The sequence below is a fragment of the Vibrio sp. D431a genome, from assembly GCF_030248655.1.
GTDB classification, from domain to species: domain Bacteria; phylum Pseudomonadota; class Gammaproteobacteria; order Enterobacterales; family Vibrionaceae; genus Vibrio; species Vibrio alginolyticus.
In genome coordinates, this window is record NZ_JAHGAP010000020.1 from 1 (window position 1) to 51,619 (window position 51,619).

48 protein-coding genes and 6 tRNA genes are annotated in these 51,619 nt (G+C 45.0%); 32 read left to right on the plus strand and 22 right to left on the minus strand.

The window, feature by feature from the left end; genetic code table 11:
* Positions 1-21: 21 nt before the first annotated feature.
* From KJB35_RS17490 to lolB, 9 genes are all read right to left on the minus strand, one after another.
* Positions 22-98: transfer RNA gene (locus KJB35_RS17490), tRNA-Met, on the minus strand.
* Between the two features lie 77 nt (positions 99-175).
* A tRNA-Gln gene (locus KJB35_RS17495) sits at positions 176-250 on the minus strand.
* Positions 251-282: 32 nt separating this feature from the next.
* Positions 283-367, minus strand: a tRNA-Leu gene (locus tag KJB35_RS17500).
* A 40-nt stretch (positions 368-407) separates the two neighbouring features.
* Positions 408-484: transfer RNA gene (locus tag KJB35_RS17505), tRNA-Met, on the minus strand.
* A 284-nt stretch (positions 485-768) separates the two neighbouring features.
* The gene (gene ychF / locus KJB35_RS17510) at positions 769-1,860 is read right to left on the minus strand and encodes a redox-regulated ATPase YchF (RefSeq protein ID WP_005393178.1); all 1,092 of its coding nucleotides are present in this window, start codon (positions 1,858-1,860) and stop codon (positions 769-771) included.
* 10 nt (positions 1,861-1,870) lie between these two features.
* The gene (pth, locus tag KJB35_RS17515; RefSeq protein WP_005384112.1) at positions 1,871-2,461 is read right to left on the minus strand and encodes an aminoacyl-tRNA hydrolase; all 591 of its coding nucleotides are present in this window, start codon (positions 2,459-2,461) and stop codon (positions 1,871-1,873) included.
* A 151-nt stretch (positions 2,462-2,612) separates the two neighbouring features.
* Positions 2,613-3,557 carry a ribose-phosphate pyrophosphokinase gene (locus KJB35_RS17520; RefSeq protein ID WP_005393176.1) on the minus strand — a complete coding sequence of 315 codons (945 nt, stop codon included), beginning with the start codon at positions 3,555-3,557 and terminating at the stop codon, positions 2,613-2,615.
* Between the two features lie 27 nt (positions 3,558-3,584).
* On the minus strand, positions 3,585-4,457 hold the full coding sequence (ispE, locus tag KJB35_RS17525) for a 4-(cytidine 5'-diphospho)-2-C-methyl-D-erythritol kinase (protein WP_064369040.1): 873 nt from the start codon (positions 4,455-4,457) through the stop codon (positions 3,585-3,587).
* On the minus strand, positions 4,454-5,092 hold the full coding sequence (lolB, locus tag KJB35_RS17530; RefSeq protein WP_086046566.1) for a lipoprotein insertase outer membrane protein LolB: 639 nt from the start codon (positions 5,090-5,092) through the stop codon (positions 4,454-4,456). The genes ispE and lolB overlap by 4 nt, the downstream gene beginning before the upstream one ends.
* Positions 5,093-5,226: 134 nt before the next feature.
* Here lolB and hemA point away from each other — a divergent pair, with 134 nt between their 5' ends.
* The 8 genes from hemA to ybaK all read left to right on the plus strand — a co-directional run bounded on the left by hemA (position 5,227) and on the right by ybaK (position 13,082).
* Positions 5,227-6,483 carry a glutamyl-tRNA reductase gene (gene hemA, locus KJB35_RS17535; RefSeq protein ID WP_005384104.1) on the plus strand — a complete coding sequence of 419 codons (1,257 nt, stop codon included), beginning with the start codon at positions 5,227-5,229 and terminating at the stop codon, positions 6,481-6,483.
* Between the two features lie 29 nt (positions 6,484-6,512).
* On the plus strand, positions 6,513-7,601 hold the full coding sequence (gene prfA, locus KJB35_RS17540) for a peptide chain release factor 1 (RefSeq protein ID WP_005382222.1): 1,089 nt from the start codon (positions 6,513-6,515) through the stop codon (positions 7,599-7,601).
* Positions 7,602-7,604: 3 nt separating this feature from the next.
* Complete coding sequence (gene prmC, locus KJB35_RS17545; protein ID WP_064353686.1) at positions 7,605-8,459, plus strand: peptide chain release factor N(5)-glutamine methyltransferase; 855 nt, start codon at positions 7,605-7,607, stop codon at positions 8,457-8,459.
* Positions 8,460-8,499: 40 nt separating this feature from the next.
* Positions 8,500-8,883 (plus strand): SirB2 family protein, encoded by a 384-nt coding sequence (locus KJB35_RS17550; protein WP_005382225.1) that lies wholly within the window; start codon positions 8,500-8,502, stop codon positions 8,881-8,883.
* Between the two features lie 5 nt (positions 8,884-8,888).
* The gene (locus KJB35_RS17555; protein WP_005384098.1) at positions 8,889-9,698 is read left to right on the plus strand and encodes a SirB1 family protein; all 810 of its coding nucleotides are present in this window, start codon (positions 8,889-8,891) and stop codon (positions 9,696-9,698) included.
* Between the two features lie 53 nt (positions 9,699-9,751).
* Positions 9,752-10,603: a 3-deoxy-8-phosphooctulonate synthase gene (gene kdsA, locus KJB35_RS17560; protein WP_005384095.1), complete on the plus strand. Its 852-nt coding sequence runs from the start codon at positions 9,752-9,754 to the stop codon at positions 10,601-10,603.
* Between the two features lie 220 nt (positions 10,604-10,823).
* Positions 10,824-12,506, plus strand: coding sequence for a bifunctional UDP-sugar hydrolase/5'-nucleotidase UshA (ushA, locus tag KJB35_RS17565; protein WP_213908010.1), 1,683 nt, complete (start codon positions 10,824-10,826; stop codon positions 12,504-12,506).
* Between the two features lie 102 nt (positions 12,507-12,608).
* Positions 12,609-13,082: a Cys-tRNA(Pro) deacylase gene (ybaK, locus tag KJB35_RS17570; protein ID WP_005382231.1), complete on the plus strand. Its 474-nt coding sequence runs from the start codon at positions 12,609-12,611 to the stop codon at positions 13,080-13,082.
* A gap of 64 nt (positions 13,083-13,146) precedes the next feature.
* Here ybaK and rluF read toward each other — a convergent pair whose 3' ends face one another.
* The 3 genes from rluF to KJB35_RS17585 form a co-directional block, all read right to left on the minus strand.
* Entirely contained in the window at positions 13,147-14,304 is a 1,158-nt protein-coding gene (gene rluF / locus KJB35_RS17575) for a 23S rRNA pseudouridine(2604) synthase RluF (protein ID WP_213908009.1), read from the minus strand.
* A 94-nt stretch (positions 14,305-14,398) separates the two neighbouring features.
* Positions 14,399-14,980, minus strand: a complete 582-nt coding sequence (gene smrA / locus KJB35_RS17580; protein WP_005382233.1) for a DNA endonuclease SmrA — start codon at positions 14,978-14,980, stop codon at positions 14,399-14,401.
* 132 nt (positions 14,981-15,112) lie between these two features.
* The gene (locus tag KJB35_RS17585) at positions 15,113-15,253 is read right to left on the minus strand and encodes a DUF3149 domain-containing protein (RefSeq protein WP_005382236.1); all 141 of its coding nucleotides are present in this window, start codon (positions 15,251-15,253) and stop codon (positions 15,113-15,115) included.
* A gap of 259 nt (positions 15,254-15,512) precedes the next feature.
* On the opposite strand from KJB35_RS17585, the gene KJB35_RS17590 reads away from it, so the two are divergent.
* A tRNA-Pro gene (locus KJB35_RS17590) sits at positions 15,513-15,589 on the plus strand.
* A 442-nt stretch (positions 15,590-16,031) separates the two neighbouring features.
* Here KJB35_RS17590 and KJB35_RS17595 read toward each other — a convergent pair.
* Both KJB35_RS17595 and KJB35_RS17600 read right to left on the minus strand, forming a co-directional pair.
* Positions 16,032-16,415 (minus strand): hypothetical protein, encoded by a 384-nt coding sequence (locus tag KJB35_RS17595; protein ID WP_005384085.1) that lies wholly within the window; start codon positions 16,413-16,415, stop codon positions 16,032-16,034.
* Positions 16,416-16,552: 137 nt separating this feature from the next.
* Positions 16,553-17,425, minus strand: a complete 873-nt coding sequence (locus tag KJB35_RS17600) for a TraB/GumN family protein (RefSeq protein WP_054576682.1) — start codon at positions 17,423-17,425, stop codon at positions 16,553-16,555.
* Between the two features lie 494 nt (positions 17,426-17,919).
* On the opposite strand from KJB35_RS17600, the gene KJB35_RS17605 reads away from it, so the two are divergent.
* The gene (locus KJB35_RS17605; RefSeq protein WP_054575473.1) at positions 17,920-20,571 is read left to right on the plus strand and encodes a beta-N-acetylhexosaminidase; all 2,652 of its coding nucleotides are present in this window, start codon (positions 17,920-17,922) and stop codon (positions 20,569-20,571) included.
* Positions 20,572-21,010: 439 nt separating this feature from the next.
* Positions 21,011-21,703: an oligogalacturonate-specific porin KdgM family protein gene (locus tag KJB35_RS17610; RefSeq protein WP_005382004.1), complete on the plus strand. Its 693-nt coding sequence runs from the start codon at positions 21,011-21,013 to the stop codon at positions 21,701-21,703.
* A gap of 65 nt (positions 21,704-21,768) precedes the next feature.
* Here the strand turns inward: KJB35_RS17610 and KJB35_RS17615 are convergent, their stop codons facing one another.
* Both KJB35_RS17615 and KJB35_RS17620 read right to left on the minus strand, forming a co-directional pair.
* A complete protein-coding gene (locus KJB35_RS17615) occupies positions 21,769-22,218 on the minus strand; it encodes a DUF411 domain-containing protein (protein ID WP_005382005.1) in 450 nt (149 codons plus the stop codon).
* Positions 22,219-22,239: 21 nt separating this feature from the next.
* A complete protein-coding gene (locus tag KJB35_RS17620) occupies positions 22,240-24,936 on the minus strand; it encodes a copper-translocating P-type ATPase (RefSeq protein ID WP_017819979.1) in 2,697 nt (898 codons plus the stop codon).
* A gap of 478 nt (positions 24,937-25,414) precedes the next feature.
* Here KJB35_RS17620 and chiP point away from each other — a divergent pair, with 478 nt between their 5' ends.
* The 4 genes from chiP (at position 25,415) to KJB35_RS17640 (ending at position 30,464) form a co-directional block, all read left to right on the plus strand.
* Entirely contained in the window at positions 25,415-26,536 is a 1,122-nt protein-coding gene (gene chiP, locus KJB35_RS17625) for a chitoporin (protein ID WP_017819978.1), read from the plus strand.
* Positions 26,537-26,659: 123 nt separating this feature from the next.
* Positions 26,660-27,256, plus strand: coding sequence for a DUF2057 domain-containing protein (locus KJB35_RS17630; RefSeq protein ID WP_005382008.1), 597 nt, complete (start codon positions 26,660-26,662; stop codon positions 27,254-27,256).
* A gap of 177 nt (positions 27,257-27,433) precedes the next feature.
* On the plus strand, positions 27,434-28,861 hold the full coding sequence (gene gltX / locus KJB35_RS17635) for a glutamate--tRNA ligase (RefSeq protein ID WP_005384075.1): 1,428 nt from the start codon (positions 27,434-27,436) through the stop codon (positions 28,859-28,861).
* A gap of 640 nt (positions 28,862-29,501) precedes the next feature.
* Positions 29,502-30,464 (plus strand): OmpA family protein, encoded by a 963-nt coding sequence (locus KJB35_RS17640; protein ID WP_005382010.1) that lies wholly within the window; start codon positions 29,502-29,504, stop codon positions 30,462-30,464.
* Between the two features lie 116 nt (positions 30,465-30,580).
* Here KJB35_RS17640 and KJB35_RS17645 read toward each other — a convergent pair whose 3' ends face one another.
* The 3 genes from KJB35_RS17645 to KJB35_RS17655 form a co-directional block, all read right to left on the minus strand.
* The gene (locus KJB35_RS17645; RefSeq protein ID WP_005382011.1) at positions 30,581-31,087 is read right to left on the minus strand and encodes a hypothetical protein; all 507 of its coding nucleotides are present in this window, start codon (positions 31,085-31,087) and stop codon (positions 30,581-30,583) included.
* Positions 31,088-31,366: 279 nt separating this feature from the next.
* Positions 31,367-31,443: transfer RNA gene (locus tag KJB35_RS17650), tRNA-Arg, on the minus strand.
* Positions 31,444-31,618: 175 nt separating this feature from the next.
* The gene (locus KJB35_RS17655) at positions 31,619-32,752 is read right to left on the minus strand and encodes a flagellar assembly protein FlgT (RefSeq protein ID WP_005382012.1); all 1,134 of its coding nucleotides are present in this window, start codon (positions 32,750-32,752) and stop codon (positions 31,619-31,621) included.
* A gap of 169 nt (positions 32,753-32,921) precedes the next feature.
* Here KJB35_RS17655 and KJB35_RS17660 point away from each other — a divergent pair, with 169 nt between their 5' ends.
* Together KJB35_RS17660 and flgP are read left to right on the plus strand one after the other, a co-directional pair.
* Positions 32,922-33,560 (plus strand): FlgO family outer membrane protein, encoded by a 639-nt coding sequence (locus KJB35_RS17660; protein WP_005382013.1) that lies wholly within the window; start codon positions 32,922-32,924, stop codon positions 33,558-33,560.
* Between the two features lie 9 nt (positions 33,561-33,569).
* Positions 33,570-34,001: a flagellar assembly lipoprotein FlgP gene (flgP, locus tag KJB35_RS17665; protein WP_005382014.1), complete on the plus strand. Its 432-nt coding sequence runs from the start codon at positions 33,570-33,572 to the stop codon at positions 33,999-34,001.
* Positions 34,002-34,103: 102 nt separating this feature from the next.
* On the opposite strand, the gene KJB35_RS17670 is transcribed toward flgP, so the two are convergent.
* The 3 genes from KJB35_RS17670 to flgA all read right to left on the minus strand — a co-directional run bounded on the left by KJB35_RS17670 (position 34,104) and on the right by flgA (position 35,734).
* Positions 34,104-34,529, minus strand: a complete 426-nt coding sequence (locus KJB35_RS17670; RefSeq protein ID WP_005382015.1) for a flagella synthesis protein FlgN — start codon at positions 34,527-34,529, stop codon at positions 34,104-34,106.
* A 27-nt stretch (positions 34,530-34,556) separates the two neighbouring features.
* Positions 34,557-34,871 (minus strand): flagellar biosynthesis anti-sigma factor FlgM, encoded by a 315-nt coding sequence (flgM, locus tag KJB35_RS17675; protein ID WP_017819976.1) that lies wholly within the window; start codon positions 34,869-34,871, stop codon positions 34,557-34,559.
* Between the two features lie 116 nt (positions 34,872-34,987).
* Complete coding sequence (flgA, locus tag KJB35_RS17680; RefSeq protein WP_005382020.1) at positions 34,988-35,734, minus strand: flagellar basal body P-ring formation chaperone FlgA; 747 nt, start codon at positions 35,732-35,734, stop codon at positions 34,988-34,990.
* Positions 35,735-35,810: 76 nt separating this feature from the next.
* On the opposite strand from flgA, the gene KJB35_RS17685 reads away from it, so the two are divergent.
* The 15 genes from KJB35_RS17685 to KJB35_RS17755 all read left to right on the plus strand — a co-directional run.
* Positions 35,811-36,737, plus strand: a complete 927-nt coding sequence (locus KJB35_RS17685; RefSeq protein ID WP_005382022.1) for a chemotaxis protein CheV — start codon at positions 35,811-35,813, stop codon at positions 36,735-36,737.
* An 11-nt stretch (positions 36,738-36,748) separates the two neighbouring features.
* Positions 36,749-37,576, plus strand: a complete 828-nt coding sequence (locus tag KJB35_RS17690; protein ID WP_005382024.1) for a protein-glutamate O-methyltransferase CheR — start codon at positions 36,749-36,751, stop codon at positions 37,574-37,576.
* 303 nt (positions 37,577-37,879) lie between these two features.
* Positions 37,880-38,275, plus strand: coding sequence for a flagellar basal body rod protein FlgB (flgB, locus tag KJB35_RS17695; protein ID WP_005382026.1), 396 nt, complete (start codon positions 37,880-37,882; stop codon positions 38,273-38,275).
* A 5-nt stretch (positions 38,276-38,280) separates the two neighbouring features.
* Complete coding sequence (flgC, locus tag KJB35_RS17700) at positions 38,281-38,694, plus strand: flagellar basal body rod protein FlgC (RefSeq protein ID WP_005382028.1); 414 nt, start codon at positions 38,281-38,283, stop codon at positions 38,692-38,694.
* 17 nt (positions 38,695-38,711) lie between these two features.
* Positions 38,712-39,422: a flagellar hook assembly protein FlgD gene (gene flgD, locus KJB35_RS17705; RefSeq protein ID WP_005382029.1), complete on the plus strand. Its 711-nt coding sequence runs from the start codon at positions 38,712-38,714 to the stop codon at positions 39,420-39,422.
* Positions 39,423-39,452: 30 nt separating this feature from the next.
* Positions 39,453-40,766 (plus strand): flagellar hook protein FlgE, encoded by a 1,314-nt coding sequence (gene flgE, locus KJB35_RS17710; protein ID WP_005382030.1) that lies wholly within the window; start codon positions 39,453-39,455, stop codon positions 40,764-40,766.
* A gap of 330 nt (positions 40,767-41,096) precedes the next feature.
* A complete protein-coding gene (gene flgF, locus KJB35_RS17715) occupies positions 41,097-41,846 on the plus strand; it encodes a flagellar basal-body rod protein FlgF (RefSeq protein ID WP_005382031.1) in 750 nt (249 codons plus the stop codon).
* A gap of 18 nt (positions 41,847-41,864) precedes the next feature.
* Entirely contained in the window at positions 41,865-42,653 is a 789-nt protein-coding gene (gene flgG, locus KJB35_RS17720; RefSeq protein WP_005382032.1) for a flagellar basal-body rod protein FlgG, read from the plus strand.
* Positions 42,654-42,683: 30 nt separating this feature from the next.
* Positions 42,684-43,463 (plus strand): flagellar basal body L-ring protein FlgH, encoded by a 780-nt coding sequence (flgH, locus tag KJB35_RS17725; RefSeq protein WP_005382033.1) that lies wholly within the window; start codon positions 42,684-42,686, stop codon positions 43,461-43,463.
* A gap of 43 nt (positions 43,464-43,506) precedes the next feature.
* Entirely contained in the window at positions 43,507-44,598 is a 1,092-nt protein-coding gene (locus KJB35_RS17730) for a flagellar basal body P-ring protein FlgI (protein ID WP_005393118.1), read from the plus strand.
* A 16-nt stretch (positions 44,599-44,614) separates the two neighbouring features.
* The gene (gene flgJ, locus KJB35_RS17735) at positions 44,615-45,541 is read left to right on the plus strand and encodes a flagellar assembly peptidoglycan hydrolase FlgJ (protein ID WP_031779079.1); all 927 of its coding nucleotides are present in this window, start codon (positions 44,615-44,617) and stop codon (positions 45,539-45,541) included.
* Between the two features lie 160 nt (positions 45,542-45,701).
* On the plus strand, positions 45,702-47,642 hold the full coding sequence (flgK, locus tag KJB35_RS17740) for a flagellar hook-associated protein FlgK (RefSeq protein ID WP_213908008.1): 1,941 nt from the start codon (positions 45,702-45,704) through the stop codon (positions 47,640-47,642).
* Positions 47,643-47,655: 13 nt separating this feature from the next.
* Positions 47,656-48,849 (plus strand): flagellar hook-associated protein FlgL, encoded by a 1,194-nt coding sequence (gene flgL, locus KJB35_RS17745; RefSeq protein WP_005382037.1) that lies wholly within the window; start codon positions 47,656-47,658, stop codon positions 48,847-48,849.
* A gap of 427 nt (positions 48,850-49,276) precedes the next feature.
* A complete protein-coding gene (locus tag KJB35_RS17750; protein WP_005382038.1) occupies positions 49,277-50,431 on the plus strand; it encodes a flagellin in 1,155 nt (384 codons plus the stop codon).
* A 506-nt stretch (positions 50,432-50,937) separates the two neighbouring features.
* Positions 50,938-51,619, plus strand: a 682-nt coding sequence (locus KJB35_RS17755; protein WP_285469445.1) for a flagellin, incomplete at its 3' end; no start/stop codon positions are given.

Sequence of the window (51,619 nt, forward strand, 5' to 3'; positions counted from 1 at the left end):
AAACCTAAATAACGTTGTTCATGGTGGCTACGACGGGATTCGAACCTGTGACCCCATCATTATGAGTGATGTGCTCTAACCAGCTGAGCTACGTAGCCATCTTTTGGAGCGAGACAATATAAACCTTCACGCTCTCAGTGACAACCCCTTTTATAAAGGAATCTCACTTGAATAATGGCAGGTCTACCTGGATTCGAACCAGGGAATGGCGGCATCAAAAGCCGCTGCCTTACCGCTTGGCGATAGACCTGCAGGCAATAGTCACAATGACTATTTAAAATATGGTGCGGAAGGAGAGACTTGAACTCTCACACCTTGCGGCGCCAGAACCTAAATCTGGTGCGTCTACCAATTCCGCCACTTCCGCATCTATTCCTAACTGCTCTGATAAAAAGAACATTTAGGAATGGTGGCTACGACGGGATTCGAACCTGTGACCCCATCATTATGAGTGATGTGCTCTAACCAGCTGAGCTACGTAGCCAAAACCATATTTTTTGTTCTCAACGCTTTGTTGCCTTGTCGTTGGGAACGGCGCGCATTATGCGAAGTTGAGTGAGATCCGTCAACAGTTTTTTTTAATAAATTTCGGAAAAAACCTCGTTCGCTTCCTTTTTAAACAAAGAGGCGTGTTTATGATCTAAAACTGGAAATAAATTAGCTTGCAGTTGCGTAATTTATTTTTGTTCATTTACTTAAGGTATTAAAAAAGCCAGCTTAACAGCTGGCTTTTAGTGTAAATGAAGTGTTTAGAATTCATTCATTTAATTAAACATTGAAGCGGAAGTGTACAACATCGCCATCTTTTACGATGTAGTCTTTACCTTCTAGACGCCATTTACCTGCGTCTTTTGCGCCATTTTCACCATTGAATTGGATGAAATCGTCGTAACCGACTACTTCTGCACGAATAAAGCCTTTCTCGAAGTCAGTGTGGATCTTACCTGCCGCCTGAGGCGCAGTTGCACCAACAGGGATTGTCCAAGCACGTACTTCTTTAACACCTGCTGTGAAGTAGGTGTGTAGAGTCAGTAGTTCGTAACCAGAGCGAATTACACGGTTCAGGCCCGGCTCTTCGATCCCCATATCTGCTAGGAATTCTTCGCGATCTTCATCTTCTAGTTCAGATAGTTCAGATTCGATAGCTGCACATACAGGTACAACGACATTGTTTTCTTTTTCTGCGAACTCACGAACCGCATCTAGATATGGGTTATTTTCGAAGCCATCTTCGTTTACGTTTGCAATGTACATAGTTGGCTTCAGTGTTAGGAAGTTTAGGTAGCCGATTGCTGCTAACTCTTCTTTAGATAGCTCAACTGTGCGTGCCATGCCGCCTTCAGTTAGTACTGGTAACAGTTTTTCTAGTACGGTTAGTTCAAATTTTGCGTCTTTATCGCCGCCTTTTGCCTTCTTCGCGTTACGTTGAATCGCTCGCTCACAAGAATCAAGGTCAGCCATTGCAAGTTCAAGGTTGATCACTTCGATATCTTCGATAGGTGAAACTTTACCTGAAACGTGAACAATGTTTTCGTTTTCAAAACAGCGTACAACGTGGCCAATCGCGTCTGTTTCACGGATGTTAGCTAGGAATTTGTTACCTAAACCTTCACCACGTGATGCACCAGCAACAAGACCAGCGATGTCCACGAACTCCATCGTCGTTGGAAGAACTCTCTGTGGGTTAACGATCTTAGCTAGTGCGTCTAGACGTAGATCTGGCACAGGAACCACACCAGTGTTTGGTTCAATGGTACAGAACGGGAAGTTTGCTGCTTCGATACCCGCTTTAGTTAGTGCGTTGAACAGAGTTGATTTACCTACGTTAGGTAGACCAACGATGCCACATTTAAAACCCATGATAGTAACCTTATTCAGCTTTGAACGTGTGGAGGCGATTTTGTGCTTTAGATAGGCCATCCTTAATCAGGATATCTAGACAACGAACAGCCTCATCAGCTGCTGCATCTAAAAGCTCTTGCTCTTTAGCTGGCGCTTTACCTAATACAAAACCCGCCACTTTATCTTTGTGTCCCGGATGACCAATGCCAATACGAAGACGATAAAAATCTTTGTTATTGCCCAGTTTGCTAATGGTGTCACGCAGACCGTTGTGTCCACCGTGACCCCCACCTTTTTTAAACTTAGCGACACCTGGCGGTAAGTCTAGCTCGTCATGAGCAACCATGATCTCTTCAGGTTTAATTTGATAAAATTTCGCAAGCGCTGCGATCGATTTACCTGATAGATTCATGAAGGTGGTTGGGATAAGCAAACGGAGATCCTGGCCATTGACCATAATGCGTCCTGTTAGACCAAAAAACTTTGGTTCGTTCTTCAGTGTAACGTTGTGAACGCGTGCTAATTCTTCTACAACCCAAGCGCCCGCATTGTGACGAGTTCTGGCGTATTCTGGTCCTGGATTAGCAAGACCAACAAGAAGTTTGATTTGTTGACTCAAGGTTAGGATCTCTCTGGAATCTCAAAAAGCGCAGTATGATAGCACAGAAAACTCGTGGTGGGCGACCAAGGGATTTTCTAGTTATCAGTACAAATAAAAAAACACCCCAAAGAGGGGTGCTTTTGAAATCAGTGTAACTGAAATGTTCGTATTAGTTGAACATTGCAGAGATTGACTCTTCGTTGCTGATACGACGAATCGCTTCAGCCAGCATGCGAGATAGGCTTAGTGTTGTCACTTTACCTGTTGCAGCCATCTCTTTAGACAGAGAGATAGAGTCAGTTACGATAACTTGGTCAAGAACTGAGTTCTTGATGTTATCCGCAGCGTTGCCTGAGAATACTGCGTGAGTAGCGTAAGCGAATACACGCTTAGCACCGCGCTCTTTTAGTGCTTCAGCTGCTTTACATAGTGTGCCACCTGTGTCGATCATGTCATCAACGATCACACAGTCACGACCTTCAACATCACCGATTAGGTTCATTACTTCAGAAACGTTTGCACGTGGACGACGCTTATCTACGATTGCGATGTCGATGTCGCCTAGTGCTTTTGCTGTTGCACGAGCACGAACAACGCCACCTAGGTCAGGAGATACCACTACAGGGTTATCTAGACCGCGAGCCTGCATATCTTCAAGTAGCACTGGCGTGCCGAAGATGTTGTCTACAGGTACATCGAAGAAGCCTTGAATTTGCTCTGCGTGTAGGTCGATAGTTAGAACGCGGTCAACACCAACGTTAGATAGGAAATCAGCAACAACTTTTGCAGTAATTGGCACACGCGCAGAACGTACACGACGGTCTTGGCGAGCGTAGCCGAAGTAAGGGATAACTGCAGTGATACGGCCTGCTGAAGCACGGCGCATTGCATCAATCATAACAACCAATTCCATTAGGTTGTCGTTAGTCGGTGCACAAGTGGATTGAATGATGAAAACATCGCTACCACGAACATTCTCATTGATTTGAACTGCAACTTCGCCATCAGAAAAGCGAGAAACAGATGCATCACCAAGAGAGATGTAAAGACGATCAGCAATACGTTGGGCTAGTTCAGGTGTTGCGTTACCAGCAAATAGCTTCATATCAGGCACGGTGGAAACCTCGGGTTTGCGTCCAGTTTAAATAGGTCGGTGTGAGGCTGATTGGTATTCAGCCAAAGTCTCTTTTAATGGCGAAATATTGCGCCCTTGAGCGATAAATGCCGAGACTTTATCAGAGAGTTGTGCAAGGATAGTTTCTGCTTCAGATTTGCTCGAAAATTCAGCAAAAACGCAAGATCCTGTCCCAGTCAATCTTGACGGCGCGTATTGTAGCAGCCAAGAAAGTTGCTTATCAACCTCTGGGTAGAGCATTCGTACAATTTTTTCGCAATCGTTTACGCTTGGCGTATTTAAAAGTGTTTCTAGATCTCGTTTTGGGGTGTTTCGCGTCAGATCTGGATGACAAAAAACGTCGACGGTTGCGATAGATACATTCGGTCTGACGACTAAATACCACTTTTCTTCGGGATAAGCAGGAGAGAGTTTTTCACCAACACCTTCAGCAAAAGCTGCAAATCCGCGCACAAATACGGGCACGTCTGCGCCTAGTTTTAAACCTATTTCAGCCAGTTCGTCGTCAGTTAGATTCAGTTGCCATAAGTAATTCAGTGCCACTAATGCTGTAGCTGCATTCGATGAGCCCCCACCAATGCCTCCACCCATAGGCAGCACTTTCTGTAGCTCAATATGCGCGCCAAAAGGGCAGTTTGAGTAAGTTTGAAGCGCGGTTGCTGCTTTCCAAATTAAATTGTCTTGAAGGGGCACACCTTCTATGTCTGGAGAAATCGTAATATCACCAGAATGGTTCGCTTGAATGGTGAGCTCATCGCCGTGATCGACGAATTGGAATAAGGTTTGTAACTCGTGGTAGCCATTCTCTGTACGGCCGTTGATATATAGAAAGAGATTCAATTTCGCTGGTGATGGCCAGCGTGTTGAAAGTTCAATCATTGGGTGATGTTCCATTTTGTGATCACTAGATTTATTTTGACATCAGCTGTGGTGAGTTTCAGCTTATTTGGCAGAGGGAGAGACTGTTCATGCCATTGAACGTCGCCATATCGTTGATAAGCAATACTCCAATCATTTAAACCAATTTGTTTGTTTAACGCTTGCAGTGTATTGGTTGGAGACAGTTGGAATTTGTCGGCATCGGTCGGTAGACCTAATAGCCAGTCAGGCATGTGTTCGACGGGCATCATCAACCCTGTAAGACGGTAAATCAGCTGGTTAGCACTGCGAGAAGAAAGGACCTGATCGTCGTAAGTTTCTACTGTGGCGCCTTGTGGGGTGATGGTGAGCTTTAATGCCGTTTGTCCGAGAATCGTTGTTAAACGCAACTGGCTTAGTGCTGAAGAATGTTTCCAGTAGAAGTTTAAATTTTGTCTTTGGTCTGGGCCAATATAACCAAGTTTCCCCGTTGCTTGAAAATCTTGGATGGTTTCGAGTCGCTGCTCATGAGCTTGCCATTCAACGCTGGTAACACTTTCTGGAACGGACGAACAACCAGCGAGCAGTAAGCTCGACAAGAAAAAAAGAATAAAGGAGCGTAACGTCATGTTTGATGGCTTATTAATCTGTTTCATCGGGAATCGCTCACAACTATAGCATTGAAAAGTCGCACTTAGGAAAACAAATCCGGCTTACCCTTTCAATAAATGCGTGCTTACAGTAAAATTCTGGACCTATTTTATAACCTATCCCAGAGATACCACGTTAGATGTCCTTGCTTGCTATTGGAATTAATCACAATACAGCGTCTGTCGACTTGCGAGAGAAGGTGGCGTTTGGTCCGGATAAACTCGGCCCTGCACTCGAGCAACTTAGAGAGCACGAAGCGGTTAACGGCAGTGTGATTGTTTCAACCTGTAACCGAACTGAGTTGTACTGCGATGTTAAGCAAGGAGCGCGAAACAAGTTGATCGATTGGCTTGCTCAATTTCATCAAGTGAGCCGCGAAGATTTAATGCCGAGTTTGTATGTTCATGAAGAACAAGCTGCAATAAAGCATTTGATGCGCGTATCGTGCGGTCTTGACTCTCTGGTGTTGGGTGAGCCTCAAATTTTGGGGCAGGTAAAGCAAGCATTTTCTGACTCGCGAGATCATCAAGCTGTCGATGCCTCGATTGATAAACTGTTTCAAAAGACGTTCTCAGTCGCCAAACGGGTAAGAACAGAGACAGATATTGGTGGTAATGCCGTGTCCGTGGCTTATGCGGCATGTACACTGGCAAAACATATTTTTGAGTCGTTATCAGATTCAACCGTGCTTTTAGTTGGTGCGGGCGAGACGATTGAATTGGTCGCGAAGCATTTAGCGTCCAACGGTTGCACAAAAATGATTGTCGCGAACCGCACTAAAGAGCGCGCGCAAGGCTTAGCGGACCAATTTGGCGCAGAAGTGATCAGTTTGAACGAAATTCCTGAACATTTGGCGAAAGCGGACATTGTGATTAGCTCAACGGCGAGCCCATTGCCTATTATTGGCAAAGGTATGGTCGAAACGGCTCTAAAGCAGCGCCGACATCAACCTATCTTGTTAGTAGATATTGCGGTGCCGCGAGATGTAGAGTCGGAAGTCGGTGAACTGAACGACGCATATCTGTATTCTGTTGATGACTTGCAATCTATCATCGACAGCAACATTGAGCAGCGTAAAGTCGAAGCGATTCAAGCTGAAGCGATTGTTAGTGAAGAAAGCGCTGCATTTATGACATGGTTGCGTTCACTGCAAGCCGTCGATAGTATTCGCGACTATCGCAAATCAGCCAACGAAATTCGTGAAGAGTTACTGAGCAAAAGTTTGCAATCTTTAGCGGCAGGCGCAGATCCGGAGAAAGTGCTGCGCGAGCTGAGTAATAAACTCACCAACAAACTGATTCACGCTCCAACTCGCGCATTGCAAAGTGCAGCAGAGCAAGGCGAACCAGCAAAATTAACGATTATCCGCCAAACACTTGGCTTGGATGATCTATAACTCACGCTTTTTATTAAGAAAACGACACTATGAAAGCCTCTATTCTGACTAAGCTAGAAACGCTAGTAGAACGTTACGAAGAAGTTCAACATCTTCTTGGTGATCCTGATGTAATTGGAAATCAGGACAAATTCCGTGCTCTATCAAGAGAGTACTCTCAGCTAGAAGAAGTAACCAAGTGCTTCCAAGCTTATCAACAAGCACAAGAAGATCTTGTCGCCGCTGAAGAGATGGCAAACGAAGACGACGAAGAAATGCGTGAAATGGCGCAAGAAGAAATCAAAGAAGCGAAAGCGACGATTGAGCGTCTTACTGATGAGTTACAGATTCTTCTTCTGCCAAAAGATCCGAACGATGATCGTAACTGTTTCCTAGAAATTCGTGCAGGTGCGGGTGGCGACGAAGCGGGTATCTTCGCGGGTGATCTATTCCGTATGTACAGCAAGTACGCAGAAAAGCGTGGCTGGCGCATCGAAGTCATGTCTTCAAACGAGGCAGAGCACGGTGGTTACAAAGAGATGATCGCGAAAGTAAGCGGCGACGGTGCATACGGCGTGTTGAAATTTGAGTCAGGCGGTCACCGTGTACAGCGTGTTCCTGCAACTGAATCTCAAGGCCGTGTGCATACTTCTGCTTGTACAGTAGCAGTAATGGCGGAAATCCCTGAAGCGGATCTGCCTGAAATCAAAGCAGCAGACCTGAAAATCGATACGTTCCGTGCATCTGGCGCGGGTGGTCAGCACGTTAACACCACGGATTCTGCAATTCGTATTACCCACTTACCAACGGGTACGGTAGTAGAGTGTCAGGATGAGCGTTCACAGCACAAGAACAAAGCGAAAGCAATGGCGGTTCTTGCTGCTCGTATCGTTCAAGCGGAAGAAGAGCGTCGTGCCGCAGAAGTGTCTGATACACGTCGTAACCTTCTAGGTTCTGGTGACCGTAGTGACCGTATTCGTACATACAACTACCCACAAGGTCGTGTGTCTGATCACCGTATCAACCTGACCATCTATCGTTTGAACGAAGTGATGGAAGGTGACCTGCAGAGCTTGATTGATCCTGTGATTCAAGAGCACCAAGCAGACCAACTTGCGGCGCTCGCAGAGAACGGCTAATCGATGAGCCAAGTTCAATCGATTGAGCAAGCACTGAAAAGTGCGACGGCGAAACTGGCAGAAGGCGGCAAAGAGTCGCCTTCTCTCGATGCAGCTGTACTCCTTTGCCATGTCCTTGGCAAACCACGAACTTATCTACTGACCTGGCCAGAAAAAGCATTAGAAGCAGAGCAACAAGCAAAATTCGACGCTCTACTTGAACGACGTTTAACTGGTGAACCCGTCGCTTATATTATTGGTGAGCGAGAGTTTTGGTCTTTACCGTTCAAAGTTTCTCCCTCTACCTTGATCCCAAGACCGGATACAGAACGTTTGGTCGAGGTTGCACTCGATAAGACCTACGAGCAAACTGGGCCTATTTTAGATCTTGGAACGGGGACGGGGGCAATTGCTATCGCACTCGCATCTGAAATGCCAAAACGTCAAGTGATGGGCGTAGATCTCAAACAAGAAGCGAAAACACTTGCAGAGTACAATGCTGAGCAGCTAAACATCAAAAATGTGACCTTTGCTCAAGGCAGTTGGTTTGAGCCTATTACAGAAGGTACGAAGTTTGCTTTAATTGTCTCCAATCCGCCGTATATTGATGAAAAAGATCCACATTTATCCCAAGGTGATGTGCGCTTTGAGCCAAAATCTGCATTAGTTGCTAAAGAGAATGGCTTAGCTGATATTCGTCATATCTCGGATCTTGCTCGTCAGTATCTTGAAGTGGGCGGTTGGCTGGCATTTGAACATGGTTATGATCAAGGTGAGGCGGTGCGTGAGATAATGCGTGGCTTTGGTTACCAACAGGTCGCTACGGAAAAAGATTATGGCGGTAACGATCGAGTAACGCTTGGTTGTCTGGCCAGTTAATCATGGAAGTCAGCAAACACTAACTAAAAAGAGAAGAAAAATGTACGTAGCTCTAAAACACATACACTTAGTGACGATCGCTCTCAGCGCGACGCTACTATCGATCCGATTCGTGTTAATGATGATGAACTCACCGAAGCGAAATAATCGCTTTTTGAAAGTGTTTCCCCACATCGTTGATACTGCATTGCTAGTGTCAGGTATCGCGCTTATTTTCATTACGGGTTTCATCCCGTTTACCGATGCCGCACCGTGGTTAACAAACAAAATCACCTGCGTACTGGCGTACATTGCGCTTGGATTCTTCTCATTGAAACTTGCGAAAAACAACCTACTGAAGATATTTGGCTTTTTCGGCGCATTAGGTTGGTTGGTCATGGCTGCAAACATTGCTGTGTCTAAGAGCCCTACGTTATTTGGATAGACGTCATGTTAGAGTTTTTTGACGAAGATTTTGACAATATACCGTTGGTGGAGGGTGCGCTTGAGCTAAACAAAGCGATTAACCCAGAAACCAAAGTACATTGGGCGAAACAAGAGTTAGAGCGTCTTTACAAAGATGCAGAAGCCACGCTTGTTCATGAAACCGATGAAGAGCAACGATTTGATGCATTCCTACGACTGTTTTTCCACGAGTGGGGGTTTAAAGGCGACGAGCAGGAATACTTTATTTCGGACAACAGCTTCATCGATAAAGTGTTGGAGCGCAGAAAAGGTATTCCTGTGAGCTTAGGTTCGATTTTGTTATACCTAGGCAAAAAGCTGGGGTTCCCGTTGAAGGGAGTTACTTTCCCTACTCAGTTCCTGTTAAAAGTCGACTGGATGCATAAGAAGCCAGACTACATCAACCCATTTAATGGTGAGTATGTAGGTGAAAGGATTCTTCAAGCTTGGCTTATTGGCCAAGAAGGACCGCTAGCTCAGCTAAAGCCTGAACATTTTGAGGAAGCTGACAACCCAACAATTATTGGTCGCTGGTTGGCGTTGATTAAAAGTGCGATGTTGCGTGAAGAGCATTATACGCTGGCATTACGTTGTACAAATCTTGCTCTAACATTTGTGCCAGATGACCCATACGAAATTCGTGACCGTGGTTTTATTTTCCAACAGCTAGAGTGCCCTCAAGTAGCGGTATCAGATTTTCAGTACTTTATTGACCAATGCCCTGACGATCCGGCTTCCGAGCTACTAAAATCACAAGTTAATGTGATGAGTGAAACGCACGTCACACTTCACTAATTTTATCGATGTGCCGAACGGTGGCGTATCGTGGACAGAAAAAGAGAATCAAAATGGAACAGAAAATCGTTAATATCGGCGACATTCAGGTTGCTAACGACAAGCCATTCACCCTATTTGCAGGTATGAACGTTCTTGAGTCTCGTGATCTTGCGATGCAGATCTGTGAGCACTACGTAAAAGTAACGGAAAAACTTGGTATTCCTTACGTATTTAAGGCGTCGTTTGACAAAGCAAACCGCAGTTCTGTTCATTCATACCGTGGTCCAGGTCTGGAAGAAGGTATGAAAATCTTTCAGGAGCTGAAAGACACTTTTGGTGTAAAGATCATCACGGACGTTCACACTGAAGCGCAAGCTCAACCTGTCGCTGACGTGGTAGACGTTATTCAGCTTCCTGCATTCCTAGCTCGTCAAACTGACCTTGTTGAAGCTATGGCTAAAACAGGTGCGGTTATCAACGTGAAGAAACCTCAATTTATGAGCCCTGGTCAAGTGGGTAACATCGTTGAGAAGTTCGCAGAATGCGGTAACGACAAGATCATCCTATGTGAGCGCGGTTCTTGCCACGGTTACGATAACCTAGTTGTAGATATGCTTGGTTTTGGTGTGATGAAAAATGCTTCAAAAGGTAGCCCAATCATCTTTGACGTAACGCACTCACTACAAATGCGTGACCCATCAGGCGCAGCATCTGGCGGCCGTCGTGAGCAGACAGTTGAGCTTGCAAAAGCGGGTCTAGCGACAGGCATCGCAGGTCTATTTATCGAAGCGCACCCAAACCCAGACCAAGCGCGTTGTGATGGCCCATCTGCACTGCCTCTAGACAAGTTAGAGCCATTCTTAGCACAAATGAAATCGCTTGATGATCTAATCAAGAGCTTTGCAGATATCGATATCAAGTAAACGCCAGATGACTGGTGGTAACAAATACTATAGCCAACCGAGTGTTGGCTATTTTTTTATCTGAAAAACTGTAAATTCTCAAACTTGTTACTGATGAATTTGTTATTGCTAAACAATGCATCATAATTATTAAATCAATGTGTTAGGGTGCACGTGGTTTTCAAATAGATCGAATGCTTAAAATGTGCGTCAGTAATCCCAATAAGAAAAAGGTAAATAAATGAATCAGCGTCTGATGATCAAAACTGTTTTGAGTGCCGCTATCTTGGTCTCGTTAGCTGGGTGTGCTACGCAACCTGCACCAGAATGGAATGCCGATACAACCTATAAATTGACCGTGTTGCACACTAACGATCATCATGGTCGCTTTTGGCAAAATCGATACGGTGAATATGGCATGGCGGCGCGTAAAACGTTAATCGATGATTTGCGCGAAGAAATACAGGCTGAGGGGGGCAGCGTGTTACTGCTTTCTGGTGGTGACATCAACACAGGAGTACCTGAGTCTGATTTACAAGATGCCGAGCCGGATTTCAAAGGCATGAGCAAAATTGGTTACGATGCGATGGCTCTAGGTAATCATGAGTTTGATAATCCATTGGACGTGCTATTCAAGCAGCAAGAGTGGGCAAACTTTCCGATGTTGTCTGCCAATATTTACGATAAAAATACTGGCAAGCGTTTATTCCAACCATACGCGATGTTTAACAAGCAGGGCATTAAAATTGCGGTCATTGGCCTTACAACCGAAGACACAGCGAAACTTGGCAACCCTGAATTCATTGAACAAATTGACTTCCGTGACCCAAAAGAAGAAGCCAAGAAGTTGATTGCAGAACTGAAAGAGACAGAGTATCCAGATCTGATTTTTGCTGTCACGCATATGGGACACTATGAAAATGGTAATAGAGGCATCAATGCTCCTGGCGATGTGGCGTTAGCTCGTTATTTGAATGACGGCGATCTCGACATGATCGTTGGAGGACACTCACAAGAACCTGTGTGCATGGAAGGTCCAAACGTTATCAAAAAGAACTTTAAACCAGGTGATGAATGTCAGCCCGATAAACAAAATGGTACCTTTATTGTTCAGGCACATGAGTGGGGGAAATATGTGGGACGCGCCGATTACGAGTTTCGTAATGGCGAACTCTCGATGGTGAGCTACGATCTAATCCCTGTAAACTTGAAAAAGAAAATTAAAGTTGATGGTCAGTCGCAACGAGTTTTGATCCAAGAAGAGATTGAACAAGACGAAGCGATGCTTGAGTTTCTTCGTCCTTATCAAGAAAAAGGTCAGGGCAAGCTAAACGTGAAGATTGCAGAATCTAACGGTAAGCTTGAGGGTGACCGCAGTGTTGTTCGTTACCAGCAAACAAACTTAGGTCGATTAATTGCAACGGCTCACATGGAACGTGCAAAAGCAGATTTCGCCGTAATGAATTCTGGCGGCGTTCGCGATTCGATTGCAGCAGGTGAGATTACCTACAAAGATGTGCTGACTGTTCAGCCATTTGGCAATATGGTCTCTTACGTTGATATGACGGGCAAAGAAGTATTGGATTACCTAAATGTCGTTGCAACTAAACCTGTCGACTCTGGAGCTTACGCGCAGTTTGCGGGTATTGCGATGAGTATCAATAATGGTGAGGTAACCAATGTGTTCATTGGTAATAAGCAACTTCGCTTAGATGGTAATTACCGCTTTACCGTACCAAGCTATAATGCTGCTGGTGGTGATGGTTACCCTAAAATCGACGATCATCCAGGGTATGTAAATACAGGTTTTACCGATGCTGAGGTTTTGAAGGATTATTTAGAAACACACAGCCCTATTGATGTTAATGAGTATGCCCCTTCAGGTGAAATCACGTATTTAGTTGATACGGCGATTGATCAGTAACCCAACAGAGAAAAAGCGATTGACTCAAACTCGCTGATATCATTAACTAAAAGCGCAGATCCAATTCAATCTGCGCTTTTTGTTTTTATGAGGAGAATCTTGATGACTCCGGCCATTAATCTTGCGAAAAAGAAAAAAATTCCACACACGATTCATCAGTATGAGCATGACCCTAGAGCCGATAGTTATGGCTTGGAGGCTGCTGAAGTACTGGGGCAGGATCCGAAAACAGTATTTAAAACCTTGTTGTTCTGCTTGAACGGGGAGCCAAAGAACCTTGCGGTTGCGATTATCCCTGTTGATCAAAAGCTGAACCTAAAACTGGCGGCGAAAGCAGCGAAGGGCAAAAAGGCCGATATGGCTGATCCGGAAATCGCCCAAAAGACCACAGGTTATGTCGTTGGTGGAATTAGCCCACTAGGGCAGAAGAAAGCCTTACCTACTTTTTTGCACGAAAGCGCAGCAGAGCAAGACACAATCTGTGTGAGTGCTGGTAAACGTGGTTTAGAAATTGAGTTAGCCCCGAGAGATTTGCTGAGCTTAACTCGCGGTCAGTTTGCACCTCTTTGTTTGTAAACTCATGACAAATAAAAAGGACGCTCATGAGCGTCCTTTTTTGATCTTGCCTGTCAGTGAAGCGTTACTTCTTCAGACTCAATGTACCACCAGTGCGTTTAGCTGGTTTACTTGGTTTCGCGGCATTTGGGTTCATGTAATGCTGCTTGGGCTTACTCGGTGATTGAGGCTTGTTTACTGAATGCGTATTGCTCGATGCATCTGGTTTACGGTGTGATTTACCATGCTCGCCTTGCGGTCTGCTGCGTTCACCTTGTGGTTTCGCTTTGTAATGTTCTTTAGCTGGACGTCCGCCTTCATCATCACACTGACGACGCTTTTGTTGACCTTTTTTCGAGTTTGGTGCATGACGGAATTCATCAGCATTGTTACCACGGAAAGTTCGTGTCTTCTGGTTACGACGAGCAGTAGAATCTTGGTTTTCTTCACGGCTATCAAACAGCTTCGCGTCGGTCGCTTTACGAATGTTGCGACCTCTAGAGTCTGTTTTTGATGCTTCTTCTGTACCTACCGAGCCTTCACACATTGCTAGGATCTCTGCCACTTCTTCGTCACTTAGATAACGCCATTTCCCATTGGGAATACCATCAAGAGAGATATTCATGATGCGTACGCGACGCAGCTTGAATACTTCATAGCCCAGCGCTTCACACATGCGACGGATCTGACGGTTAAGTCCTTGAGTGAGCACAATACGGAAAGAGAATTTAGTTTCTTTCGTTACCTTACAAGGTAGGGTGACTGTGTCGAGAATCTTAACGCCACTCGACATCTGTTTGAGAAACTCGCCTGTAATTGGCTTGTCCACGCGTACGACGTACTCTTTTTCGTGGCTGTTGCCTGCGCGAAGGATTTTGTTCACGATGTCGCCATCGTTGGTCAAAAAGATCAGACCATCAGAGGGTTTGTCTAAGCGGCCGATCGGAAAGATACGTTTTTGGTGGCCGATGAAATCAACGATGTTTCCAGGGACGTCTCTCTCAGTTGTACAGGTGATGCCTGTTGGTTTATTGAGAGCGATATAAATCGGCTTCTCTTTTGCTGCCACTGGCTTACCATCCACACAAACATCATCACCAGGTAGCACTTTTGTCCCCATTTCAGGTTTGTTGCCATTAATGGTGACACGGCCTTGCTCAATCAGTCTGTCTGCTTCACGGCGTGAGCAAAACCCCGTTTCACTGATGAATTTATTTAATCGTTTAGCGTTGTCTTGTGACATTTTTGTCTCCTAACGTTTCACAACGGCGAATGAAGCTCCCTTCCTCTAAGGGGAAGGAAGAATAAGGGCGGGCATTCTAGCATTAGGGTGAAATTTAGCCTAACCGTTTTTGGTGACGTTCGCGGGTTTCTAATTTCTTTTCCGCACTTTTTCTAAGTAGGACGTAAACGGCTCCAGTTCCACCGTGAAAGCGTTGCGCACTATGGACGCATTGGACTTCCTTTATTTGTCGTAGCCAACTGCTAACAAAGCTTTTCATCATTGCAGGTGGATTTGAGCGTTCTCCTCGACCATGGACGATAACGACGGTTCTAATGTCCATTGATAGGCATTGCTTTAAAAACGTCACGACTTCATCACGTGCTTCTTTCAATGTTTTACGGTGCAAATCCAAGCGAGCTTGGATTGGATACTTACCAAGGCGAAGTTTGCGGTAAACCCCGTCCTGTACACCATCACGTTTGAACTCAACAAAGTCCTCTGGCTTGAGCATTTCAGCGTGATCAAGTGATAGGTATTCTGGGTCATCTTCCGTTAACCAGATTGCTGCTTCGCGTTTTGCGAGCTGTGCTTCTGTTACTTGGTGTACTTTTTTGTGTTCGGTGGTGTCTTGAGTGATTGGCTTTACATCGCCCATCATCTGTTGAAATAGATCAAAATCGTCGTCGTGAGACATAGCAGTAATCTCATTAAGAACAGGGAAGAATAATAGGATTATATCAATGAGTGGTGCATTGAGATCAAATAAAAAACCGGAGTAGGCAAGTAACCGACTCCGGTGCAAAGCGTTTCTAGAGCTAAGCGAGATCTAGTGAGGAGATTTGTCGTTCATGATCTTGTATATGAAGAAACCGCCGTAAAATAACATCAGACCAATTGCCCCAAAAATTACTATCATTGACGATAGACCCACTGCATTACCAAATAGGAGATCAAGCCAAAAGTCCATACGTTTCCTCCAAGATGTTCCCGACAGGAATAAACTAAATGGCGGTGTCTTGTTGCACACTGATCTGGATCAATTATGTTGCTAAGGTTAATAAACTGTATTTTGTTGTGAGTTATCAGTCACATTTTACGTGCTAGTGTTCAGTTATTCATCAAACGAATTAAGACCTAAGGTTTTTTTGTAAAAAGCACTTGCGCCACAGTTCAGAATCCGTAATATACGCATTCGTTGACGGGGACAATTCCTCAGTTAAACATCTCGGTGAATAGCGCAGCTTGGTAGCGCATCTGGTTTGGGACCAGAGGGTCGGGGGTTCGAATCCCTCTTCACCGACCACTTTCAGAAAGCCTGCTCAATGAGCAGGCTTTCGTCGTTTTAGCGGCAGCAAATTTGACTTTGATAGTAGCGAACCAAATGGAGTTCGCCTGAAGTTAGAATATGGCTCTTCATCGACACATATTGAGAAAAAGGCTCTACAGAAATGTAGAGCCTTTTTCGTATTTGGTGATATTTATTTGGAACCAGAGGATCGGGGTCTGGAATGCCAGTCCTCTGGAAGCCCAGTCGCGTCGAATCCCTACTTCACCGACCACTTTCAGAAAGCCTGCTCAATGAGCAGGCTTTCGTCGTTTTTAGTGCTAGTAATTTTAGACTTCAATAGTATCGAACCAAATGGGGTTCGCTTGAAGTTAGAACATGGCTCTTCACCGACACGTATTGAGAGGAAGGCTCTACAGAAATGTAGGGCCTTTTCATTTTTTAAGAGCGAGTAAATTTATTACTTGATGTCACACGAGATAGTATTGATAGGAGTTTCAGAAGTAGTGAAACAGACATAAGCGGTCTTTGGGTGATTTGGCCCAATCTTGACGTAACCCGCTTTTAAATCGTCTTCATCAAACGTTACTGAGTGAGATTTGCTTGTATTTCCATCATAGTAAACCGCTTCAAAGCCTTGGTTCATCATATGTGCAACGCGATTTCGAGTGTGGGCTGTTGAAAACGTGATGTTCGCGCAACGCATCATTGGTTTTTCGGTAATAAGAAATTGACCACTCTCTTTATCTAAAACACCGCCTTTTACTTCCGGAGTTATATCAATAGCTTGAAAAGCTTCTACGTTGCATGGCGGTTTAGCATAAGACAGCGAAGAAGTGAGCATAATTCCAATCGTGTATAGGAATAAATATTTAAATTTCATATGAGTTGTTTTGTATCCACTTAGCTTAACGGCGTTTTATAAGAAAGTTTGAATGAATTTTAAATGGTTGTATTTAAATGGCATTTTTCAAACAATCACTAGATATCACAATTTGCTTGGCGCGTCTTACCCAGTGGTTTGATGTTAAATCCCCGATTTTTAAGCAGTTCAATCAGGTTATCTTTACCTACTAAATGCAAGCCACCAACAACAACGGTGTAACGACCCGATTGCTGAGGTAGAACACTGCCAGTGTCGAGTTTTTTAGCCCAATCTCGATTACGCTCGTATAAAAAGGCTTGGTTAAACTCTTCTGTTGTATGATCGGTCAAAGAGGCTTCGACCAACATGCTACCATCACCACTCTTCCAACTCTCTATCAAGCATTGAACCAACTCTTCTCCGCCATCATATTCTTCAATTGATGAGAGAAGTATCTCTTTACCGCCTTCTGATTGACCTGCGATTAAATCGATTTGGAATTGCACGGACTCTAGTGGAATGACCGGGATTTGCTTTTTATCAGCGAGTCCTATTAAGTGCATGTCGACCCCTTTATCAGAGACATACCCCAGTTTGTTGACTAAAGCGAGTTGGATGGTGAATGCGGCCATCCAAGGTGGGGAATTTAGGAGTTGAGTTTCTGGCAAACCTAAATCTTGGGCAATTTCAATTAAGTGGCGACGTTGAGCTCTGTCTAAAACATCTTTAGAAAGAATGGTTGTTTGTGGGTAAACCAAGCCTTCAGAATTCCTGACGTCTGCTTCAATAATCAACCCTGTGCTTTGGCTTAAATGCTGGATGACCGTTCTAGGGAGTGGGTACATCGTTTTATCCCCCACATGTACCGAGCCAATAATCATAAGTTCGGTTTCCCCTTTTTTTGCTAACCAATGCTGTGGCTCTGCATAAGATGAAAAAGGAGTCAAAGTAACAAGTAGAGATGATATGAGCGTCAAGAGACGAAACATAGAATGGTCCTCAGATAAGATACCTTTAAACTTTATACGCAAAATAGCGTGAGGTTAAGTGCAATTTCTCCAGTGGGGTATTCGACAAAATCGTCATTTCTAAAAATATTGACGAGTTTTGACGACGAATAAATGAGAGTCACTTCACGAAAGGTAAATAGGTAATTCGCTTACTAATGGCTCACAAAATAATTAGGCGTGATCCAAATCTTACAAAATCAGTCGTAACTCATGAATATAAGTGACCTAGATCGCAGCAAACTCGTCAAAACAAGTTGTTCGATTTTGACGTGTATTGTAACTCCATGAAAATTAGGTTTTTATTATTTTTTCTGAGTGTCATTTTTTGAACTGGATCACTTCCTATTTCTATTTATTTTACGCTTAGAAATAACAGGTTGTATGTTGAATGTAACGGTTAGGCACCTCGCATTTGAGGGGCCGAGATTTTTATCATTGTCGTTTTGAACCACTGACTTTTTTGGGGAAGTAAGATGTTTAAACCTAGTCTGATTGCTGTTTCTGTTATCACTACATTAGCAGGTTGCTCTGCGCTGCAAAGCTCTGAACAACAAGTTGTAAATTCGTTGGCTAATAATCTTGATATTCAATACCAAGTGTTGACTAACCACGGTGCAAACGAAGGTCTTGCTTGTCAGGACTTAGGGGCTGAGTGGGCGTCTTGTAACAAGGTAAACATGACGCTGGTTAACCAAGGTGAAGCGGTTGACTCAAAAGATTGGGCTATTTACTTCCATAGCATTCGTCTGATTCTGGATGTTGAAAACGAACAGTTTAAAATCTCTCGCGTAACGGGTGATCTACACAAACTAGAACCAACAGATAAGTTTGATGGTTTTGCTGCGGGTGAAGAGGTTGTGCTTCCTCTTGTTGCTGAATACTGGCAGCTATTTGAAACTGACTTCATGCCAGGCGCTTTCGTTGCTGCACCAAATGCAGAGCCTAAGATGATCGCTTCTCTTAACACAGAAGACGTTGCATCTTTCGTGACTGGCCTTGAGGGTAACAACCTAAAACGTACGCCAGATGACAACAACGTATTTGCGAGCGCTGTGTCTCGTTTCGAGAAGAACGAAGATCTAGCAAAACAAGACGTATCAACCACGTTACTACCAACGCCAATGTCTGTTGAAGCAGGTAAAGGTACGGTAGATATCGCGGCGGGTATTGCGCTGCCTAAAGACGCATTCGATGCGGCTCAATACGCAGCAATTCAAGGTCGTGCAGAAGTGGTAGGTGTGGATGTTCGTGGTGATCTTCCTGTAAGCATCACTGTTGTTCCTGCAGACTTCACCGGTGAATTGGCAAAATCTGGTGCTTACGAAATGAGCATCAAAGGCGACGGTATTGCGATTAAAGCGTTTGACCAAGCAGGTGCTTTCTACGCAGTACAATCTATCTTTGGCCTGGTAGATAGCCAAAATGCTGATTCTCTACCACAACTGTCTATTAAAGATGCGCCGCGTTTTGATTACCGTGGTGTGATGGTGGACGTGGCTCGTAACTTCCACTCTAAAGACGCAATTCTTGCAACGCTTGACCAAATGGCCGCGTACAAGATGAACAAACTACACCTTCACCTAACGGATGATGAAGGCTGGCGTTTAGAAATCCCGGGTCTGCCTGAGCTGACTGAAGTGGGTGCTAACCGTTGTTTCGATTTGGAAGAGAAAAGCTGTTTACTGCCTCAGCTTGGCTCAGGCGCAACGACAGACAACTTTGGCTCTGGCTTCTTCAGCAAAGCAGACTACGTGGACATCTTGAAGTACGCGAAAGCGCGTAACATCGAAGTGATTCCTGAAATCGATATGCCAGCGCACGCACGTGCAGCAGTGATATCAATGGAAGCACGTTACGACCGTCTGATGGAAGAAGGCAAAGAAGCCGAAGCGAACGAGTACCGCCTGATGGACCCTCAAGATACATCGAACGTAACGACGGTTCAGTTCTACAACAAGCAAAGCTTCATCAACCCATGTATGGAATCTTCAACTCGCTTTGTTGATAAAGTGATTTCAGAAGTAGCAGCAATGCACCAAGAAGCGGGCACGCCGCTAACAACATGGCACTTTGGTGGTGACGAAGCGAAGAACATCAAGCTAGGCGCTGGTCTGCAAGACATCAACGCAGAAGACAAAGTAAGCTGGAAGGGTAACATTGATTTGTCTAAGCAAGACAAGCCATTCGCACAGTCACCACAATGTCAGACGCTAATTGCAGACGGTACGGTAAGCGATTTTGCTCATCTACCAAGCCACTTTGCAGAAGAAGTGTCGAAGATGGTGGCAGAGAAAGGCATTCCAAACTTCCAAGCTTGGCAAGATGGCCTTAAGCACAGTGAAGGTGAGAAAGCGTTCGCAACAGAAAACACACGTGTTAACTTCTGGGACGTTCTTTACTGGGGTGGCACATCATCAGTGTACGAATGGTCTAAGAAAGGTTACGACGTTATCGTTTCTAACCCAGACTACGTATACATGGACATGCCGTACGAAGTTGACCCGAAAGAGCGTGGTTACTACTGGGCGACGCGTGCAACAGATACTCGTAAGATGTTTGGTTTTGCACCAGAGAACATGCCTCAGAACGCAGAAACCTCTGTAGACCGCGATGGTAACGGCTTCACTGGTAAAGGTGAAATCGAAGCGAAACCTTTCTATGGTCTATCAGCACAGCTGTGGTCTGAGACAGTACGTAACGACGAGCAATACGAGTACATGGTATTCCCTCGCGTACTAGCAGCCGCTGAGCGTGCATGGCACCGTGCTGATTGGGAAAACGACTACAAAGTGGGTGTTGAATACTCGCAAAACTCTAACCTAGTAGACAAAGCTGCGCTAAACCAAGACTACAACCGCTTTGCGAACGTACTTGGCCAACGTGAACTGGCTAAGCTAGAAAAATCAGGTATCGACTACCGCCTGCCTGTACCAGGTGCGAAAGTAGAAGATGGCAAGCTAGCAATGAACGTTCAGTTCCCAGGGGTGAAGCTTCAATACTCTCTAGACGGCAAGAACTGGCTAACTTACGCAGATAATGCTCGTCCAAATGTGAAAGGTGAAGTGTTTATCCGTTCTGTGTCAGCAACCGGTGAGAAAGCAAGTCGAGTGACCAGCGTGAAATAACTCAATTCTTGTAAGTTAATTTTTTGGCAAAGCCTCAACCTCATGTTGGGGCTTTCTTTATTTTTTGAGGAAATTAAGCGTGATCGATGTCTAATTATTTTTCATTGATAAATAAGTTTTTGGTTGTAATGGTCAAGGTTATTGTGAACTGGATCGACTTAATCTGCTAAATATCAATAAATTATCTGTTTACGATCACACTTCTATTTTTTGAATAATTTTATAAAAATACGATAAGTGCCTGTATTTCCCATGTTTTTATCAGGGTTGTTGAGCTTCGGTTTGAACAAGATCACTTTTTAAAATGTTTTATTTTTCATCGCGAATTAATTGAAACAATATTGCGAACGCCAAGGAGGCACATTCCAAAGTTTGCGATAAAAGGGAAGAGATGCCCTCTAAAACTATCGCATAACGTGAATAAATAAAGGCAGTAATTATGAAAAACATTTTTGCACTGAGTGCTCTTTCTCTCGCTTTCGCTTCTAGCGCTTTTGCTGGTTCTTCTTACGTAACAGGTAATGTTCAATTCCACGATGATGGTCGAATTCATGGTTCGGACGTTACGTCTACACTGGAAGCTGGTCATACTTTTGATAACCAATTCGGCGGCTTTACGGTTTACACCGAATTTGATGGTATTCAGTTGGGTAAACTGGAAACAGAAAACGGTGGCGCAGGTAACACAACACCAGCAATCACTGTGGGTGGTGAGCAGTCATTTAATATTACCGATCATTTATGGGTTGCCGCGGGTTACCAACACCTGTTCTCTGCTGGCGAGAATGTACAGTACCGTCCATTGGTTAAGATCGGTTACAACTTCGATAACGGCATCTCCTTAAGTAACCGTACTCGTGCGCACATTGATGCGACAGACGCAGATGCGGATACAGATTACCGCATGGACAACCGCATCGGTTACGTGATGAATGAGGATGTGACGCTAAGCTACAACAACGTCTACATGATTGAAGCGGAAACCATGGACCACGAGCTTCGTGCAACGTGGACTCGTAAAGGTGTTCAACCTTACTTTGAGTTCCGTAGTCAAGCACACGGTGCAGAAAACGCGAGTGGTGACAGCCTAGTGAATAACGCTTTTGTATTTGGTGCCTCTTACGGCTTCTAATTTTATATTTGTCTTAACTGTCCATTAAGAAAAAGCCCAGCGGTTTATCTCGCTGGGCTTTGTTTTTATTGGTCGTTGCCTTCGTGGTGGCTATATTCGAACACTTGGCCTTTTTCGTTAAAGGCGTAAACGGTGTAGCTGTCTTTTTTGTCGCCATATTCCATACCAGGGGAGCCCATTGGCATGCCCGGTACTGATAAGCCTTTTGCGTTACGTGGTGGATTTTTCAAAAACGCTTTAATGTCTTCGGCTGGAATGTGACCTTCAAACAGATAGCCGTTGATCTCTGCCGTGTGGCAAGAGTAAAGCTGTTCATTCTTGATGCCTAGATCGCGTTTGATGGCGTTCATGTCATCGTGCAATTTTTCTTCGACCGTAAAGCCGTTCTCTTCCATGTGTTTTGTCCATTCTCCACAACAGCCACAGTATGGCGATTTATGGTTAATGACATCGGCTGCCAATACGTTGGCGGACACGGTCGCAAGCATTGCAAAGGTCAATAGTTTCAACTTCATAATACCCTCAAAAAGAAGTGGTTATTTTACTGAAAACAGTCGTAGTCGATTTGCATTACTAACGACAGTAATTGAAGACAGTGCCATTGCCGCTCCTGCGACAACAGGACTGAGCAAAAATCCAAACGCTGGGTAAAGCACGCCAGCGGCAACTGGAATACCCAACGAGTTGTAAACAAAGGCACCAAATAGGTTTTGCTTCATGTTTTTAAGTGTAGCGCGAGAGAGTTCAATCGCATGTACTACCGCCATTGGTGACGTGTTCAGGATGGTCATTTGCGAACTTTCAATGGCGACATCACTGCCGCTACCCATGGCAATACCTAGGTTGGATAACGCGAGAGCAGGGGCGTCGTTAATGCCATCCCCCACCATTGCCACGACATGTCCTTGAGATTGAAGTTGCTCAATGTGCTGAGCTTTCTCATCTGGCATTACTTGGGCAATCACTTCATCAATACCAAGTTCTTGGCCGATAGCATTGGCAACGTGTTGGTTATCGCCCGTCAGCATTACCGTTTTGATGCCTTGCGATTTTAATGCAGAGAGCGCTTGCTTCGCATCTGATTTGATCGGGTCGGCAATGGCGATCAGACCGATCAGTTCGCCGTTCAATGCCACAGCTACCGGAGTCCACGCATTTTTTGCGCATTCATCGATGGCAGGTTTTAGTGCGCTGGTCTCGACGTTCTCTGCTTGCATAAATTGAAGCGAACCAATGAGCAGCGGTTTATCTTGATACGTCGCCAAAATGCCGCGTCCGCGAACGTTCTCAAACTTGTCTAATGAGACGTCTTTTGCGTCGTGTCGTTTGGCGTAATCACATACCGCTTTTGCCAGTGGGTGCTCAGACTGACGCTCTGCCGCATACGCTAAAGCCAATAGATCTTCTTGGCTGGTGGCGTGAGTAAACACTTGCTGAACGCTAGGTTTACCTTGGGTAAGTGTGCCAGTTTTGTCGAACACAACCGTGTCGACTTTGCTTGCCAATTGCAGGGCGTCGGCGTCTTTGATCAGAATGCCGAGCTCTGCGGCTTTACCCACTCCCACCGTGACAGAAAGTGGGGTTGCTAAGCCTAGGGCGCAAGGGCAGGCGATGATCAGGACGGTTGTGGTGACCACCAGCATATAACTCGCTTTTGGCTCTGGGCCAACGGCAAACCAAACGAGCGCGGCCAGTATTGCTATACCAACAACGACAGGGACAAACACCGATGAAATCTGGTCTGCCAGTTTCGCGATGGCTGGCTTACTGCTTTGCGCTGTGCGCACCATGCGGATGATACGAGCCAGCATGGTATTTGCGCCAATGCCCGTTGCCTCAATGACTAATCCACCATCGGTGTTTAATGTCCCGGCAGACACTTGAGCCTCTTGCGCTTTTAATACTGGTACTGGTTCACCAGTGAGCATCGACTCATCAATGTATGATTCACCTTGAATCACAACACCATCAACAGGCACTTTCTCGCCTGGTTTGATACGCAGTTTCATGCCTAACGTGATTTGCTCAACCGCGATTTGTTGGTCGCCTTGTTCCGTAATTACCGTAGCTTGCTGAGGTTGCAGGTTAATCAACGCTTGTAAGGAACGTGTTGTGTTTGCTTTGGCTTTTGCTTCTATATAGTGCCCAAGAGAAATTAAGCCGATGATCATTGCACTCGCTTCAAAGTACACGTGGCGTGAAGCAAGAGGGAACCAGTCTGGGAAAATCACCACAAGCATCGAATAGAACCACGCTGCGCCAGTACCGAGCGCGACTAACGTGTCCATGGTGGCGCGCTTGTGAGTAGCTGCTAACCAAGCGTTACTGAAGAAGTGTTTCCCTGCTGTGGCAAGAAGGAGTAAACATACGATACCGATCGCGCCCCAAGCTAATTGGTCGTTGGTGTTGCGAATCATCATATTGCCGCCAGCTACGCCCCAAATCATTAAAGGGGCACCGACGACAAGGCCAGCAATAGCATCCAGTTTAAAGCGTTTTTGTTGCTGACGTTGTTGCTGTGCTTGCTTTTCTTGCTGGGTTGCGGCGTCTTGTAGGATCTCTGCTTGGTAACCGGCTTGTTTTACCGATTCAACAATTGCGTTAAGGAGGTCATCAGAGTCTTGGCTTGCGAATACTAGTGCGCTTTGTTCTGCAAGGTTGACCTGTGCTTTCTCAACGCCTTCTACGTTAGTAAGTGCTTTCTCTACTGAAGATACGCAACTCGCACACGTCATGCCTTGAATCAGCATTTGCAATTGAATACTCGCTGGTGGCACCTGCGTATCTTTAATATTGCTTTGCTTTTCTACCGGCTCGGTCTCTGGTGAGCTTTCGTTCTCTACTTCAACAGAATCAAGGTTGGCGGTATAGCCGAGTGTTGCTATTAAGTCGATCACTTGTTGCTCGGAGAGGAGGGTACGAATCTCTAAGTGCGTTGTTGAAGCCTCAAAAGAAATAACGTCTTGATTAGATTCTAATAAAGATGAAAGTTTTTTGACGCAACCGCCACAGCTTAAGCCTGAAAGGTTTAGTTCGTAGTGATTTCCTGCTTGGTAACCAAGAGATTCAATCGACGAGACGAGCTCTTTAAGAGAAGACTCGGTTTTGACCTCTACTTGCGTCGGGGACAAATTGAGGATCTCCACATCGTGATTCGCATGTAAAGCATTCTCAACTTTTCTCGCACAGCCCATGCAGTTGAGCCCTGATAAAGGTATAACTAACTGATACATAATCTGCACCTCAATAGTAGTGATGCTATGAGCTTAAACCTTCCTGCAAGGGTAAGGTCAATACCCATTTGCTACTCACAACAATTTCGTCAAAATCTCTCGAATCCCACAAGTGCACGGTCATTTTACTTGCGAGTGATCTCAAGGTTTTTTCTCTTTGAATATAAAGTTCCGTTAAAACACCTAAAAGATGAATGAAGTCGCTCACGTTTTTTAGATGCTCTCAATGTCAGTTCAGTGTCAAAACGTACTTTTAACGTTTTTTATTTTTTATATTTGATGTTAACTAATTGTTTTTTATTGATTTATTTTATTTTTGATCTTCTCATTTTGAAGTCGCTCAGATTGCTGTAGGGAAAGTTTTTTAGTGCGAAAAAAGTTTGTCATATTTGCCCCGTCCAAACACTGTTTCAAGTTCCTGCCATGTCCTAGTTAGTGAATTTGAAAATGGAAAAAACTAAAAATATAGGGGTTTATAATGTCTTACCTAAAGAAAAGCCTACTTGCCACGGCAATTACCGGCATGATGTTCAGTGGTGTTGCATTTGCTGATGGTGCAAACAGTGACGCAGCAAAAGAGTTTCTAACCAAAGATTCATTTTCTTATGAAGTTTACGGGATCATCGCGATGCAGGCCGCGTACCGCGATTACGATTCTGGCAGCAAAGCAACGGACGATGACTTGGGTGGCATGCAGCTAAACAACGAATCTCGTATCGGTTTCCGTGGTAAGAAACAATTTGCTAACTTCGACCCTACTTTTATTTGGCAAATCGAAGGCGGTTATGTAGACCCTAGCTTTGGTGGCGAGGGCGCAGGTCTTGGTGAACGTGACACATTCGTCGGTTTTGAAAGTGCATCTTGGGGGCAAATTCGCCTGGGTCGCGTTTTGACACCTATGTACGAATTGGTTGACTGGCCAGCATCTAACCCTGGCCTGGGCGATGTATACGACTGGGGTGGTGCTATTGGTGGCGCCAAGTACCAAGACCGTCAATCAAACACTATCCGCTGGGACTCTCCAATGTTTGCTGACAAATTCTCCCTAGATATCGCAGCTGGTGCAGGTGATAAAGCAGGTCTAGGTGAAGGGGATGACTACTGGGGTGGTATCGCTGCACACTACAAAATTGGTCCTATCCAGTTAGATGCGGCATATGAAGGTAACCGTAATATCAAGATGGAAAGCCAAACGTGGGAAAACAACACGTACTTGGTAGGGGCACAAGGCTGGTTTGATAACGGAATCTCTTTCTTCGCGCAATACAAATACATGGAGGCGGACGCAAGCAATGGTGTGAGTGAAAAGCAAGATGCAATGTCTGCCGCTATCATGTACACCACGGGTGATTGGCAATACAAACTGGCTTACGCCGCTAACTTTGATCTAGAGCGTGATGGTAAGAAAATTAACGATACAGCGGATGATGTGTTATCAGCACAAGTTATGTATTTCGTAGACCCATCGGCAGTGCTGTACGTACGTGCTCGTACTCTAGACTTTGGCGACGGTGCGTCTCAATTAGATAAACCAACAGAAGCACGTTGGAAGTCTGCTGACTACGACGAGTTCTCTGTAGGTGTTGAATACTACTTCTAACTAAAGAAGCAGCTAAAAGGGCGGAAACGCCCTTTTTATCTTGATACTTATTCAAATAAGCCTTTGAAATGACTGGCCTGTAAATTTTAGAGGCTTATCTAAATTGGTATAAAGTGAGAAACCATGATGAAAAAAACAACGACACTTCTCGGACTTTGCGCAATGCTTTCGGCGCCAGCTTTTGCTGCTCAACTCACTCTGCAATCTGAATTAGTTCCTCGCGTTCTCAACGGCGAGTTCGTCTACCCTGAGTGGATATCCAAGAACAACAGCATCGAGTTAAAGGATGGGGAAAACCAATTGGCGGTAACGGTTGGACAAATCGTATTTGAAGATGGAAAGCGCCGTAAATTCGATTCGCAGCCGCTGGTATTAGAGTTTGATGCAGAAAAAGACACCGAGCTTTCTCTGACTTATCAAACATTCCGTACTATTGAAGAGGCGAGAGCCTTCGAACTCGATCCTAAAGTGGTATTGAAAGACAAAAACGGAAAAGAAGTGGCATTCTCTATGGTTCAACTTCGTAAAGGTGGTTTGCAAGGTTTTCGTGATTATGAACGAGAAGTTGCCGACTATAATAACGCAATGAATAAAGAATCGACTAAGGCAAGCATTGCGTCTTCTCCAGCGGAAACCAAAACAATCAAAGCATCGTTTAATGAATTGAGCCGTGAAGAGCAGCAAGAATTTATGCAATGGGCAATGCGTAACCTGAAGTAATTTTGTCTTGTGCTTTAACAGTAAATAGTAGGGCTGTGCCTTTTTGGTTCTGCCCTGTTTTTATTTCTGTTGTCAAACCGATTGTAGAATTGACTTACGGTGGTAAAATGTCGCCACTTTTATCCTTGACATTACAACGAGAGATCTCTCGTTGCTCATTACCCCTAAGGAACTCAAATGACGGTTAAAACTCGTTTTGCTCCTAGCCCAACTGGCTATCTACACGTTGGTGGTGCGCGTACTGCACTTTACTCTTGGCTATACGCTAAAAACCAAGGTGGTGAATTCGTTCTACGTATCGAAGATACAGACCTTGAGCGTAACTCTCAGGAAGCGGTTGATGCAATTCTTGAAGGCATGGAATGGCTAGGCTTGGAGTGGGATGAAGGTCCTTACTACCAAACTCAACGTTTTGACCGTTACAACGAAATGGTTGATAAGCTTCTTGCTGAAGACAAAGCTTACAAATGTTACGCGTCTAAAGAGCTGCTAGATGAAATCCGTGCAGAGCAAGAAGCAAATAAAGAAATGCCTCGCTACGATGCTAACCATCCAAAAATCAAAGCAGCAAACGAAGCGGCAAAAGATGGCGATCCATGTGTTATCCGTTTCCGTAACCCGAAAGAAGGCAGCGTAGTATTTGATGATCAAATCCGTGGTCGCATTGAAATCCGCAACGATCAAATGGATGACCTAATCATTCGTCGTACAGACGGTTCACCTACTTACAACTTCTGTGTAGTAGTGGATGACTGGGACATGGGTATCACTCACGTTGTTCGTGGCGAAGACCACATCAACAACACGCCTCGTCAAATCAACATCTACGAAGCACTAGGTGCGCCAGTACCTACATTTGCACACTGTGCAATGATCCTGGGTGATGACGGCGCGAAACTGTCTAAACGTCACGGCGCTGTATCAGTCATGCAATACCGCGATATGGGCTACCTGCCTGCGGCACTAAACAACTACCTAGTGCGCCTTGGTTGGTCTCATGGGGACCAAGAAATCTTCTCTCAAGAAGAGATGATCAATCTATTTAGCCTAAACGCAGTATCTAAGTCAGCGTCTGCTTTTAACACTGACAAACTGCAATGGTTGAACAACCACTACATCAAGAACTCAGATCCTGCGTACGTTGCTGAGCATCTACAATGGCATCTAGATCAACAAAAACTAGACGTAACGAATGGTCCTGCTATCACTGACGTGATCAAGCTAGTGGGTGAGCGTTGCAACACACTAGTTGAGCTAGCTGAGCAAATCCGTTACTTCTATGAAGATTTCTCTGAGTTTGAAGCGGGCGCAGCGAAGAAACACCTACGTGGCGTGGCTAAAGAGCCTCTAGAACTTGCATTAGCGAAAGTGGAAGCACTAACTGAGTGGACGACAGCGAACATCAAAGATGGCGTTATCGCAGCAGTATGTGAAGAGTTGGAAATCGGCATGGGCAAAATCGGTATGCCATTACGTGTTGCTGTAACAGGAGGCGGTCAGTCTCCTTCTGTCGATGCAGTAATGGAGCTGGTTGGAAAAGAGCGTTGTATTGCTCGCATTAAGATGGCGCTTGAGTTCATTGCTGAGCGTGAAGCAAACGCATAATTGCTTTGAACTGAACGTTCTTTTGAATAAATAGTCACAAAGCCGCGGTGAGCAACCGCGGCTTTTTTGTATCTTCAATTTAGATAACGAGAAACTTTCTCTCATATTGGTGAATGAAGAGATGGTTTCACCTGTAATTTACCTCAATATGGATAAGATTTTTTAATCCAAATATCGTTGGCATGAATAAAAAACGAGCGATTATATATCAAATATCTGATTGATTTTTATCCATGTTCCTTAAAGTTCCATTTTGTTTGTCTCATTTTTAAGAAAAACCTTTGCTTTAGCTATGTTGTTTCAAAAAATAAAGCAAACGTTTGCGTCGTGATTGCGTGGGGATTTTTTTGCTTAAGATCACATGTTGTCGAGATTTTTGATGACAATAAATTGACAGAATTGGGATTTTTCTCGCGATTTCTTAGCGTTATAGTTCATCCCGTCAGCGATACCGAGATGGCGATATGTATCACTGAACAGGAAATATACGTAAGTTGCTTCCATAAAAAAAATGCATGTGCATAAAAAGAAGCTGACTAAGTATCTCACTCAAGGAATGAATAAAAAGAATTGAAATACAACGTCAGTCAGACGGCGCATTTCGGCATCTAACAAAAGAACTTCTTTAGAGGAATCAATAATGAAAAAATTAGCAGCGGTAATTTCAGCGTCTCTACTTATGGCTTCAGCAGCACAAGCAGAAGTATACGTTGGTGGTAAGATGGGTAAGTCATGGATGGAAGACGCGTGTGTAGCGGGCCAGGCTTGTGACAAAGACGATTCTACTCTTGGCGCTTTTGTTGGTTACGAAATGAATAAATACTTCGCAGTAGAAGCGGGTTTCGACAACATCGGTGATTTTAACCAAACTTCTTTCGGTGGCCACGTAGAAGCGATCACTCTTGCTCCTAAATTTAGCCTACCAATCACTGAAGACATCGCACTTTACGGTAAAGTGGGTGGCGCTTACGTAATGTTTGATGGCAAAGATGATTACTCTTACCTAGGCGCGGCTGGTCTTGAATTCAACCTAAGCCAAAACGTAACAGCTCGTGCGGAATACCAAACACTAACTGACATCAGCAACGATGTAACTCGTGCGACAGGTAACACTGCAACACTAGGTGTTTCTTTCAAATTCGGCGGCAACGATGAGCCAGTAATCGTAGAAGAGCCAGTTGTTGTTGAAGAAGTGGTTGTAGAAGAAGTGGTAGAAGAGCCAGTTGTAGTTACGAAAACATTCGAAACTCAAACAATTGGTACAGGTAGCTTCGATCTAAACAGCACAACTCTAAAACCAGAGAGCGCTGCAAAACTTGATAACCTAGTTGCTTTCCTAAACGAGCACCCACAAGCGAACGTTGAAGTTGTAGGTTACACAGATACGTCTGGTCCAGCAGCTTACAACCTAAAAGTTTCTGAAAAACGTGCTGAGTCTGTTGCTAACGCACTCGTTGAAAAAGGTATTGATTCATCACGTATCCAAGCTCGTGGCGAAGGTGAAAACAACCCAATCGCTTCAAACGACACTCGTGAAGGTCGTCAACAAAACCGTCGCGTAGAAGTCGTTGTTCCAGAATTTGAATACCAAGTTCAGCAATAAGCTCCTATTCGACCGTAGTATAGAAGACTGAAGCTGAAAGCCCCAAAGAGTTCGCTCTTTGGGGCTTTTTATTTCTCTTCAAAAAAACTGACTGAAATGTTCAAAGTGGCCAGGTATTACTTAAGATCAATGCTGTTTAAACGCCCCATAAATGTCAGGATCTCCAAGTTATCTTTATGTGCTTCTAACAACGCTTTTTTGGTTTGCATGTAGGCGGCAAGTTTGCCGTACTTACTAATAGAGCGAACCACCGTTTTATATTTATACTCGCCGTCATCATTGAACTCTCGCCACTTGGCGATGTAACACGTATCTCGGTTGTCAGGGTTTTCAAGAGTAGGGTTAGGCTTGTGAACGATTTTAGGCTCAACGCTATGTGGAAGCCTAGTCATTAGGTAAGGGTCTTTCAAAAGACGTCGCCAGAATTTGCCCCACATTTGCCGGCCTAACTCGTTTCTCAGCTTAATGGCTTTTTGTAAGCCTTTCTTTTCTCCAATACGAACAAATCCTACCGAGCGGTGTAGTACCGTATCCTCGGGGGTATGGATATGTATCTTAAAGGCTGTCTTGCCTTTAGAAATAAAGCGGTGTCCAGTGTTAGTTATTAAATTGCTCTTAGACATAGTGCTAACTAATAATTTTATTAATAGCTAAAAGGGTAAGCAAAACTCATAGATAATTAAAGTAATAAAATACAAAACTGTAAATAGGGCTTGTTGAAATGATTTCAAGGGGAAGAAGTCAGATCAGTAGAAGGGTTTATCCCGTAACCGAAACACCCGATCCGATCATATTGATTACTGGGAAGATTATCTAACACGGTGTACTAGGGGGAGCAGTGCGAGGCTTGAAATTGAAGATACAAAAAAGCCTTAGCTCAAGTGGGAGCTAAGGCTATGATATGGCGCCCCCAGTAGGATTCGAACCTACGACCTGTCCCTTAGGAGGGGACTGCGCTATCCAGCTGTGCCATGGGGGCGTAATACCAATAGTTGCAGTTCATTGCACTGTTTTACTGAGTTCAAATCTAGCAATCTACCAGATCTGTATCAGCATCACGTTGAACGATTCGCTACGGTCATTGGTATAATCAAATAAGATGCGCTGCCTATGATATTCAAAAGTGAGCATATCTCAAGACTTAATGTTTGCTTTTATAGGATCTTGTTCATTACGTCGCCAATTTGAACGCTAGATGCTAAATTTGGCTGATCAATCGTCAGTTCCGCTTCGTGTTCGTATATGCGTGATACCGTTAATGTAATTTCGCTTTGCGAGACTTTGTTTCTTGGCAATCCATTTTGGTCGATAAACGACGCGGTGTGCCAAAGCTGCAATTTGTCTCCCTCTTTTACGCCGTGCATACGGCCGAGATCCATCGTTACGGTATTACCGAAGACTGCCACAACCTCTGGCAGTGTAATTTTGCAAGATAGCTCCGACTCCAGATCCAACATAATATTGCGACTAACGCGAAGCATCATCTCGCCATAGGTCGATGCCCAAAAACGTGCACTACGAGTGTCCACTTGACTCGTCTTAGCAAATGGCCAACGCGCGACCTCACGGTAGGCTTTGTTGAAGATTTCATGGCCAGTTTTACCATCAAATACTTTCATTTCTAACGCAAACTGACGATTGATGATGTCATCTTGCAATAGTTGAGATTCGACCGTTGCAGTGAGATCGGTGATGACCCCTCCAATGATGTATTGTGCGCCATTGTCTTGCGCGATCATTTGAGTGCGAGCAGGATAGTTGCTGCTTATTGAGTAGTCCGTTGTACCAACAGACACAAAGCTGCGTGAGGTTTGATCAAGTTGACGGTTCACTACGTGGCTAAAATCGTCACCAACTTGATAAATTTGTCCCATCACTGCTTGTTGTGGTGATGCGACCTCAATATTGCCGACCAGCATTGTCTTTTTGTATTGATCGGTGTGGCAACCCGTTGCCGATGGATAAATATCAACGCGGATTTTTACCTCGACTTTACCGCGACGTTTGCGTTCAGATTCGACCAAAATGTAACGGACTTCATGATTGGTAAACTGGTATTCGTTGCGGCTTTCTTCTAACAGCGGCATCAAGTTGCTAATACTGCCAATATCTGCGCCCGAAAAATTGACGGCTTTGAACAGCGCGTCTTCCAACGCATGGAGCCTTGCCGTCTCTTCTGAAGAAACGATGGTGGCAACGCCTGTGACTTCATACCAAGATGCCATTACCTTAAAAGGCACAAGCATCACTAAAGTGATTGAAAACAGACTGTTTAATATTTTTTTCATTGGTTACAACCGTTCGGGTATAAATATTGCTTTAACAAATTCAGTGAAGTTTGGTGGGTTTTTCTTCGTTAGGCAAACAAAGAAAAGCAAAGACTGTTCCAATATTCACTTTCTTGGAAAGGAATTAATAAAGAACGGTATCACCTAAGATTATCTGGAGAATCAAACCATGAAAAAGTGGCTTGTCGCCGCATCGATGATGACGCTTCTGACATCGTGCGCGTACTCACCGATTTACAATGGTAAAGAACCGTACTCGGGAAGCCAGTTCATGCTGATGGATAGTCCGCGTCATACGATGGACTTTTTCATTGAGAGCATGACAGAAGACCTGATGGTTTCTAATGTGGCAGTATCAGCGCGGACACCGATTGCGATTACCTCGTTTGTTGATCTACAAAATATGGATGCAACAAACTGGTTAGGTAACTCGGTCTCTGAAGGTTTTATCCATCAGTTTCAGCGCCGAGGGTTTAAAGTGGTTGATTTCAAAACTACGGGCTCTATTCAAGTGACGCAGCAGGGCGATTTTGCTTTAAGTCGTGATTGGCAAGATTTAGCTCAAGAGCAGCAAATTCAGTATGTACTGACCGGAACAATGCTGCGCCAAGAGGGCGGAGTGCTTGTCAATGCACGCGTGGTTGGCATGCAAAGCCGTGTAGTTGTAGCGACAGCGCAAGGTTTCCTTCCGGCTGACCGTATTGGGCGTGACTTAGATACGTTAAATAGCATCCGCACACAAGATGGTGTGTTGATTCGTTCTGACCCTACTATTCGTCAGCCGTACACTGTGATTCTCCGTCCATAGGATAGAAGCATGAAGAAGTTATTATTTATTGTTGCCACACTGATATTGGTTGGGTGTCAGCCATTACAACAGATGCGTCAAGATGAAATCTTAGTGGCGGTGGGTTATGCCAGCGTCAGTGAGCAAACAGGCCGCACAGTTGAAGAAAAGCGTGTACGAGCAATGCGCGCATCAAAAATTGATGCTTATCGTGAGCTAGCAGAGCAAGTTTATGGCATGCGTGTTAGTGGACGTGCAGAGCTGCAAGACCAGCGTTTGGGTATTGAAAGCACCACTGGTGCCGTCGATGGTGTAATTCGTGGTGCAGAAGTTGTGCGTAGTTATCTTGTTGAAGACAGTTATGTGACTGAGCTGCGCCTGGATATCCGTAAGATGGATAAGCTACGTGATTATGGAGAAGTTCAGCAGGTGCCTGAGAAGCGTCAGCAAACCTTGTTTTAAACCATTTCACTAGACAGATAATCTTTTTGAGCGGCTGATTGGTAACAATGAGTCGCTTTTTTATATCTACGTGAGCGCGGGAATTGAGGGTAAGAGTGACGTTTAAGCTTTTATATTGGTGCCAAGCGTCGAGATGGTGTGGGTTTTTCCGCCCGCATTGTAGGTCATGCCAACTTTGCCATGAGTTCGCTGAAGCATGTTGTTGAGTTTATTGAAGCTCAGCTGTGCGCGACTAAGCGATTCGCCATTTACTTGGTTAACTTGTTGACAGTCGAGGACGATCGATTGGATCTGAGCAACAACCTGACTTAGGTGCTCATCTTCAGTAAGTTGATTGACGTGCGGGTGAGAGGCGATTCGCTGATCAGTTGTTCTGAGCTGATCAATGAGCGTCATCTTCTGTTTGGCAATGTTCTCAATCTCGGTAGAGACACGCGCCGTGATTGCTTGTGTTTCTTGGCGTAAAACAGCGGAAAGTGCCTTAGCATTTTCTAGCTGGAAATTAACGAGATCGACTAATGCTGCCATAAAACACTTACCTTCGGCCTAAGCCAGTTAGCTTTTGCCTTGCAATTCGTTTTCAAACTTAATCATGTTGTCAGCCAATTTTTCAGGATCGACTTTGTATGAACCGTTTGTGATAGCTTCTTTGATTGCTGCAACTTTGGCGCTGTCATATGCCGGAGAAGCTGCCATATCCTTCTGGAGTTTACTGACGGCTTTACTTTGCTGGCTGAGTGATACTGCGTCTTGTTGCGCTGGCGCCTTTTTTGATTCTGTCGTGCTGGTAGCATTGGAATCGTTACGTGTAGGAGCACGACTTGTTGTCGTCATCATTTGCCCTGAACGTATATTATCTATACCTGCCATGTTTAACCTTTGCCTTGTATCGTAATACTGGTATCCAGACTATCGACCAGCGCAAAAATAACTTTAGTCATTTTTTGCATTTTTATTGATCAGTTTAAACACGCTACCAGTGGGTATTAAAAATTAACAGTGATTTCCGCAATGTCAGTCACTATGCCTTCTATTATACGTTGTGACTTATCATTTTTCACTCTTACTTGATCGCCAGCTGAACCATCCTGCAATGCTGTGCCTTGCGTTGTGATCGTCATGCCAGAATTCACCGCTTTGATAATGACCTTTTCATTTCGGCATACCACACAAACATCATTTCTCTCTACGACATCGCCTAAACGAACATTACGCTTTAGCTTTGCCCCAACCACTTGATCGTAGCTAGAAAATCCATCTTTACGAAAGCGCTGTAGCTCGATCATGGAAGTGGTAACATCCGATGCGCTGACGATTTCTCCTCTCCCTAATGTTCGTGTCGCGACGATCATTGGTACTGATACCGAGATCCTCACAGGGACATAGACTTTCCAGTCATCCGGTTGGCATTCCACTAACACATTGATGTTACTTCTCGTGCTGCTGGTGGAAGAGGCAGATGTATCTAATGGAACAGGGCAATCCGTTGCTTTTATTCTCGAGTCGATCTCTGCCGCATTAACAGATAGCTCGCCACCATCAGGCTGATCAACCGTAGCAAGAATATGTTGTTCTGCTGCTGTTTTTATTTGCTCGATCTGATTATCTGAAGCTGAATGAACAAAAAAGCTAAACATACTGAGCAAAATGCCGATAGACTTAGCGTACTTTGTAATTAGCGCTCTACATATTGTCATAGTCAATGGTGTCGAAGTGAAAGTGAAATACGCCATACTGTCTCCCTGGTATCGTGCTTGCCAGTGGTAGAGTATCATTTAAAAACAAAAAGTTTGAGATGGAGATGAGCATATGACGGGGATTCTTGACTCGGTGAATCAGCGTACGCAACTCGTCGGTCAGAACCGATTGGAATTATTGACCTTTCGACTGATGGGCCGACAGCGCTACGGCATTAACGTATTCAAAGTGAAAGAAGTACTACAGTGCCCTAAGCTGACTTCAATGCCAAATCTACACCCTCTGGTTAAAGGTATCGCTCATATCCGCGGCCATACCGTGTCCGTTATTGATTTGAGCCTGGCAATTGGTGGCCGCCCAACCACTGATTTAGATAAATGTTTTGTTGTTATTGCAGAATTTAACCGTACGATCCAAGCATTTTTGGTATCATCGGTTGAGCGTATTATCAATATGCATTGGGAAGCGATTTTGCCACCGCCAGACGGTGCAGGTAAAGCGCACTACTTGACTGCCGTGACAAACATTGACAATGAGCTGGTTGAAATCCTTGACGTTGAAAAAATCCTGGCAGAAATTGCGCCAGTTGATGAAACGATGGATTCCGCTATTGGCGAAGAAATCGCACAAGCAGAACAAGAAAAGCCTATTGTACGCCGCATACTGATTGCTGATGACTCGACGGTCGCGCGTAAACAGGTAGAGCGTGCGATTACATCCATCGGTTTTGAGGTCGTATCTGTCAAAGACGGCAAAGAAGCGTACAATAAGTTGATTGAAATGGCTCAAGAAGGCAATATCTACGATCAAATTTCGTTGGTTATTTCCGATATTGAAATGCCAGAAATGGACGGCTATACCTTAACGGCTGAAATTCGCAGACATGCCGATTTGAAAGACCTTTATGTTATCCTCCATTCTTCATTAAGTGGTGTATTCAACCAAGCTATGGTTGAGCGTGTAGGTGCCAACACCTTCATTGCGAAATTTAACCCAGATGAGTTGGGTAACGCGGTTAAATCTGCATTAACACAATAAAAGAGACATTAATGACTGCTATTACAATCAGTGATCAAGAGTATCGTGACTTTAGCCGTTTTCTAGAATCGCAATGTGGCATCGTGTTAGGTGATAGCAAGCAATACCTCGTGCGTAGCCGACTGAGTCCTTTAGTGACGAAGTTTAAGCTCGCATCGTTATCAGATTTGCTACGTGATGTTGTTACAGGGCGTAATCGAGAATTACGAGTCGCCGCTGTGGATGCGATGACGACTAACGAAACCTTGTGGTTTCGAGATACTTATCCGTTCACGGTTTTAGCTGACAAATTATTGCCAGAAGTAGCGGCAAGCAAGCGCCCAATTAAGATCTGGTCTGCTGCCAGTTCATCGGGCCAAGAACCGTATTCTATTGCAATGACGATCCTGGAAACGCAACAGCGCAAGCCGGGCTTGTTACCAAACGTGTCCATTACAGCCACAGATATTTCGGCAAGTATGCTCGAGATGTGTCGTGCAGGGGTGTACGACAACTTGGCTTTGGGTCGCGGGCTTTCACCAGAACGTCGTCGCACCTTCTTTGAAAATGCGGACGGTGGTCGCATGAAAGTCAAAGATAACGTCAAGCGTTTGGTGAACTTTCGTCCACAAAACTTGATGGACAGTTACGCACTGATGGGTAAGTTCGACATCATTTTCTGTCGTAACGTATTGATTTACTTTTCTCCAGAAATGAAATCTAAAGTGCTTAACCAAATGGCGAGCAGTTTAAACCCTGGTGGCTACTTGCTGTTAGGGGCATCAGAGTCGCTAACTGGTCTGACTGATAAATTTGAAATGGTGCGCTGTAATCCGGGCATCATTTACAAGCTTAAATAGCGGTATCTCTTCATTGATAGAAAAGCCTGACTTCGTGTCAGGCTTTTTTGTTTGTTACCTTTCTGCGCCGAGCGTTTCATGTATCACTCAATTAGTTGAAGCGCGTTTTTGCCTTGTGCCCTCAACACGGTGTATCTTTATTAAGTGAACAAAGTGATACGACATGACATTCCAGTTACTTTGGCTCACTTATTGCTATTTCAATTCACGGTAACCACTAGGTTGGTGTAATGCTTTAGGTTTTGGCATGCTAATTGCTTTTTGGTTATCAATCACGGTCAGTTCTTAATTGTAGAGGCAAACATGGCTATATCTTTTGACAATGCACTAGGGATCCACCAGCACACGGTGGGCGTACGTGAGCGCAATGCAGAGGTGATTTCCACCAATATCGCACAAGCAAACACGCCTGGTTACAAAGCAAGAGGTTTAGACTTTGCGAAGGAATTGCAAGCGGCAACATCTGGGGCAAGCATTGGTCTTAGTCGCACAGATGGTCGGCATATTCCTGCCACTACAACGTTGGTTGGGGACAAGTTATATCGTCTTCCTACGCAACCAGATACGGGAGATGGCAACACGGTAGACTTGGATTTAGAGCGTAACTTGTTTATGCAAAACCAAATCAGACACCAAGCATCACTCGACTTTCTAGGCAGCAAATTCAAGAACTTAACCAAAGCAATCAAAGGGGAATAATTTAGATGAGCTTATTTAACGTTTTCAATGTGACAGGTTCCGCAATGAGCGCTGAATCCGTTCGTCTGAATACTACCTCAAGCAACTTGGCGAACGCCGACAGTGTCAGCAGCTCTGCGAAAGACACTTACAAAGCGCGTCATGCAGTGTTTGGTGCAGAGTTAAGTAACGCCATGCGTGGCGGTGATACGGTGCCAGTGAAAGTGATGGGTATTGTAGAAAGTGATAAACCGCTGAATGCGGAGTACAACCCAGACCATCCCCTAGCAAACGAAGAAGGCTACATCTACAAGCCTAACGTCAATGTAATGGAAGAAATGGCAAACATGATTTCAGCTTCTCGTGCATACCAAACTAATGTACAGGTCGCTGATTCTAGTAAACAAATGCTGCTGCGTACGCTGCAGATGGGTCAATAAGGATAAGGGGGTAGCGTATGGCCGGAATTAACAACGTTGGTCAAAGCGGCTTGTCCTATATCGACCAGCTTAAAAGTCTACAAGAGAGTAACAAGAAAGCGGAAGAGAGCACGGGTAAGCAGGATCTAAAACAGGAAGACTTCTTATCATTGCTCACGAAGCAACTGTCTCAGCAAGACCCTTTTAAGCCGGTAAGTAATGACCAGATGATTGCGCAAATGGCTTCATTTGCGACCGTTGATGGCATTGGCAAGATGAACACTCAGTTTGAGAGTTTGAATTCGTCAATGACATCAAATCAAGCGTTACAAGCTTCCTCTTTGGTAGGGCGTGACGTATTGGTCCCAGGAGCAGCAGGTGTGAAGCAGGACGACGCACCAATGGCGGCAATGGTTAAGCTTTCACAATCTATCGATAATCTGTTTGTTCGTGTAGAGGATGAAGCTGGCCAACTGGTTCGTACCTTTGAGGTAGGGGCGAAACCAGCCGGCGACACGCGTGTGCTTTGGGACGGTAAAGATGAAAGCGGAAATCCACTGCCAGCTGGCAAATACAAAGTGAAAGCGTCTGGCTTAGTTGAAGGGGAGTCGCAAGAGTTCCCAGTATCGACGTATGCCAACGTAAACAGCGTATTGCTTGGCAAAGGTGACGGAAACGTATTACTCAATCTGGCTGGTTTTGAATCGCCAGTTCGACTTGCAGAAGTATTGGAAGTCGGCAAAGCGTAGTCATAGCTCGCTAGATTAGGAGATTTTGGAATGTCATATGTATCTTTAAGCGGTTTGTCCGCCGCCCAACTGGATTTGAACACCACCAGTAACAACATTGCGAACGCCAACACGTACGGCTTTAAAGAGTCCCGTGCTGAGTTTGCTGATGTTTACTCTAACTCTTTATTTACTAACGCAAAAACCACGCCGGGTGGTGGTGCGCAAGCAAGCCAAGTGGCGCAGCAGTTCCATGAAGGCTCAAGCATTTACACCAACAACCCAATGGATCTGCGTGTTTCGGGGACAGGTTTTTTCGCTGTAGCGAAAGAGCGTCTAACTCCACAACAGAATGAACTGACACGTAATGGTGCATTTCACTTAAATAAAGAAAACTACATGGTGACAGCGAACGACGAGTTCTTATTAGGTTACCAAGTGGACCCAAGCTCTGGTGAGGTTTCTTCATACGAGCCACAACCCATCAATATTCCTGCTGAATTTGGTAAGCCAAAACAAACAGCAAACATTGAAGTGGGTGTGAACTTGCCAGCGAACGGCGATTTGAAAGATCCAACGCAGTTTGATTTTTCAGACCCTGATACATACAACCGTTCAACCTCTTCGACAATTTATGACTCGATGGGTCAGTCTTACAAGCTAACGACGTATTACTTGAAAGATCAGACTCAGCCAAATACATGGAACACTTACTACACCGTGACAGATAAAGAAGGTGAAAAGCCTTTAAATGTTGCGGCTGGTGATGCGCAAACGCCAACAGGTCATGTGGGGCATACCATGAAGTTCAACAACGATGGTACGTTGGCGAGCTTGAACAATGGTCAGCCAATCACTTCTGTAGCTCTGGGTGATCCGGCGACGAACACGACACCAGTCGATATGAATGGTGCCGATCCTGCGCAGACGCTTAACTTCGGCTTAGGCTCAGCAACACAGTTTGCGGCTCCGTTCGAACTGACTAAGTTTGACGAAGACGGTGCAACAACGGGCTTCCTAACCAAAGTTGACTTCGATGAAAACGGCAGCGTATTGGGGACTTACTCAAACGGTGAAAACGTTACATTGGGTCGTGTTGCTCTCGTACGTGTTCCAAACGAGCAAGGTCTGGATAAGAAAGGCGGCACTCAATGGGATTCAACGCAGTTCTCTGGTGACAAGATCTGGGGTGAATCAAATAAAGGCTCTTTCGGCACCATCAATAACGGTATGCTGGAACAGTCAAACATTGATATGACGCAGGAGTTGGTGGACCTGATCTCTGCTCAGCGTAACTTCCAAGCAAACTCACGTTCGCTAGAAGTACACAACCAACTACAACAGAATATCTTACAGATCCGCTAGAGCACTAGCTGGGTCATTCGATACTCTGCTTGAGTAAGCAATGGCGTGTGATTGCTTCTTAGTAATTACCGCTTTGTTCATTTTCATCATGACATTCATCTGATGCTTAGCCTGAATACACCTCACTCAGGCTAAGCATGCTTTGATCTACGATTTGCCGCTGTTGCCGCCGTATGGATCAAAACCTTGCCTCTCGTTACAGTTTTCTGCCTCTATTGACCTCTTTTCATTGTTGATTTTTAATTCAAAGTATTGATTGATAAGTCTATTTTTGTTTTGGCATAACTATTGCTTTTACTCCGTGTATAGAGAGATTTTTTGGAGTAATTTATGGATCGCGCACTGTTTCTCGCAATGAGTGGCGCCAAGCAAAATATGCAGGCACTACAATTGCGCGCTAATAACTTGGCTAACGTAAGCACGACCGGATTTCGGGCTGATTTAGCACAGGCTCGCTCAATGCAGGCTTATGGTGAAGGCCATCCTTCACGTGTGTTCAGCATGACAGAGCGTCCAGGGCATAACTTTGCTCAAGGTAGCGTGATTACAACAGGGCGTGATCTGGATGTGACGATTGAAGGCAGCGGCTGGATATCGGTACTCGATCACACAGGGAAAGAAGGGTTGACCCGTAACGGCAACCTAAAAGTCGATCAAAATGGCATGCTTACCAACGCAAGTGGTCATTTGGTGCTGGGTGAAAACGATGCGCCGATTACTTTGCCTATTCCTCTCTCCAAAATTGAAATCGGTCGGGATGGCACCATCTCTGTACTTCCTCAAGGTGCCCCGGCAGAAGAATTCCAAGCGGTTGATCGCATTAAGCTCGTTAAGCCTAATGACCAAAGCTTGTTTAAAGACACCAATGGCTTATTTCGCCATAAAACTCCAAACCAACCTTACGAAGCAGACGCGACTGTTAGTCTCCAGACGGGAGCGATAGAAGGCAGTAACGTGAATGCCGTAGGTGAAATGACCGCATTGATTGACTTACAACGTCAGTTTGAAATGCAAGTCAAGATGATGAGCACAGCTGAAGAAATGGATAAATCTTCAGATTCACTGCTTCGTATGAGTTAACAGAGTTAGAGGTTCACTATGCATCCAGCACTATGGGTAAGTAAAACAGGTCTAGACGCCCAACAAACCAACATTGCCACGATTTCGAACAACTTGGCGAACGCCTCTACTGTCGGCTACAAAAAGAGCCGTGCAGTATTCGAAGATTTGTTCTATCAGAACATCAACCAGCCTGGCGGCCAGTCATCTCAGAACACGGAACTGCCAAGTGGCTTGATGCTAGGTGCGGGTTCTAAAGTGGTTGCGACGCAAAAAGTGCACACGCACGGCAATGCACAGACAACGACCAACGCACTGGACATGATGGTGGAAGGCGACGGCTTTTTTCAAGTGACATTGCCGGACGGCAACATCGGTTATACCCGTAACGGTCAGTTCACGCTAAATGGTGAAGGCACGTTAGTCACGTCGGGTTCTGGCTACCCTGTAGAGCCTGAAATTGTGATTCCAGAAGATGCGATTTCTATTACTGTCGGTACGGATGGTGAAGTGTCGGTTCGCGTCCGAGGTCAGCAAGACAACCAAGTCGTTGGTCAGCTAACCATTACAGACTTTGTTAACCCGGGTGGCCTAGAGCCAATTGGTCAGAACCTTTACTTACCAACGGGTGCCAGTGGCGATCCACAAGAGGGTGTTCCTGGTTTGGACGGTTTGGGTGAAATTCGTCAATCCATGCTGGAAGCGTCCAACGTGAATGTAACGGAAGAGTTGGTCAATATGATTGAAGCCCAGCGCGTTTACGAAATGAACTCAAAAGTGATCTCGTCAGTCGATAAAATGATGAGCTTCGTTAACCAGCAATTGTAACGATTAAGAGCAAGATTTGAGGAGCTCACGATGAAACGTATTTGCCTACTCGCTTTGATTGCTACGATGTCGGGCTGTGCCATGTTGGAACCGATTGAAACGGATGAAGTGACACAAGCAACCACTGTGGTCGACGCAGTAGAAGGCGATAAATCGAAAGAAGAGAGCAGCGGTATTGTAGATACTTTACGTGGTAGAAGCGATCCGGTTGCTGGCGATCCTGCTTGGGCTCCAATTCATCCGAAAAACAAACCTGAGCATTATGCTGCTGCAACAGGTTCGTTGTTTAGCGCCGAGCACATTACCGATCTCTACGACGATTCTAAACCACGTGGTATTGGCGACATTATTACCGTAACACTGGATGAGACAACCAGTGCGACGAAAAGCGCAAATGCCGATTTATCGAAAACCAATGAAGCGCAAATGGACCCGCTTCAAGTTGGCGGAGAAGAGCTGCAAATTGGCGGAAAATATAATTTCTCTTATGACTTAAACAACTCCAACTCATTTGCAGGTGACTCTTCTGCAAAGCAGAGCAACAGCATCAGTGGTTACATCACTGTTGAGGTGATTGAAGTACTGGCAAACGGCAACCTCGTGATCCGCGGTGAGAAGTGGATGACGCTAAATACAGGTGATGAGTACATACGTTTAAGTGGCACTATTCGTCCGGATGATATTAATTTCGACAACACCATTGCATCAAATCGTGTTTCTAACGCAAGAATTCAATACTCAGGGACTGGTTTGCAACAAGATATGCAAGAGCCAGGCTTCTTGGCACGATTCTTTAATGTAGCGCTATAACACGCCGTGCTGACGGCAATTTGACTGCAAGAGATAAGTAAGCATGAAAAAACTCCTTTTAGTACTGATGAGCGTTGCTCTGTTTTCTACCGTAGCCCAAGCCGCACGTATCAAAGACGTCGCGCAAGTGGCAGGTGTACGAAGCAACCAACTCGTGGGTTATGGTTTGGTTTCAGGCTTACCTGGTACGGGTGAAGCGAACCCGTTTACAGAGCAAAGTTTCGCCGCCATGCTGCAAAACTTCGGCATTCAGATGCCGCCGGGCACAAAGCCAAAAATTAAAAACGTTGCCGCAGTCATGGTTACGGCAGAGTTGCCGCCTTTCTCTAAACCGGGTCAGCAAGTGGACGTGACTGTCTCTTCCATCGGAAGTGCTAAAAGTTTGCGTGGTGGTACGCTACTACAAACGTTCCTCAAAGGTCTCGACGGTCAAGTTTACGCGGTTGCTCAAGGTAACTTAGTGGTGAGCGGCTTCAGTGCTGAAGGCGCTGACGGTTCTAAAATCGTAGGTAACAATCCAACCGTTGGTCTTATCTCTAGTGGTGCGACAGTAGAGCGAGAAATTCCAAACCCATTTGGTCGTGGTGATTACATCACGTTCAACTTGCTTGAGTCAGACTTCACAACGGCTCAACGTATGGCGGATGCTGTAAACAACTTCCTTGGCCCACAAATGGCGAGCGCTGTTGACGCGACATCAGTGCGCGTGCGTGCTCCTCGTGACGTCAGCCAGCGTGTTGCGTTCTTATCGGCAATCGAAAACCTAGAGTTCGACCCAGCAGATGGTGCAGCCAAAATCATCGTTAACTCTCGCACGGGCACCATCGTAGTTGGTAAGCATGTGCGTCTTAAACCAGCAGCAGTAACGCACGGCGGCATGACGGTTGCGATCAAAGAAAACCTGAATGTTAGCCAACCTAACGGCTTTTCTGGTGGGCAAACCGTTGTCGTACCAGACTCGGATATCGAAGTCAGCGAAGAGCAAGGAAAAATGTTTAAGTTCGAACCAGGCTTAACGTTGGATGATTTGGTCCGTGCCGTGAACCAAGTCGGGGCTGCGCCTTCGGACTTGATGGCAATTTTACAAGCATTGAAGCAAGCTGGTGCCATTGAAGGCCAGTTGATCATCATTTAATGGTTAGGAGGTAGGTATAATGAACAATCCTAACGACATTGGTTTTATCCATGACATCAGTTCTCTGGATACTCTGCGTCAAAAAGCAGTGAAAGAGGGAAAAGATGGCGAGCAAGAAGCATTGCATGCGGCTGCTCGTCAGTTCGAATCGATCTTCACCTCCATGATGTTGAAATCCATGCGTGAAGCCAATGAGGGCTTTGAGTCCAACATGATGAACAGCCAAAACGAGAAGTTCTACCGACAAATGTTGGATGAACAGATGGCGAGTGAATTGAGTTCGTCTGGTTCAATGGGACTGGCCGATATGATTGTTAAGCAATTAACGGCTGGGCAAGGGAACGACAAAAAAGAAACGGCTATGCGTGATGCGGCAAACAATGCTGCGGAATATCGTCGTGTTGACCCGAAAAAAGCGCGCGAGATTGAACAGCGCTTGATTGAATCTGGTCAACTATCTCGACCAAGCAATGAACCCACTCGATTCGATTCACCAGAATCCTTTGTTAACTCGATGAAGCCATACGCGGAGAAAGCTGCGAAAGCCCTAGGTGTCGAGCCATCTTTGCTACTTGCGCAAGCCGCTTTGGAAACGGGGTGGGGACAAAAGGTCGTGAAGAACGCGCGTGGCAGCAGCAACAACTTATTTAATATCAAAGCAGATCGAAGCTGGCAGGGTGACAAAGTGACGACGCAAACTTTAGAGTTCCACGATAACACGCCAGTGAAAGAGACGGCGGCGTTTCGCTCCTACTCAAGTTACGAAGACAGCTTTAATGACTTTGTACGATTTTTGAATGACAACCCACGTTACGAGACAGCATTGCAGCAACGCGGGAATTCAGAGTCGTTTATTCGCGGTATCCACAGTGCGGGTTACGCGACCGATCCGAACTACGCAGATAAAGTCCTGCAGGTGAAGGATAAAATCGAAAGTATGTAATGTCTCTGCGCCAATTTATGACGTTCTCGAAGGCTTGCCATAGTGCAAGCCTTCACTTTATCTGAATATCTACGCCTTTCTATCACTTGGCACATCTTTTGCTTTTAACGTGTCTAGGTGATCGGTTTTGCCGATTTATATTTCGTTTTTGGGGGCACGTATGGCGTCAGATCTTCTGAATGTAGGTACTCAAAGTGTGCTTACTGCTCAGAGACAATTAAACACCACTGGTCATAACATTTCTAATGTTAATACAGAGGGTTATAGCCGTCAGTCTGTTATCCAAGGCACGAATGATCCGCGCATGTTTGGTGGTTCTACCTACGGCATGGGTGTGCATGTGGAAAATGTTCGCCGCTCGTGGGATCAGTTTGCCGTGAATGAACTGAACCTGTCGTCGACCAACAATGCCAACAAAACGGATACCCAAGACAATCTTGATATGCTCTCTAGCATGTTGAGTTCAGTGGCATCGAAGAAAATTCCTGAGAACCTGAATGAGTGGTTCGATGCGGTAAAAACCATGGCAGATACCCCGAACGATTTAGGGGCACGAAAAGTGGTATTGGAAAAGGCGAAAATCTTCTCTGATACCTTAAATGATTTCCACGAAACCGTTCGACTGCAATCTGATGTCACCAATAAAAAATTGGATATGGGTATTGAGCGCGTTAACCAACTTGCGTTGGAAATTCGAGATATTCATCGACTGATGATGCGTACCCCCGGTCCACATAATGACCTGATGGATCAGCATGAAAAGCTGGTTACTGAGCTGTCAGAGTACACCAAAGTTACCGTAACCCCACGCAAAAATGCGGAAGGGTTTAATGTTCATATCGGCAATGGACACACTCTTGTTTCTGGCACGGAAGCAAGTCAGCTCAAAATGATCGATGGCTATCCGGATGTTCATCAAAGACGATTAGCAATGGTGGAAGGGAATGGCATTAAAGCGATCAAGTCTGATGATATGGATGGCAAAATCGGCGCTTTACTTGAAATGCGCGACAAACACATCCCACAACTGCAAGATGAAATGGGCCGTTTAGCGACGGGCTTTTCCTACAAAATTAATCAGCTGCAATCTCAAGGTCTGGATCTCAACGGTAAGATAGGTAAAGACGTATTTACCGACGTGAACTCTGAGCTGGTGGCAAAATCTCGAGTTTTTGCTGCGCCTGACTCCCAAGCTGATGTTGCGGTTTACATCGAGGACATTTCCGCGATCAAAGGTGGTGAATATTCGCTGCGTTATGATGGCGACCAATACAGCGTGACAACACCGAAAGGTGAGCAAATGTCGTTGAACATCGACCATTCGGATTCGTCGTTTGTTCTGGATGGTATGAAAGTGCAAATTGGTGAAGGCCTTGCCGCCGGTGAGCGCGTATTGCTACGCCCAACGAGAAGTGGTGCAGCCATCATAAAGATGGAAACCAATGACGCAAAAGCTATTGCCGCACAAAGTTATGAAGCCTCAACCACTTTTGCCCAAGGTAACGCCAAGTTTAAAATTCGTGAGGCGGGGGATGTTAAAGAGTTTGAGGTTACCGTACAACCAGCCGACGAGAAGCATGATAAGCCGTGGTTAAAGATCACGGATAACAAGGGTAATTTACTATCGGACAAATACTCATACCCGTTAGATAAAGATAACCCGAAGATTGAAATATCAGTGCCGAAAAGTCATCCGCTGTATAAAAACGGCGATGCAACCGTGTTTGAGTTGAGCGAAGGCGCACTGATGAATGATAAATTCACCGCAAACTTGGTGCCTTCTGAAGGTGGTAACGGCAACTTGAGAAAAATGCAGAAGATCCAAACAGACAAGATGATGGATGGAAAATCCAGTACCTTGATCGATGTTTATCATAACCTCAATACCGAAGTTGGACTGAAGTCTTCTACAGCAAACCGTTTAGCCTCCGTCGCTCGTTTAGAGCATGAAGCGGCGCAAGAGCGCGTTGCTTCTATTTCTGGTGTTAACCTCGATGAAGAAGCGGCCAACATGATGAAGTTTCAACAAGCGTACATGGCTTCATCACGTGTGATGCAAGCGGCGAATGATACCTTCAATACCATTTTACAACTGAGGTAAGGAGAAGAGATAAGTGCTAACCCGAATTTCTAGTTTCCATAACTATCAGTCCGTACAAAATGATCTGCGTCGTCAAGAGAATAAGGTTCACCACAACCAAGAGCAACTTGCTTCAGGGAAAAAGTTACTGAAACCTAGTGACGACCCCCTCGCTGCGCATTACATCCAAAACATTAGTCAGCAACAAGAGCAGCTACAACAATATCTTAGCTCTATAGTGTTGGTGCGTAATCGTCTAGAAAACCACGAAGTTAATATCGCCAATGCGGAGAATTTTGCCGACGAGTCGAAGCGCTTAACGATGGAGATGATTAACGGTGCCTTTTCTGCTGAAGACCGACAAGCAAAGAAGCGTGAGTTAGAAGAGATTGCGAACAATTTCCTTAACTTAGTGAACTCGCAAGATGAATCTGGTAACTACGTGTTTGCGGGTACTAAGCCAAAAAGCCAACCATTCTATCGCGATAAAGACGGTAGTGTTCAATACGCTGGGGACGATTATCAGCGCAAAATGAAAGTCTCCAGCATGCTTGAGATGCCAATGAACGATCCTGGCAGCAAGCTGTTTATGGAGATACCAAACCCATTTGGCGATTATCAGCCGAATTACGATCTACAAAACGGCTCTGAGCTGTTGCTAAACAAAGCTACTAACGTTGACGCTAAGGATGATGCGGCGTATCGCGTGACATTTGTCGATATGAATAACGGCAAATTTGGTTACCAATTAGAGCGTAACGGCAAAGTAGTGGATGCCGATGAGTTTTCTCCAGAGAAAGGGATTGAATACAAAGGCCTGAAAGTGCACGTAAAAGGCCAAATTACGCCTGGTGACAGCATTGAGATCGAAAAGCGGGCAGAGTTCAGCATTTTCGATACCTTCAAGGATGCAATGGCATGGTCAGACAAATCGGTTTCGGATACGTCGGCGACTGCTAAATTGCACCAAATGACAGAAGAATTCCACGCTGCTTTTATCCATTTGAATAAAGCGCGTACAGATGCCGGTGCTCGATTGAGTACGCTGGATATCCAAGAGCAAAATCATGAAGACTTTAATTTGTCTCTGGCAAAAGCGAAGAGCAACTTTGAGGACTTGGATTACTCCAAAGCCGTGATCGAGTTCAGTGAAAACTCGCGAGCGTTACAGGCATCGCAACAAGCATTCGGTAAGACCAAAGATCTAACGTTGTTTAACTACATCTAGTATGACACTCATACACATTGTCTGATTTTGATGCCTTATGTGCAAAGCCTTAAGCGCGATAAGTCGACGTAACCTGAGAGTCTGAGATGTCATGCGGCACGATTTTACCCAAAGCGGCAATGATGCGGGAGGCAAGTCGGGCGGCAACAGGGCAGCGTTCAATACCCTTGGGCTAAGATGAGGCTGACAAACCGGAAATAGCTTAATGATAAAGCTAACTTATTGTTTATTTGATTCTTTTAAAAGTAGTTAAATAATTTACGCAAGTTGGCACACAAATTGTATTGAAAATATCAGAACAGATTTAGAGATTCTAAACCCTGCGTTTAAGGCAGATTTAGCAAGTAACTTTTACGGTCAGTGCTTATCCAAATGAGAGTAAAGCTGGCCGCTTCGCAAAAGCTTGCGAACTCAACAGGAGAGCAAAATGGCTGTAACAGTTAGTACTAACGTCTCCGCGATGACCGCGCAGCGTTACCTAAACAAAGCGACTGATGAATTAAACACGTCGATGGAGCGCTTATCTTCAGGACATAAGATTAACAGTGCAAAAGATGATGCGGCAGGTCTACAGATCTCTAACCGCTTAACTGCACAGTCTCGTGGCCTAGATGTCGCAATGCGTAACGCGAACGATGGTATCTCGATTGCACAAACCGCTGAAGGTGCGATGAATGAGGCAACCTCTGTCATGCAACGAATGCGTGACCTTGCGATTCAATCATCGAACGGTACTAACTCTCCGGCTGAGCGTCAGGCGATCAACGAAGAGTCAATGGCATTGATTGACGAGCTAAACCGTATTGCAGAAACCACTTCATTTGGTGGTCGTCGTCTATTGAACGGCTCATTCGGTGAAGCGGCATTCCAGATTGGTGCGAGCTCAGGTGAAGCCATGATCATGGGACTCACCAGCATTCGTGCGGACGATACTCGCATGGGTGGTGTGACCTTCTTATCTGAGAACGGTAAAGATAAAAACTGGAGTGTTGACCCAGCTAAATCTGACTTGAAGATCACGCTACCAGGTATGGGTGAAGACGAAGACGGCAATGTTGATGATCTAGAAATCAATATTAATGCTAAAGCGGGCGACGACATCGAAGAGCTTGCCACTTACATTAATGGTCAGTCTGATATGATTAATGCGTCTGTAAGTGAAGATGGCAAGCTGCAAGTTTTTGTCGCGCACCCAAACGTTCAGGGCGAGATTTCCATTTCTGGTGGATTAGCATCTGAGCTTGGCCTGAGTGATGAACCTATCAGAACGTCAGTACAAGATATTGATATGACCACGGTACAAGGCTCTCAAAACGCGATTTCTGTGCTGGATTCGGCACTGAAATACGTAGACTCGCAACGTGCAGACTTAGGTGCGAAGCAAAACCGTTTGAGTCACAGCATCAACAACTTGGCGAATATCCAAGAAAACGTTGACGCCTCGAACAGCCGAATTAAAGATACAGATTTTGCGAAAGAAACCACGCAAATGACCAAAGCACAAATTTTGCAACAGGCAGGTACATCGATTCTTGCTCAAGCGAAACAGTTGCCAAACTCTGCAATGTCACTATTGCAGTAGTTTACTTAGCCTGTACTCAATACATTCAGACGTGGATGGGAATGCAGGCTTTTGGCAAGCAACTTTACAATAGAATGAGCGGCTCTCTCATCTCTCACCTGCCAATCATTTTCAATGTAAAGTTGCACTCGGTATGCCGGAAATGTGTTCATTTCTCTTGATCTCCACATAGGCTCTGGCGACCAACCTAGCCCCAGTTCTCTCAAAGGAAAAGGGGCTTTTTCTTTTCTAATTTTCACGTCTATCGTCTGCGAACTTATCTTCAATTGTTTCCTTTTGCTGGTTTTCTATACAATTTATCCCTCTCGGCTCGATTTGTGGAAACTTGAGCACTTTTTCTTACTTTTCTTCAATTTTATTAGCTAAATCTCGCAATGTTATTTTTTTAAACTTTTTTCTAAAGCTTCTGAATTTGGTGTCGTTAATAGAGGTAACTTTGAGAGAACTACTTGGTTTTCCGAGACGTCGGAAACCGCTACACCGGAAAATCAATTGGAGAAATCACCATGGCAGTGAATGTAAACACTAACGTATCAGCGATGACCGCTCAGCGTTACCTAAACAACGCAAACTCAGCTCAACAAACTTCTATGGAGCGTTTGTCTTCAGGTTTTAAAATCAACAGCGCAAAAGATGACGCTGCGGGTCTACAAATCTCGAACCGTTTGAACGTACAAAGCCGTGGTTTAGATGTAGCGGTTCGCAACGCGAACGACGGTATCTCGATTGCACAAACTGCTGAAGGTGCAATGAACGAGACCACTAACATTCTTCAACGTATGCGTGACCTGTCTCTGCAATCAGCAAATGGTTCAAACTCGAAAGCAGAGCGCGTTGCGATTCAAGAAGAAGTGACCGCGCTAAACGACGAACTAAACCGTATCGCAGAAACCACTTCTTTCGGTGGTAACAAGCTACTAAACGGCACACACGGTGCGAAATCGTTCCAAATCGGTGCGGATAACGGCGAAGCAGTGATGCTTGAGCTAAAAGACATGCGTTCAGACAACAAAATGATGGGCGGTGTGAGCTACCAAGCTGAAAGTGGTAAAGGTAAAGACTGGAACGTTGCTGAAGGTAAGAACGACCTAAAAATCAACCTAACGGACAGCTACGGCCAAGAGCAAGAAATCAACATCAGCGCAAAAGCGGGTGACGATATCGAAGAGCTTGCGACTTACATTAACG

Coding starts and splice junctions, on each gene's coding strand:
- ychF (WP_005393178.1), bottom strand. CDS start 1,860: ATGGGTTTTAAATGTGGCATCGTTGGTCTACCTAACGTAGGTAAATCA.
- ispE (WP_064369040.1), bottom strand. CDS start 4,457: ATGATTGAACTTTCAACACGCTGGCCATCACCAGCGAAATTGAATCTC.
- lolB (WP_086046566.1), bottom strand. CDS start 5,092: ATGAAACAGATTAATAAGCCATCAAACATGACGTTACGCTCCTTTATT.
- hemA (WP_005384104.1), top strand. CDS start 5,227: ATGTCCTTGCTTGCTATTGGAATTAATCACAATACAGCGTCTGTCGAC.
- prfA (WP_005382222.1), top strand. CDS start 6,513: ATGAAAGCCTCTATTCTGACTAAGCTAGAAACGCTAGTAGAACGTTAC.
- prmC (WP_064353686.1), top strand. CDS start 7,605: ATGAGCCAAGTTCAATCGATTGAGCAAGCACTGAAAAGTGCGACGGCG.
- KJB35_RS17550 (WP_005382225.1), top strand. CDS start 8,500: ATGTACGTAGCTCTAAAACACATACACTTAGTGACGATCGCTCTCAGC.
- KJB35_RS17555 (WP_005384098.1), top strand. CDS start 8,889: ATGTTAGAGTTTTTTGACGAAGATTTTGACAATATACCGTTGGTGGAG.
- kdsA (WP_005384095.1), top strand. CDS start 9,752: ATGGAACAGAAAATCGTTAATATCGGCGACATTCAGGTTGCTAACGAC.
- ushA (WP_213908010.1), top strand. CDS start 10,824: ATGAATCAGCGTCTGATGATCAAAACTGTTTTGAGTGCCGCTATCTTG.
- ybaK (WP_005382231.1), top strand. CDS start 12,609: ATGACTCCGGCCATTAATCTTGCGAAAAAGAAAAAAATTCCACACACG.
- rluF (WP_213908009.1), bottom strand. CDS start 14,304: ATGTCACAAGACAACGCTAAACGATTAAATAAATTCATCAGTGAAACG.
- smrA (WP_005382233.1), bottom strand. CDS start 14,980: ATGTCTCACGACGACGATTTTGATCTATTTCAACAGATGATGGGCGAT.
- KJB35_RS17585 (WP_005382236.1), bottom strand. CDS start 15,253: ATGGACTTTTGGCTTGATCTCCTATTTGGTAATGCAGTGGGTCTATCG.
- KJB35_RS17595 (WP_005384085.1), bottom strand. CDS start 16,415: ATGCTCACTTCTTCGCTGTCTTATGCTAAACCGCCATGCAACGTAGAA.
- KJB35_RS17600 (WP_054576682.1), bottom strand. CDS start 17,425: ATGTTTCGTCTCTTGACGCTCATATCATCTCTACTTGTTACTTTGACT.
- KJB35_RS17605 (WP_054575473.1), top strand. CDS start 17,920: ATGTTTAAACCTAGTCTGATTGCTGTTTCTGTTATCACTACATTAGCA.
- KJB35_RS17610 (WP_005382004.1), top strand. CDS start 21,011: ATGAAAAACATTTTTGCACTGAGTGCTCTTTCTCTCGCTTTCGCTTCT.
- KJB35_RS17615 (WP_005382005.1), bottom strand. CDS start 22,218: ATGAAGTTGAAACTATTGACCTTTGCAATGCTTGCGACCGTGTCCGCC.
- KJB35_RS17620 (WP_017819979.1), bottom strand. CDS start 24,936: ATGTATCAGTTAGTTATACCTTTATCAGGGCTCAACTGCATGGGCTGT.
- chiP (WP_017819978.1), top strand. CDS start 25,415: ATGTCTTACCTAAAGAAAAGCCTACTTGCCACGGCAATTACCGGCATG.
- KJB35_RS17630 (WP_005382008.1), top strand. CDS start 26,660: ATGATGAAAAAAACAACGACACTTCTCGGACTTTGCGCAATGCTTTCG.
- gltX (WP_005384075.1), top strand. CDS start 27,434: ATGACGGTTAAAACTCGTTTTGCTCCTAGCCCAACTGGCTATCTACAC.
- KJB35_RS17640 (WP_005382010.1), top strand. CDS start 29,502: ATGAAAAAATTAGCAGCGGTAATTTCAGCGTCTCTACTTATGGCTTCA.
- KJB35_RS17645 (WP_005382011.1), bottom strand. CDS start 31,087: ATGTCTAAGAGCAATTTAATAACTAACACTGGACACCGCTTTATTTCT.
- KJB35_RS17655 (WP_005382012.1), bottom strand. CDS start 32,752: ATGAAAAAAATATTAAACAGTCTGTTTTCAATCACTTTAGTGATGCTT.
- KJB35_RS17660 (WP_005382013.1), top strand. CDS start 32,922: ATGAAAAAGTGGCTTGTCGCCGCATCGATGATGACGCTTCTGACATCG.
- flgP (WP_005382014.1), top strand. CDS start 33,570: ATGAAGAAGTTATTATTTATTGTTGCCACACTGATATTGGTTGGGTGT.
- KJB35_RS17670 (WP_005382015.1), bottom strand. CDS start 34,529: ATGGCAGCATTAGTCGATCTCGTTAATTTCCAGCTAGAAAATGCTAAG.
- flgM (WP_017819976.1), bottom strand. CDS start 34,871: ATGGCAGGTATAGATAATATACGTTCAGGGCAAATGATGACGACAACA.
- flgA (WP_005382020.1), bottom strand. CDS start 35,734: ATGGCGTATTTCACTTTCACTTCGACACCATTGACTATGACAATATGT.
- KJB35_RS17685 (WP_005382022.1), top strand. CDS start 35,811: ATGACGGGGATTCTTGACTCGGTGAATCAGCGTACGCAACTCGTCGGT.
- KJB35_RS17690 (WP_005382024.1), top strand. CDS start 36,749: ATGACTGCTATTACAATCAGTGATCAAGAGTATCGTGACTTTAGCCGT.
- flgB (WP_005382026.1), top strand. CDS start 37,880: ATGGCTATATCTTTTGACAATGCACTAGGGATCCACCAGCACACGGTG.
- flgC (WP_005382028.1), top strand. CDS start 38,281: ATGAGCTTATTTAACGTTTTCAATGTGACAGGTTCCGCAATGAGCGCT.
- flgD (WP_005382029.1), top strand. CDS start 38,712: ATGGCCGGAATTAACAACGTTGGTCAAAGCGGCTTGTCCTATATCGAC.
- flgE (WP_005382030.1), top strand. CDS start 39,453: ATGTCATATGTATCTTTAAGCGGTTTGTCCGCCGCCCAACTGGATTTG.
- flgF (WP_005382031.1), top strand. CDS start 41,097: ATGGATCGCGCACTGTTTCTCGCAATGAGTGGCGCCAAGCAAAATATG.
- flgG (WP_005382032.1), top strand. CDS start 41,865: ATGCATCCAGCACTATGGGTAAGTAAAACAGGTCTAGACGCCCAACAA.
- flgH (WP_005382033.1), top strand. CDS start 42,684: ATGAAACGTATTTGCCTACTCGCTTTGATTGCTACGATGTCGGGCTGT.
- KJB35_RS17730 (WP_005393118.1), top strand. CDS start 43,507: ATGAAAAAACTCCTTTTAGTACTGATGAGCGTTGCTCTGTTTTCTACC.
- flgK (WP_213908008.1), top strand. CDS start 45,702: ATGGCGTCAGATCTTCTGAATGTAGGTACTCAAAGTGTGCTTACTGCT.
- KJB35_RS17750 (WP_005382038.1), top strand. CDS start 49,277: ATGGCTGTAACAGTTAGTACTAACGTCTCCGCGATGACCGCGCAGCGT.